This window comes from Streptomyces sp. NPDC040405 (assembly GCF_055595765.1).
The window spans coordinates 1-57047 of the sequence record NZ_JBVIVI010000022.1; the positions used below are offsets into that span (position 1 = coordinate 1).

The 57047-nt window shown below is 70.0% G+C and carries 56 protein-coding genes and 2 pseudogenes (1 of these 58 running past the window's edge); 12 read left to right on the forward strand and 46 right to left on the reverse strand.

Annotated features, from left to right (window positions below; all coding sequences use genetic code 11):
- Nucleotides 1-19 precede the first annotated feature (19 nt).
- Entirely contained in the window at nucleotides 20-724 is a 705-nt protein-coding gene (locus ACZ59A_RS42690) for a hypothetical protein (RefSeq protein ID WP_470970683.1), read from the reverse strand.
- A gap of 263 nt (nucleotides 725-987) precedes the next feature.
- Nucleotides 988-1185, reverse strand: coding sequence for a hypothetical protein (locus tag ACZ59A_RS42695; RefSeq protein ID WP_470970684.1), 198 nt, complete (start codon nucleotides 1183-1185; stop codon nucleotides 988-990).
- Nucleotides 1186-1254: 69 nt separating this feature from the next.
- On the opposite strand from ACZ59A_RS42695, the pseudogene ACZ59A_RS42700 reads away from it, so the two are divergent.
- Both ACZ59A_RS42700 and ACZ59A_RS42705 read left to right on the forward strand, forming a co-directional pair.
- Nucleotides 1255-1692 (forward strand): annotated as a pseudogene (locus tag ACZ59A_RS42700) (IS5 family transposase); the annotation flags it as partial.
- Nucleotides 1693-1714: 22 nt separating this feature from the next.
- A pseudogene (locus ACZ59A_RS42705) lies at nucleotides 1715-1997 on the forward strand (short-chain fatty acyl-CoA regulator family protein); the annotation flags it as partial.
- 151 nt (nucleotides 1998-2148) lie between these two features.
- Here the strand turns inward: ACZ59A_RS42705 and ACZ59A_RS42710 are convergent.
- The 4 genes from ACZ59A_RS42710 to ACZ59A_RS42725 all read right to left on the reverse strand — a co-directional run bounded on the left by ACZ59A_RS42710 (nucleotide 2149) and on the right by ACZ59A_RS42725 (nucleotide 5752).
- Nucleotides 2149-3033: a phosphotransferase family protein gene (locus ACZ59A_RS42710; RefSeq protein ID WP_470970686.1), complete on the reverse strand. Its 885-nt coding sequence runs from the start codon at nucleotides 3031-3033 to the stop codon at nucleotides 2149-2151.
- A complete protein-coding gene (locus ACZ59A_RS42715) occupies nucleotides 3030-4427 on the reverse strand; it encodes a helix-turn-helix domain-containing protein (protein WP_470970688.1) in 1398 nt (465 codons plus the stop codon). The genes ACZ59A_RS42710 and ACZ59A_RS42715 overlap by 4 nt, the downstream gene beginning before the upstream one ends.
- A 203-nt stretch (nucleotides 4428-4630) precedes the next feature.
- Nucleotides 4631-4834 (reverse strand): DUF397 domain-containing protein, encoded by a 204-nt coding sequence (locus ACZ59A_RS42720; RefSeq protein ID WP_470970691.1) that lies wholly within the window; start codon nucleotides 4832-4834, stop codon nucleotides 4631-4633.
- A gap of 9 nt (nucleotides 4835-4843) precedes the next feature.
- Nucleotides 4844-5752, reverse strand: a complete 909-nt coding sequence (locus ACZ59A_RS42725) for a helix-turn-helix domain-containing protein (protein WP_470970693.1) — start codon at nucleotides 5750-5752, stop codon at nucleotides 4844-4846.
- 541 nt (nucleotides 5753-6293) lie between these two features.
- Between ACZ59A_RS42725 and ACZ59A_RS42730 the strand changes: the two genes are divergently transcribed.
- The 7 genes from ACZ59A_RS42730 to ACZ59A_RS42760 all read left to right on the forward strand — a co-directional run bounded on the left by ACZ59A_RS42730 (nucleotide 6294) and on the right by ACZ59A_RS42760 (nucleotide 14380).
- Entirely contained in the window at nucleotides 6294-6713 is a 420-nt protein-coding gene (locus tag ACZ59A_RS42730; protein ID WP_470970695.1) for an ATP-binding protein, read from the forward strand.
- Nucleotides 6714-7183: 470 nt separating this feature from the next.
- Complete coding sequence (locus ACZ59A_RS42735) at nucleotides 7184-7435, forward strand: hypothetical protein (protein ID WP_470970698.1); 252 nt, start codon at nucleotides 7184-7186, stop codon at nucleotides 7433-7435.
- A gap of 444 nt (nucleotides 7436-7879) precedes the next feature.
- Complete coding sequence (locus ACZ59A_RS42740) at nucleotides 7880-8500, forward strand: hypothetical protein (protein ID WP_470970700.1); 621 nt, start codon at nucleotides 7880-7882, stop codon at nucleotides 8498-8500.
- Nucleotides 8497-9090, forward strand: coding sequence for a class I SAM-dependent methyltransferase (locus tag ACZ59A_RS42745; RefSeq protein WP_470970703.1), 594 nt, complete (start codon nucleotides 8497-8499; stop codon nucleotides 9088-9090). The genes ACZ59A_RS42740 and ACZ59A_RS42745 overlap by 4 nt, the downstream gene beginning before the upstream one ends.
- Before the next feature lie 261 nt (nucleotides 9091-9351).
- Complete coding sequence (locus ACZ59A_RS42750) at nucleotides 9352-11481, forward strand: tetratricopeptide repeat protein (RefSeq protein WP_470970705.1); 2130 nt, start codon at nucleotides 9352-9354, stop codon at nucleotides 11479-11481.
- Between the two features lie 260 nt (nucleotides 11482-11741).
- Nucleotides 11742-12158, forward strand: coding sequence for a helix-turn-helix domain-containing protein (locus tag ACZ59A_RS42755; protein WP_470970707.1), 417 nt, complete (start codon nucleotides 11742-11744; stop codon nucleotides 12156-12158).
- A 413-nt stretch (nucleotides 12159-12571) separates the two neighbouring features.
- Entirely contained in the window at nucleotides 12572-14380 is a 1809-nt protein-coding gene (locus ACZ59A_RS42760; RefSeq protein ID WP_470970710.1) for a DUF2637 domain-containing protein, read from the forward strand.
- 800 nt (nucleotides 14381-15180) lie between these two features.
- Here the strand turns inward: ACZ59A_RS42760 and ACZ59A_RS42765 are convergent.
- The 22 genes from ACZ59A_RS42765 to ACZ59A_RS42870 form a co-directional block, all read right to left on the reverse strand.
- Nucleotides 15181-18495, reverse strand: coding sequence for a BTAD domain-containing putative transcriptional regulator (locus ACZ59A_RS42765; RefSeq protein WP_470970712.1), 3315 nt, complete (start codon nucleotides 18493-18495; stop codon nucleotides 15181-15183).
- Nucleotides 18496-18978 (reverse strand): Tad domain-containing protein, encoded by a 483-nt coding sequence (locus ACZ59A_RS42770; protein WP_470970715.1) that lies wholly within the window; start codon nucleotides 18976-18978, stop codon nucleotides 18496-18498. It lies immediately after the preceding gene.
- A gap of 2 nt (nucleotides 18979-18980) precedes the next feature.
- Nucleotides 18981-19427, reverse strand: coding sequence for a TadE/TadG family type IV pilus assembly protein (locus ACZ59A_RS42775; protein WP_470970718.1), 447 nt, complete (start codon nucleotides 19425-19427; stop codon nucleotides 18981-18983).
- A gap of 1 nt (nucleotide 19428) precedes the next feature.
- Complete coding sequence (locus ACZ59A_RS42780) at nucleotides 19429-19845, reverse strand: TadE/TadG family type IV pilus assembly protein (RefSeq protein WP_470970720.1); 417 nt, start codon at nucleotides 19843-19845, stop codon at nucleotides 19429-19431.
- 11 nt (nucleotides 19846-19856) lie between these two features.
- The gene (locus tag ACZ59A_RS42785; RefSeq protein WP_470970723.1) at nucleotides 19857-20066 is read right to left on the reverse strand and encodes a hypothetical protein; all 210 of its coding nucleotides are present in this window, start codon (nucleotides 20064-20066) and stop codon (nucleotides 19857-19859) included.
- Between the two features lie 60 nt (nucleotides 20067-20126).
- Nucleotides 20127-21011, reverse strand: a complete 885-nt coding sequence (locus tag ACZ59A_RS42790; protein WP_470970726.1) for a type II secretion system F family protein — start codon at nucleotides 21009-21011, stop codon at nucleotides 20127-20129.
- Nucleotides 21008-21934, reverse strand: a complete 927-nt coding sequence (locus ACZ59A_RS42795; RefSeq protein ID WP_470970728.1) for a type II secretion system F family protein — start codon at nucleotides 21932-21934, stop codon at nucleotides 21008-21010. The genes ACZ59A_RS42790 and ACZ59A_RS42795 overlap by 4 nt, the downstream gene beginning before the upstream one ends.
- Nucleotides 21931-23325 (reverse strand): CpaF family protein, encoded by a 1395-nt coding sequence (locus ACZ59A_RS42800; RefSeq protein WP_470970731.1) that lies wholly within the window; start codon nucleotides 23323-23325, stop codon nucleotides 21931-21933. Before ACZ59A_RS42800 ends, ACZ59A_RS42795 begins: the two co-directional genes overlap by 4 nt.
- A 124-nt stretch (nucleotides 23326-23449) precedes the next feature.
- Nucleotides 23450-24289, reverse strand: a complete 840-nt coding sequence (locus ACZ59A_RS42805; RefSeq protein WP_470970733.1) for a hypothetical protein — start codon at nucleotides 24287-24289, stop codon at nucleotides 23450-23452.
- Nucleotides 24289-24909, reverse strand: coding sequence for a CpaB family protein (locus ACZ59A_RS42810; RefSeq protein ID WP_470970735.1), 621 nt, complete (start codon nucleotides 24907-24909; stop codon nucleotides 24289-24291). Before ACZ59A_RS42810 ends, ACZ59A_RS42805 begins: the two co-directional genes overlap by 1 nt.
- A gap of 88 nt (nucleotides 24910-24997) precedes the next feature.
- Nucleotides 24998-25903, reverse strand: coding sequence for an ATP/GTP-binding protein (locus tag ACZ59A_RS42815; RefSeq protein WP_470970738.1), 906 nt, complete (start codon nucleotides 25901-25903; stop codon nucleotides 24998-25000).
- Nucleotides 25861-26403, reverse strand: coding sequence for a hypothetical protein (locus ACZ59A_RS42820; RefSeq protein WP_470970740.1), 543 nt, complete (start codon nucleotides 26401-26403; stop codon nucleotides 25861-25863). Before ACZ59A_RS42820 ends, ACZ59A_RS42815 begins: the two co-directional genes overlap by 43 nt.
- A gap of 604 nt (nucleotides 26404-27007) precedes the next feature.
- On the reverse strand, nucleotides 27008-27877 hold the full coding sequence (locus tag ACZ59A_RS42825; RefSeq protein WP_470970742.1) for a replication-relaxation family protein: 870 nt from the start codon (nucleotides 27875-27877) through the stop codon (nucleotides 27008-27010).
- A 62-nt stretch (nucleotides 27878-27939) separates the two neighbouring features.
- Nucleotides 27940-30543: an ATP/GTP-binding protein gene (locus ACZ59A_RS42830; protein WP_470970744.1), complete on the reverse strand. Its 2604-nt coding sequence runs from the start codon at nucleotides 30541-30543 to the stop codon at nucleotides 27940-27942.
- Nucleotides 30525-31211, reverse strand: a complete 687-nt coding sequence (locus ACZ59A_RS42835) for a hypothetical protein (protein ID WP_470970747.1) — start codon at nucleotides 31209-31211, stop codon at nucleotides 30525-30527. Before ACZ59A_RS42835 ends, ACZ59A_RS42830 begins: the two co-directional genes overlap by 19 nt.
- Nucleotides 31205-32329: a C40 family peptidase gene (locus tag ACZ59A_RS42840; protein WP_470970749.1), complete on the reverse strand. Its 1125-nt coding sequence runs from the start codon at nucleotides 32327-32329 to the stop codon at nucleotides 31205-31207. The genes ACZ59A_RS42835 and ACZ59A_RS42840 overlap by 7 nt, the downstream gene beginning before the upstream one ends.
- Complete coding sequence (locus tag ACZ59A_RS42845; protein WP_470970751.1) at nucleotides 32326-34881, reverse strand: hypothetical protein; 2556 nt, start codon at nucleotides 34879-34881, stop codon at nucleotides 32326-32328. Before ACZ59A_RS42845 ends, ACZ59A_RS42840 begins: the two co-directional genes overlap by 4 nt.
- A gap of 7 nt (nucleotides 34882-34888) precedes the next feature.
- Nucleotides 34889-35287: a hypothetical protein gene (locus ACZ59A_RS42850; protein WP_470970753.1), complete on the reverse strand. Its 399-nt coding sequence runs from the start codon at nucleotides 35285-35287 to the stop codon at nucleotides 34889-34891.
- The gene (locus ACZ59A_RS42855) at nucleotides 35284-37956 is read right to left on the reverse strand and encodes an ATP-binding protein (RefSeq protein ID WP_470970756.1); all 2673 of its coding nucleotides are present in this window, start codon (nucleotides 37954-37956) and stop codon (nucleotides 35284-35286) included. The genes ACZ59A_RS42850 and ACZ59A_RS42855 overlap by 4 nt, the downstream gene beginning before the upstream one ends.
- A complete protein-coding gene (locus tag ACZ59A_RS42860) occupies nucleotides 37956-38555 on the reverse strand; it encodes a hypothetical protein (RefSeq protein WP_470970757.1) in 600 nt (199 codons plus the stop codon). Before ACZ59A_RS42860 ends, ACZ59A_RS42855 begins: the two co-directional genes overlap by 1 nt.
- The gene (locus tag ACZ59A_RS42865; protein WP_470970759.1) at nucleotides 38552-38854 is read right to left on the reverse strand and encodes a hypothetical protein; all 303 of its coding nucleotides are present in this window, start codon (nucleotides 38852-38854) and stop codon (nucleotides 38552-38554) included. The genes ACZ59A_RS42860 and ACZ59A_RS42865 overlap by 4 nt, the downstream gene beginning before the upstream one ends.
- Before the next feature lie 8 nt (nucleotides 38855-38862).
- Nucleotides 38863-39885: a conjugal transfer protein gene (locus ACZ59A_RS42870; protein WP_470970762.1), complete on the reverse strand. Its 1023-nt coding sequence runs from the start codon at nucleotides 39883-39885 to the stop codon at nucleotides 38863-38865.
- Nucleotides 39886-40478: 593 nt separating this feature from the next.
- Here ACZ59A_RS42870 and ACZ59A_RS42875 point away from each other — a divergent pair.
- From ACZ59A_RS42875 to ACZ59A_RS42885, 3 genes are all read left to right on the forward strand, one after another.
- On the forward strand, nucleotides 40479-40844 hold the full coding sequence (locus tag ACZ59A_RS42875; RefSeq protein WP_470970764.1) for a hypothetical protein: 366 nt from the start codon (nucleotides 40479-40481) through the stop codon (nucleotides 40842-40844).
- A gap of 91 nt (nucleotides 40845-40935) precedes the next feature.
- Entirely contained in the window at nucleotides 40936-42237 is a 1302-nt protein-coding gene (locus ACZ59A_RS42880) for a hypothetical protein (RefSeq protein WP_470970766.1), read from the forward strand.
- A gap of 202 nt (nucleotides 42238-42439) precedes the next feature.
- Nucleotides 42440-42922: a hypothetical protein gene (locus ACZ59A_RS42885; RefSeq protein ID WP_470970769.1), complete on the forward strand. Its 483-nt coding sequence runs from the start codon at nucleotides 42440-42442 to the stop codon at nucleotides 42920-42922.
- A gap of 267 nt (nucleotides 42923-43189) precedes the next feature.
- Here ACZ59A_RS42885 and ACZ59A_RS42890 read toward each other — a convergent pair whose 3' ends face one another.
- The 18 genes from ACZ59A_RS42890 to ACZ59A_RS42975 form a co-directional block, all read right to left on the reverse strand.
- Nucleotides 43190-43708: a hypothetical protein gene (locus tag ACZ59A_RS42890; protein WP_470970771.1), complete on the reverse strand. Its 519-nt coding sequence runs from the start codon at nucleotides 43706-43708 to the stop codon at nucleotides 43190-43192.
- A 256-nt stretch (nucleotides 43709-43964) separates the two neighbouring features.
- Nucleotides 43965-44309, reverse strand: coding sequence for a hypothetical protein (locus ACZ59A_RS42895; protein WP_470970773.1), 345 nt, complete (start codon nucleotides 44307-44309; stop codon nucleotides 43965-43967).
- A 30-nt stretch (nucleotides 44310-44339) separates the two neighbouring features.
- Nucleotides 44340-45338: an adenine nucleotide alpha hydrolase family protein gene (locus ACZ59A_RS42900; protein WP_470970776.1), complete on the reverse strand. Its 999-nt coding sequence runs from the start codon at nucleotides 45336-45338 to the stop codon at nucleotides 44340-44342.
- A 146-nt stretch (nucleotides 45339-45484) separates the two neighbouring features.
- Nucleotides 45485-46075: a hypothetical protein gene (locus tag ACZ59A_RS42905; RefSeq protein WP_470970778.1), complete on the reverse strand. Its 591-nt coding sequence runs from the start codon at nucleotides 46073-46075 to the stop codon at nucleotides 45485-45487.
- 63 nt (nucleotides 46076-46138) lie between these two features.
- Complete coding sequence (locus ACZ59A_RS42910; RefSeq protein WP_470970780.1) at nucleotides 46139-47371, reverse strand: hypothetical protein; 1233 nt, start codon at nucleotides 47369-47371, stop codon at nucleotides 46139-46141.
- Between the two features lie 424 nt (nucleotides 47372-47795).
- Nucleotides 47796-48161, reverse strand: a complete 366-nt coding sequence (locus ACZ59A_RS42915) for a hypothetical protein (protein ID WP_470970783.1) — start codon at nucleotides 48159-48161, stop codon at nucleotides 47796-47798.
- Between the two features lie 118 nt (nucleotides 48162-48279).
- Nucleotides 48280-48834: a single-stranded DNA-binding protein gene (locus tag ACZ59A_RS42920; protein ID WP_470970785.1), complete on the reverse strand. Its 555-nt coding sequence runs from the start codon at nucleotides 48832-48834 to the stop codon at nucleotides 48280-48282.
- Between the two features lie 67 nt (nucleotides 48835-48901).
- Nucleotides 48902-49600, reverse strand: a complete 699-nt coding sequence (locus tag ACZ59A_RS42925) for a DUF3263 domain-containing protein (RefSeq protein WP_470970787.1) — start codon at nucleotides 49598-49600, stop codon at nucleotides 48902-48904.
- Nucleotides 49601-49688: 88 nt separating this feature from the next.
- Nucleotides 49689-50171, reverse strand: coding sequence for a hypothetical protein (locus ACZ59A_RS42930; protein WP_470970790.1), 483 nt, complete (start codon nucleotides 50169-50171; stop codon nucleotides 49689-49691).
- Complete coding sequence (locus ACZ59A_RS42935; protein WP_470970792.1) at nucleotides 50168-51145, reverse strand: N-6 DNA methylase; 978 nt, start codon at nucleotides 51143-51145, stop codon at nucleotides 50168-50170. The genes ACZ59A_RS42930 and ACZ59A_RS42935 overlap by 4 nt, the downstream gene beginning before the upstream one ends.
- Nucleotides 51146-51241: 96 nt before the next feature.
- On the reverse strand, nucleotides 51242-51589 hold the full coding sequence (locus ACZ59A_RS42940) for a hypothetical protein (protein ID WP_470970794.1): 348 nt from the start codon (nucleotides 51587-51589) through the stop codon (nucleotides 51242-51244).
- A 396-nt stretch (nucleotides 51590-51985) separates the two neighbouring features.
- The gene (locus tag ACZ59A_RS42945; RefSeq protein WP_470970797.1) at nucleotides 51986-52588 is read right to left on the reverse strand and encodes a hypothetical protein; all 603 of its coding nucleotides are present in this window, start codon (nucleotides 52586-52588) and stop codon (nucleotides 51986-51988) included.
- Nucleotides 52585-52959: a hypothetical protein gene (locus tag ACZ59A_RS42950; protein WP_470970799.1), complete on the reverse strand. Its 375-nt coding sequence runs from the start codon at nucleotides 52957-52959 to the stop codon at nucleotides 52585-52587. Before ACZ59A_RS42950 ends, ACZ59A_RS42945 begins: the two co-directional genes overlap by 4 nt.
- 91 nt (nucleotides 52960-53050) lie before the next feature.
- Entirely contained in the window at nucleotides 53051-54694 is a 1644-nt protein-coding gene (locus ACZ59A_RS42955; RefSeq protein ID WP_470970801.1) for a ParB/RepB/Spo0J family partition protein, read from the reverse strand.
- Nucleotides 54695-54814: 120 nt separating this feature from the next.
- The gene (locus tag ACZ59A_RS42960) at nucleotides 54815-55477 is read right to left on the reverse strand and encodes a hypothetical protein (RefSeq protein WP_470970803.1); all 663 of its coding nucleotides are present in this window, start codon (nucleotides 55475-55477) and stop codon (nucleotides 54815-54817) included.
- A 158-nt stretch (nucleotides 55478-55635) separates the two neighbouring features.
- Nucleotides 55636-55968 (reverse strand): hypothetical protein, encoded by a 333-nt coding sequence (locus ACZ59A_RS42965; RefSeq protein ID WP_470970806.1) that lies wholly within the window; start codon nucleotides 55966-55968, stop codon nucleotides 55636-55638.
- A 63-nt stretch (nucleotides 55969-56031) separates the two neighbouring features.
- Nucleotides 56032-56427 (reverse strand): hypothetical protein, encoded by a 396-nt coding sequence (locus tag ACZ59A_RS42970; RefSeq protein WP_470970808.1) that lies wholly within the window; start codon nucleotides 56425-56427, stop codon nucleotides 56032-56034.
- A gap of 121 nt (nucleotides 56428-56548) precedes the next feature.
- Nucleotides 56549-57047: the 3' portion of a hypothetical protein gene (locus ACZ59A_RS42975; RefSeq protein ID WP_470970810.1), read on the reverse strand. The gene runs 134 nt beyond the window's last position; 499 of the gene's 633 nt are visible here — the last part of the coding sequence; its start codon lies beyond the right edge, outside the window — the gene reads right to left on this strand; it ends in the stop codon at nucleotides 56549-56551.

A 57047-nucleotide genomic window follows, 5' to 3' on the forward strand; every position in this document is an offset into this window, starting at 1 on the left:
GAGACAACACGACACGCCATCACTGCCGCACGAGAAACGAACTATGCCTGACCAGCAGAAACGCAGCAGTCACGCTCGGAAAGACAACGGCTTCTAAGCTGACCGCAGCAGCGTTCTTGTCTGGTTCCGGCAGCTTGATGTCCACCGCACGGTCGCGGATGCGGAACGTCGCCCACGGCGACCAGTCGGTCTCATACAGGCCGCCGTCGTAAGCGGAGGTGTGGAAGGCGTAGGTCTTGCCAGGCGCAAGCCACTTGGCATCCACGGTAACCTCGGCGGGCTTCCCGGAGGCGACCATGGGGGAGACCTTGACGCCGTACTCGTTGTCTTCGATCTTGACCTGCTTGTCCGGCTTGCCGTCGGCGCCGACTGAGTAGACCTCGAAGCTCAGGTTCGCCTTGTCGCCGTCCGGGTCGGTGACGGTGTTACGAAGCACGGCCATAGTCCGGTTGACCTGCCACACCTTCTTCGCGTCTTGCTTGAAGTCCGGGCCCGCAGACGGATTCTTGCCCGAGACCGGGCGGTTGCCTGCCTGGGTTAGCGACTCGGGCCCGGCGGCCGGCCTCGACGACGGAGGCGCGTTCGGGTTCGGGTTGGGGGTGAAATCGCTGTTGGCTGCGGTTGCAACCCCCGAGCCCAGCAGCAGAGCGGCTGTGGCGGTTCCTACGGCGATGCGACGTAAGACCGCGGAGGGTCTTCTTCCTCGGTAACGAGATACGCGCACGTGGTTCCTCTCATGCCGATGCCCCGATGCAGTTGTGGCCCCCGAGGCGCGGCTTCGTAGGTCTCTTTTGTCACGCTGCCGCCCTGTCTACGCGGGTTCGGGATCGACGAGCAAGAGAGTCAAATGGGACGAGCGTTTCTATTGGTGCGTACCAAATGTGAACATGAACACGGCTGCACAAGGTTAAGAAGCTTGTGAGAGGCCTCCTGGCGGACCGCCAACGACTGACCTCGACAGCTACAAGATCCCCGAGAGAGTCAAGCTCAGGCAGGCGCGGGCAGCGCGGCGGCGGGCATGTCGAGCTGGTACGGCCGCTGGGCGGGCATCAGCGGGCAGGCCAGTCCGGCGATCGCGACGAGGTCGTCGCGGTACTTCGGCATCGCGGTGTGCAGCCAGCGCTGGGCGGCCCACCATCCCGCGGCTTCTCCGGGCGCGTAGGGGCTGTAGTGCTCGGCGGTCACGGCGAGGTCGGCGGCTGGGCGCCGGGCCCAGCTTCCTTGGGCGGTCAGGTGGTTGCGGTAGAGGGGGCCGCGGGTGAAGGCGGATGCCGGCCGATGGCCTTTCTAGTCACGCCCGGTCAGTGGGGCGACGCACCGCAGATGATCGAGGTCCTCGAACGGATCGGCGTTCCCCGCCCGCAGGGCAGTCACCCTCGCACCCGACCGGACCATCTGGGCGGCGACAAGGCATACAGCTCGCGGCGCAACCGACGCTACCTGCGAAGACGCCAGATCAAGCACACGATTCCCGAGCCCAAAGACCAGCGGGCCAACCGCAAACGGCGGGGCAGCAAGGGCGGCCGACCCGCCGGTTTCGACAGCGAGACCTACAAACGCCGCAATGAGGTCGAGCGGACGATCAACCGGCTCAAGAACTCCCGAGCCGTCGCCACCCGCTACGACAAGAGGGCCTACGTCTTCCACGGCACAGTCACCGCCGCGGCAGTCCGCTTATGGCTCCGGACTTGATCCGCCGGACAGTCCCTAGTGCTACCTGTGGACCGCGCGCGCCCTCACCCGGCACCGGGGCGGCTGGGGTGAACCCGGCAAGACCTTCGCCATTGGCCTGGGCTGCGAGATCCGCCACGCCCACCGCCTCGTCTACTCCAGCGGCCTCGACCTCGACAACGCCTCCACCGCCACCCCCATCGGCATGGGCTGCCGGGCCTGCGAACGCCTCGACTGCCCTCAGCGCGCCGCCCCCCCTCGGCCACTCCCTCTGGATCGACCAGCACACCAGCACCTTCGTGCCCTACCCGGTGACGCGGCCCCCGCAGTCAGCAGGGTGTCATCACATGTTCGTCCACCGTCGGCCTGTGCCTTGCTGGTGGGGTCCGCTCTGTAGGCTGTACGCCACCACGGACGATGTCGCCAATGCGCTCGGATTCGTATCTGTGCGCCTTCTGAGCCGGTGATCCGGACGCGTCAGATGACAGCGGTCCAACCCCACGGCCGCGGGCCACGCTGGTCTCGTACGCACGCGAGGCGGTGCTGCGCCTGGTCGAGTGCCCTCGGGTTCTGTTCGGCGGCTTGCAAGGCAAAGGTGACGAGGCGGAGTTCGCGGATGCCGCGCAGGGCTGGGTAGCTATCCCAGGCCATCACGTCGTATCCGTACGCCTCGCAGAACCGGCGGTAGGTGTCTTCGGACAGTGAACCGAATGTGTCGTACTCGATCGCCGTGGAGGTCAGGTCCCACTCCGGCGGGCCTATCGAGGTTCGTTCGAAGTCCATGAGGACCGTCCTGGTGGGAGTCACGGCGCAGTTGCCGGTCCAGGCATCTCCATGGATCACGCATGCGGGGCGTCCGGTGGGAAGGCGGCTCCACTCCTGCTGGAGCGCTTCGCATCGCTCGTGCAGCCACCCTCGGTCGTCGTCGCCGACCCACCGGGCCCTCGACAGCCGGTCGGCGACTCGCACGAACGGGTCCAGCGTTCCGATGGGGAACGACGGCCTGGGCAGGTCGTGGAGCTGCCGCAGTAGGGGAGCGAGGTCGGCTTCGGTGCCGTGCCGATGTGGCGGGAGTTCTTCCCAGAACGTTGCGGCTCGTCCTGCGGCGTGCACGGGTTGCTCCATCGGCAGTGGGCGGACAGCTGCGACGTCGTGTTCGGCGAGCCACCGGGTCACGGCGACCTCGCGGGCCGCCGCGGCTTCCTGCCCGGCGCGGGCGATGCGTACGACGATCCTGCCGGGGAGCCGCCACAGATCGTTCTCGGCGAGTCTGATCGGTTCCGCTCCTGCTGCGGACATCCCCGCAGCAGCGGTGACGTCCTGCAGGAGGCTGAAGGACTGCTGGGTGCGTGCCGTCGTCATGCCAGGACGGTAGCCCTCATCCGCTCGCGCAGTGCCGCTACGTCCGGCCTCCGGGCATGTTTCGCGGATGCCTTCGCCAGGTCCCGCATGTCGGTCACAGCGCGCTTGGATCGCAGGCGGCCCGCCTCGTCCAGCGCCCGGTTGGCCACCCACACGCCCTCCTGCGGATCACCCATGGCCATGATCAGCGTCGCGAGCTTGGTACCGGACAGCGCCCGGGAACGCACGAACGCATCGGTGTGCATGTCGATCGCGGTTTGCAGCCGACTGACAGCGAGTTGTGGCGACTGGTCGGCTCCGAGCACGATGTCGAAGGCCGCATGGCCGGTATCCCCGTGGTGCTGGGCGGTGTCGTAGTACCCCATCCACGGTGCCTCCTCGCCGTCTCCGGCTAGGCTGAAGATCTCGTCCGACTGGCCGATGGCCATCAGGGTTTCCTGGCGGTCTCCCAGCTTCGCCCAGGCCCTGGCCCGGGCATTGTGCAGCACCGCCTGCTCCCGGGGCGTGAGGCGGTCGGCGCGCACCAGCCCGTTGTCGGCGTAGGTCAGACCTGCGTCCGGGGAACCACGCCAGACGGCCTGCCGGGAGCGCCAGCTGAGCGCCATCGCTCGCAAGTGCCAGTTGTCGGCGGTCTCGGCGCACCATGTGCCGAAGTCGAAGAGCTGGGCGGCATCGTCGTGCTCGTATGCGTCGAACGCGCTGGCGCCCATCACGATGGCCAGCTGGCCGACCGAGGTGAACAGGTCCGTCTGGAGACGAGAGGGGCATCTGACGTCGAGGAGGCGCCTGGCCCATACGAGTTGGCCGATCGACGATGCCCGCACGATCCCTCCGCCGCCGTACAGGTTGTCCCAGCCGGCGAGGGTGTTGGCAGCGACTTGGACCTCTTCGATGTCTTCGGCACGGACGGTTTTGGGGAGCTGCGTCTGGATGACATGAGGGATCAGGTCGGCGAATGCTGCTGGGTCGAGGGCGGCCATGCCGCTGGCGGCGAGGAAGGCTCGGCGTTCCACGGGAAGTGGGCTGCGGCCGCAGTGGACGGCAGGGCCTCCGGCCGCCGCGGCCATGGTGTGCATCTCCGGAACGTCCGCGGGCCTTGCGGACCCAGTGCTGTCCGCATCAGCACGGCGGTTGTCCGCTTCCTCCTCTACAAGGCGCCACAGCCTACGCAAGGCGCCGCCAGCCTCCAGGGCGTCATCGAGCTTGCTGGCCAGTGCTGCGTCACAGGGACGTTCGTTCTTCTCGATGCGCTCGATGGTCGTGCTGCTGAGGTGCACCTTCACTCCCAGAGCCACCGACGAGAGGCCGCGCACCTTGCGCCAGTTGCGTAGTTCTTTGCCCCACCAGTCGCGCATCGACTTCGTGTCGTCCAGGGGTTTTGGCTTCTGTGGCATCGGCATCTCCCTCGACGCCTTGATGCGGACGGGGCCCTCGACTTGGGTTGTCCGCATTGCTGGATAATTCGAAAGATGTTGCTCCGGGCTGAGCCAGTTTCCTCGGCGTTAGTGGCTCAGTCTTCAGATGGTCGGGGGTTGTTACGTCGACAGGCCCGGAACCTGCTGGAAGGATTCCGGGCCTGCTCGACATGGTCTGGCCTTTAGCGAGGGGAGAGGCGGTCGTCACGCAGCGCGCGAGTGAAGTCCGTCCACGTCATTGGAGTCACGCTGAGGGACGGGCCGCCGGGGTCCTTGGAATCGCGCACAAGCATGGTCTGCGGGGTGTATTTGCACTCCACGCAGTCGTCGTTGGGCGAGCCGCTGTAGGAGCTCTTGAACCACACGGACTGGAACTGGTCGGCCACTGGGCTTCCTCATTGGTTTCGCAGGTGCGTCTTACGGGCCTCGGCGATAAGTTTCGCCGAGAGGTCGGGGTCCAGCGCCTCCTGGCGCAGGAAGGCGAAGCCGCTCGTGTACGTCTCCCGGGCCCCGGGCTCCTCGAGGATCAGGGAGCCGGCCGGGTTCTCGATGTAGATGACGTCCAGCGAGGGGTCCGAGCCGCCAAGGAGGATGTGACTGTTGAGTCCTGCGCTGTAGGCGCCGGCCGCGAAAGGCAGCACCTGGACGCTGATGTGTGGTTCCTGGCCGTGCTCCAGCAGGTAGTCGAGCTGTGCCGCCATCACGTCCGGGCCACCGACCACACGCCGAATCACCGCTTCGTCGAGGATCACGTGGTAGGTGGGAGCGGGCTTCCTGTCGAGGATTTGCTGCCGCTTCATCCGGATGTCCAGGTAGTCGTCAACTTCCGGCGGAGGTGGAGCAACCCCGGGGGTGCCTTTGATGGCCTCGGCATACGAACGCGTCTGCAGAAGACCTGGTACCACGCCGATCGAGTAGTGACTGATGCGGGTTGCCTCGTCCTCCAGCGCGAACAACATCAGCACCGGGCTTGGGAGCCTGCCCATGAAAGGGACCCACCAGCCTTCGGTGACCTTGCTGTTCTTCGCGAGGTCGACCAGAACCTCCCGTTCCTCGTCCGAGGCGCCGTAAGCCCGGCACAGCTGATCAACCTGGTTCCACCGCACATTGCCCTTGGCGCGTTCGTAACGGCTGACGGTGGCCTTCGATACACCGGCTCGTTGCCCGGCTTCCTCGGCCGTCCAGCCGCGCGCCTCGCGCAGCGCCAGGAGCCGGAAGCCGAGCTGCCGTCGCCGTGCCGTGGGCCCTGCCCCCTCGTCGGCCCCTTCGGTCGACTCAGCCGATCTCGTCGACGTTCCTCTCATCGCGGTGCTCCCTTCGGCGAGTCCATCCAGTCTCTGCGGGTTGTGCGTAGCGGGCTACAAGAAAGTTACAGGGCGGAACAAGCCCTGCGTGACGACTTGGCATATGCACGCAACGCCCATGCGGACACTTACGCGATGAGCGTTACATAGAGGGAGTTCCCGGCGCCATACTCCAATCCAGTCGCTACGGAGCGCAGCGAGTGCACCGTTTCGAGTGGTCGAGCCGAGAGCAACGCCCAAGACAAGGACTTCTGCGATGGCCCAGAGCATGCGCAGCTTGCCGGCCCCACTGGTATCGGGGCCCCAGCACCTCGATGGCTTCCGGAACATGGTCGGGATACGCGCCATCGCCCATCGGATTGGCCACCGACTCGCTTCCGTTGCACGTCGTGGTCGCCGCAGCCCGGTTCGGGGAAACGCCGGTGGATCGACGGGGCAGTGGAGAGACGAGAAAGCGAGTACCCGCAGCACCTCCCCCTCAACATCTGCTAGCGCTCGCGCCTCTACCACGTCCCCTTGCACGTCCAGAGGGCCGGAGGAGATGTCCATGGCTGAAGCCCCTCGTGAATCGGTGCATGCGTTTGTCGCAGCCGATCCACGGAAGGTGGGAGAACTCCGCAGGCTGGCGGGGCTTGCCTTGGTCGATTGGGGCGTCCCCGAGGATGCCGTGTACGTGGTGCAGTTGCTGGTGAGCGAGGTTGCCACGAACGCGATCCAGCATGGCGGAGGGACGGGCGTCAGCTTCACGCTCTCGTACGTGAAGGGCGAGGTCATCGGCGAGGTCACCGACGGATCCGTCGAGCGGCCCGTGCTGAGGCCCGCGGATCCGGACGGACAGCGGGAAGGCGGCCGGGGCATGGCCATCGTCTCCGATCTCGCGACGTGGGGCAGTGATGACGACGGCCGTACGACCTGGTTCCGCGTCCCTGTGGCGGACGCGGCGGCGTGGGTATCGGCATGACGCGCTTTCGTTTCCGAGAGCGGCGGCCCTGGCTATCGAGCCGTAGGTGGTACCGACGAGCGGGCTTTGGGCCGGCGGCTCGCCTGCTTGCTTCGGGAGCTGAGCGTCGTGGCTCTCGGGGAACCCTGGCTCTCCGTCGCCGATCTGCTCCCCATCCGGGTGTGCGCGGCGACCACACCTACACCCGATTTCCTCGGCCGCAGTGCGGTCGCTCCTGCGGCCAAGCCGCAGGACGTGTGCTTCGAGATCAGCCTCAGAACGACTTCGGGGGAGCCCGCGGCATGAACGAGATGCACAGCTGGCACCGGCGCCCCCGGTGCCGTGCCGGGGGTCACTGGGTGGAGGTATCCGCCTTCCAGGCCGGGGTCGGGGAATCTCTGGAGGGGTTCCAGTTCGGTGGTGTGTCCGCTGATACGCCGGCGCGAGCTGTCGCACGGCTTCGCATTCGAGTGCGGCGGATGGCATGTGGCATGCATCAGATTGCCGCCCAGCGGGCCGCCTTCACGTGGCTGAAGGACCGGTGGGCGATGGACCAGGCCATCGCTTGCATCTCCGAGGGAGCGATGTACGTGCACCTCGTTGATGAGGGACGCACGATCTATGAGTTCTCCGCCAGGCCTGTCTACCTGCCCGCGAGCGCCCACCTGCACGCCGTTCCGTACGGGACGCGGGGCGGTACGTGCGGAGATGTGCCGTCGCTGTCGGGGAGGCGGTCGGCGTGACTCATTTGCCTCGCGTCTACTGGTGTCACGCCGACTACCTCGGTCCCACCGCCGGTCGTGTTGTGGCCGAGGACTGGATGACGCCGTTCCCCGGCCGCGCCATCACCTGGATGCGGGAGGCGGTCCGACGTGTTGCACCCCGCCTGGAGCCTGAGCCCTTCGCGGTCTCCTGGGCCTGGCTCGGTAACCACGAGGGCGCGGGTATCGCGGTTCAGGAACTGCGTAGCGGAAGGCCGTACGTGCTTGAGGTGCGCACCTCTGATGCCTGCTGGAGGTGGACCGTGCACCTGGTCTCCGTGCTCCCCATGGTCGAGACGACCACGACGACCCCTGAAGCGGACCGAAGAGGTTAGGCAGGGCTGATCCTCCCGGGAACGCGCCGCTGTGACGACCGGCTGGTCGCACCCAGCACGAACCAACGAACGCCTGCTTGGAGTAAACCGCATGCCCTTTCCGAACGATCAGACAACGCCGCCCGAGACGGACCCCGGCCCGGACCACGGCGAGAGGTACTGGAAGGAGGCTGTCGAGGCCAAGAGTCGACTGGATAAGGAGCTTCGGATCGCGGGTGTGAGCATGCTGACCGGGATGGTCGAGATCGTCGGGGGCACCGCGCAAGTCCAGATGGGTCTCGCCGACCACCTCAGCGTCCAGCACCTCGCTGATCTGATCCGTGAAGGCAACCGCCCCCTCTACGAGGTGGAGGCCAAGCTGCGAGCCGCCTTCACGAAGCACGCTTTGGAGGTGCCGGATCTCTCTATCTCGGGCGGTCAATTCCACCTCGGCACCCTCACGGTCGGGACAGCGGACCGTCTGGCTCACTTGCTGGGTGCCCCGGCGCAGACTTGCGAGGGCGACTTGGACGAATGGAGCGCGGGCGAGAGTACCGCCGAACGGACCGCTCAAGCCTTCGAGGAGATCACGGGCCAGTACGCTCACGTCGAGTACCACCCCGCCTGCACGCGGCAGGGCGGCTGCAACGGAGACGCCATTGTGGAGGTCGCCAGCGTCACCCCACGCGCCGCCCGTCGCCTTGCGAGGGCCCTGCGGAGGGCGAAGGCATGACCGACGCTTCCCAGCACCCGGCCCACACCGTCCCTTCGGTGCGCACGTGGAACAGGTGGGCAGAGGACGGTCATGCTTTCCGGCTCATCACGGACACCGAGCTGGTGCGCTTTCGCACCCACTGCCTCGTCCCGGACAGGCGAGTGGCCGTGGATGCCGGTTGCGGCAGCGGTGTGTTCGCCCGCCAGGTCCATCGCTTCGGGTACGACGTCACGGGCCTCGATTTCGCCCACACGGTGCTGACAGCCGCTCGGCGCACCACTGTGCCCGGCCTCCGCTACCTTCACCACGACCTCGACCGCGGTGACCCACCCGGGCTGCCGCACCACGGCATCGACCTCGTGGTGTGCCGCCTGGTCCTGGCCTTCCTCTCCCACCCGAGCACTTGGCTCCACCGAGTCCGTGACTGCTGGCTTCGCCCCGGGGGCCGTGTGTACGCCGTCATCCCGCTGGTGGAGGAGAACGTGTCCCAGTCCGGCAGCATGACCGACCAGGAGATATCGACCCTCGGTCACGGGTGGGCGAGCGTCGTCCGCTATGACCTGCGGGGCCCACTGGCCTGCCTCGTTCTACGGGCCTCAGCCACCTAGACGACTGCCCGGTGCACCGGAGGAACTGTCCCGACGCACCGAGCGGGCACAACCGGTCGTCCTCAGCGTGCCGCGCCACGCGCCAAGGACGACCTCCGCCGGGTCTCCTTCCGCAAGAGGGAGGAGAGCGCGACTGCCGTCCCCCGCGGCGCGCGCCCCGGCCACCGTCGCCGTTGGTCACGCACGCGACGGCGGCCGGGCCCGGCACCCCGAGACCTCCACCCACGCCCCGGGGTCACTCACCCCGTTGCCACCCAGGAGATGCACTTCGTGCTTCACGCCACCCCGCCCAGACGAGAGGACCACGCGTCGACGGCAAACACGGTCAGCGGCCCCGCCACCGTCGGCACCAGTATCCAGGCTCGCGATATCCAGAGCGTCACCGTCCACACCAGCCCTCCGCCGCGTCTGCCGGTACCGCGCCAGCTTCAACCGGTGCTCGCCACCTTCACCGACCGGGAGAGTGAACTGCGCGATCTGGCAGCATCGCTGGCCGACGGGCCCCGTACCGGTGCGCGCATCCTCTCGATCTGCGGCATCGCGGGGGTGGGGAAGACCGCCTTCGCTACGCGTCTGCTGCACGAGCTGATTGCCGAGTTCCCCGGTGGACAGCTCGAGGTCAATCTGCGTGGCTTCGCACCCGGCGGTCCGGCCACCGTGGCGGAGACGCTGGGGCGCCTGCTGCGCGCCCTGTGGCCGGGGGAGCTGAGCGGCGACGCCGAGGAGCTGGCCGCGTGGTGGAGATCCATCACCGCCCAGCAACCGCCGCTCGCCGTCCTCCTGGACGACGCCACCACCGCCAGCCAGGTTCGGGCGCTCCTCCCGGGAGGCGACGGACACGTTGTGGTCGTCACCAGCCGGGACCAGCTGCCCCAGCTCTTCCAGGACGGCGCGGTCCCCTGCCACTTGCCCCCGCTGGACCCGGACGCCACCGAACACCTGCTGACCCGCTTCCCAGGCACCGAACGACTGCCCCGCGGGCACGTGCGGCGGCTGGCGACCCGGACCGGTGGCATTCCCCTGGCCATCACCGTCACCGCCACCCACCTGGCCACCCTCCACACCACCCGAAGGAACGAGTACATGAACTCTGGGTCAGGCGAACCGGCCACCCCCGGACACGCCCACCAGCGTTTGAAGACTGTGTTGGACACGGCCTACGAGGCACTGCCGCTCTCTGCCGCCCGCGTGTATCGGCTGTCCGCCTGGCTGCCTGCTCTCGACGTCGACTCCGACATGATCGCGGTGGCCTGCGTGCTCCCGTGCGAGCAGGCCGCGACGCTGCTGGACAGGCTGGCAGCGGGCCAGCTGCTGGAAGACCTCGGCCAGCTCCCGGGGCGGAGCGGCCCTGTGTACCGGTTCCACGACGCCGTACGCGACCACGCCCGCGCCCACGAAGACGAAGGCCGACAAGAAGCCGTGCGGCGCCTACTGGACTGGTACCTCGTCTGCGCCACTGACACCGAGAGGCGGCTGACCTCCAGCCACTGCCGCTTCGACCGCGATTACGTCTACCTCACCCCTACCGAGCTGATCCCGTTCACCGACGACTCCGGGGCCAGAGCCTGGCTGGAGGCCCAGCACGAAAACCTCATGCAGGGCGTGCGTCATGCCGAAGAAGTCGGGATCGATGCGATGGCCTGTCAGCTCGTGCTCGCCATGTGGCCCTGGTGGCGCAGCCACCACAACTACACACTATGGGATGAGGCGCACACGATCGCCGTCCGGGCCGCGAGCCGATGCGGTGCTCAGGAGGCCGAGCGGGTCCTGCTCAACACCCGGGGCGTAGGCCTGCGCTCCAGCGGCCGATACCGGGATGCCGCCGACTGCTTCAGTCAGGTCCTGGCCCTGGCCGACGCCGCCGACGACCACCGGATGCAAGCCCAAGCCTTCTACGAGCTGGGCGTCACCAGCTACGCGACGGGCCAGAGCAGCGACGCCGAACCGCTGCTGCTCCGGGCCCGGGAGATGCGGCTGGGTCAGCGGGACCGGCGGGGCGCGGCACTCGCCGACATCATCCTCGGCTGCATCCGCTTGGAGGCGACGAAGATCCCCCAAGCCATGGACCACTTCATCACCGCACGCACCGTCCTGACCGACTGCGACTTCTTCGACGCCGCCCGCGCCCTGGCGTGGCTGGGCCGAGCACACGCCCTCGCCGGCGACTATCCCGGAGCGGTGCACCTGCTGACCCAGGCCAGGACGGAGTTCGAGGAGACCGACTCGCCACGCTGGATCGCCCGGACATGGGAAATGCTCGGACACACCGCCCAGGAACAAGGAGATTCCGCCCATGCGAGCCAGTACTACACGGCCTCCCTGGAACGGTACGACCAGATCAACCCACACGACGCCGAGCGAGTGCGTCAGTGCCTTGGCCAACTGGCGTAGTAGACCCGGGGGACGGATGGCCGAGCCGGGTCTCGCCACCACCCGCGGGAGGGCACATCTCGCAGATCAACATCCTGCTGATCGCCGCGAATCCCGCGCGGTATCCACAATGGCCGACCTCATGAGAGGAATCTGTTGATCAATCTCAAAAATATTATCCGTGGTGTTCTGTCAATTTGGGGACGCAAGAACACCACGTGCGCTGGGGGCACGCAGTGGTGTTGTGCGACGAACACTGCGCTTGCCACAAGGCGGTGACCGTGCGGCGACTAGTTGGCGCGGAGCGGGCAAGGTGGGCCGCGCACTTCAAGGTGGCGTACGAGGCTGGGGCTTCGATACGTGACCTGGCCAAGGAGGCCGGACGGTCCTACGGGTTCATGAACAGGCTCCTGGTGGAAAGCGGGGCCGTGATGCGCGGTCGCGGGGGTGACCAGCGGAGTGTCGGAATTCGGGCACAGTCCGCAGATCGCAGGGCACAGATCGAGGCGTGTGGAGCAAGGCTCAAGAACCGGTACGAGGATGGGGCCTCGATCAGTGAGCTGGCTGAGGAGGCTGGTTTCTCCGAAGTGCACACCTACCGTCTGCTTGTCGAGGCGGGGACCAAGATTCGTCGTCCGGGTCCAGCGCCTCGGAGTACCAAGCGCAGCAGGATCGTGAACGGTTCTGACGGGAGCTGAGCTTCCGCCCTCCGGGCAGGGGTCGAATCGCCTATCGGGCACTTCCAGCTGTCCCTGGCCCGTGTTCTTGCGGACCAGGGACAGCTGTGCGTTGCGTCGACCACCTCGTCCCAGTCGATTGGATAGATGCGGCCGCCACGCCAGCTGCAGGCGCCGGAGCCGCGCAGTTGTGCTGCCTTCTGTGTGTCATGAGCAGAGCGGATGCTCCAGGTGTGCCCTACCGGCGCGAATGGGGGGAGTGCGCAACCCCGTGTGCCACCACACGCCATTTCACCCTCCAAGAATCGCGTGACGCGTCGTGAGAATGTGAATTCCAGTCAGGGGGTTTATGCAAGAAAGAGGTGACAGTAGTGACTGCAAGTGCAGGGAGGGTGACCGTAGCGCTTAGCCGAACGCATCGAATACTGATCGGCGTGGTCGTCGCCGGGGCGGTGGTGATCGCCGCGATCGGCTTCGCGGGGTCCTACACCGCGGTCCGCGACCTCGCCGAGAAGAAGGGCTTCGGCGCCTTCTCCAACGTCTTCCCCATCGGGATCGACGCCGGGATCTGCGTCCTGCTGGCCCTGGATCTGCTGCTGACCTGGATCCGCATCCCCTTCCCCCTGCTGCGCCAGACCGCGTGGATGCTGACCGCGGCCACCATCGCCTTCAACGGCGCCGCCGCCTGGCCGGACCCGATCGGCGTCGGCATGCACGGCGTCATCCCGGTGCTCTTCGTGGTCTCCGTGGAGGCCGCCCGGCACGCGATCGGCCGGATCGCCGACATCACCGCCGACCGGCACATGGAGTCGGTCCGCATCGTCCGCTGGCTGCTGGCGCCCATCCCGACCTTCCGGCTGTGGCGCCGGATGAAGCTGTGGGAGCTGCGCAGCTACGACGAGGTCATCCGGCTGGAACAGGACCGGCTGGTCTACCAGACCCGGCTGCAGGCCCGCTACGGGCGGCAGTGGCGCCGCAAGGCCCCGGTGGAAGCGCTGATGCCGCTGCGGCTGGCGCGCTACGGGGTGCCGCTGTCCGACACCGCCCCGGCGGGCCTCGAGGCGGCCGGGCTGGAAGCGAGCACCTTCTCCCCCGCCGCCGCGTTGCGAGGAGAGACAACTACGGCTCGGGAGACTGCGCCGAAGACGAATGAGGAAGCGGCCCACCAGCCGGGCCATGAGACGGCGGACGGGGCGGTCGAGGCCCGGGGGCACCCGCACCACGCCCCGTCGCTCACGCTGCTCCAGCGGGGCACGGGAAGCCCCCAGCGCAGGTATGCCGCGGAGCAGCACGAGCAGCTTTATGTCGAGGATGAGCTACTGCGGCCACGCGCCGCGGCGGTGATGCCGCACGACGTCGCGCGCGATGAGGTGTTCTACGCTACGTACCGCGAGTACCTCGCCGACAACGGACGCTTCCCCTCGGCGTACCAGTTCGGGCAGCGGCTGCGGGAGACCTACGGCGTCGCCGACCTCAGCAACGAGGAGCTGACCGGCTACGTCAACGGCTACGAGGACCGGTACCGCGAAACCGCCGATGAAGGCTCCCCTGCCCCAGGCTCGGCAGAGGGGAAGCAGGAGCGCCTACCCATGGGTGTCGGCGCTGACCGGCCCTGGGAGGTTCCCCGGACCATGTACGGGCATGATCGTGGCCATGCTGTGCCGGGGCAGCGTGACCGGATGCCAGAACCGGGCCGCCAGAGCCAGCCGGGCTCTGAGGATCCGCCGCCTGCTCCCCGGAGAGACCACCCGATCAATGATCCATCAAGCCCGCACCACATCAGCACCACGCCGCCAGCCGAATCCCAGTCACCAGAAGCAGCCCCATCTGACGAGCACGGCCCGGCCCCCGAGCAGCTTGCGCACAAGCGTCTCTCTGTCAGCGAGACCGTCGCGGACCGCTACTTCACCGCCTGGCGCGAATACCGCGACAAGCATGGTGAACCTCCCAACGGGGAGCAGCTCTCCTTGTGGCTCCACGCCCGTGGCGTCACTGGCAGGAACGGCAGGGCGGTCAGCGCCAGCACCCTGCGCCGGTACATCTCCTCGTACCTCTGCTACGAGGTCTGGGCCGAACACGCCAAGTCCCATGGCCAGGAGCCGACCGCAGAAGGGCTGGAGAAACTGCTGGCTGATCGCAGGCTGATGCGAAACAACGGCGGCACACCGTGGACCGTGGCAGACCTGGAGCGCCTCCTGCCCGAGTTCAAGCGGCGGCGCCAACTGCGGTCGTCCACGCACTGATCGATGCGCTGGCTGTACCGCGGACGTTTCCCCTGCGGGACGCACCAGCACTACACGAGAGCCCCTTCGACTCCCTTCACCTGGAGGTGATGTGACCGACCAAACGGGACGAGCTCTCGCCCGGCAAGACCGGACCCCGGCCGTCCCTGCCCCTGCTGGGCAGCCCGATGGATATCCGAGGCGGGTCCGTGCACTGTGCATCGGCCCCGATGCCAGCTCGCGGCGTGTCGACCTCCCCGGGGAGGCCACTGCGCAGCGAGCCGCCCTAGAGGAGCTGATCGAGGGCCCTGTCGACCGGGGCGTCTACCACCGGCAAGCACTGGTGCTTGTGCACGGTGCTGGGAGACAGATGCATCTCCCGGTGAACGTGGCTGCTTGGGCGTTGGCCTGTGCCTGGCGGGGACTGGACCTGCCGTACCTCTTGTATGGCCCGGCTGTCGTCACCGGGCAAGGCGCTGGCGGGGCCGTCCGGGAACTGGGCGAAGGACTGACCGACGAAGCCGAGGATGTGGTCCGCAGGGTGGGGGAGCTGCGCAATGAGTGGGCTACCCGGTTCCCGGTGGACGAGTCCGCTGCCCGGCGTGAACTGCTCGCGTACGCGCGGCGAGCGGTAACTGGCTCGCGGGGGCCAGCCTGATCGGTTGTCGGGGATGCGGAGCGCGAAGAGTGCGCAATTGATCTTGCGGGAACGCTCGCACGAGCGCGGAGGAGCTGTGCAAGCAGCTCAGCGCACTGCGCAGCTCGGTCTGGCCGGATCGGCGGGCGCGACACCCGGGGTGTTTGCGCAGCTCCCTTGCGCTCTACACCACGTCCTTGGAGGGAGTGTCGGTGAGGAGGGTTTTGATCAGTTCCTCGGTCTCTGGCTCGAAGTCGAGGTCGAGGGCGCGGTTGGCCTGCTGGAGGGTGGTGATGGCGGAGTGGAGCCCGGCTCTGTTGCCTGCTCGGTGTTCGATGCGCATCCAGTCGCGGTAGAGGATTTCCGCGTACGGCTCGGCGTCGATGCCGACGGCGACGGCGCGGCGGGCGGCATCAAGGTGGTGCTGTGAACCGTAGGCGAAGCGGTAGGTGGCCAGCGTGTGAGCGATGTCCACGATGCGGCTGATCATCTCCTGCTGCAGGGGCGCGGCCCAGGGGAGATCGCGGCCGCCGAGGGGCCTACCGCGGACCAGGCCGAGGGCCTGTTCCAGGTCGCTGACAGCGGAGCCTGTGGGGCCGGAGGCCAGCCCGCGTTCGGCGAGCTGCTGGAAGCGGGTCCAGTCGCAGCGCACAGCGGGGGAGAGGCGGTAGGGGTCGGATCCACGCGTCCGGCGCGGCACGTACGGATTGCCCTCGGTATCGGTGCCGAGCCGGTTGCGTAGCCCGTATATGCGGGAATTGAGGGTGGCGGTGGACCATGGCGTCACAGGGTCCATGGCCTCGCAGATGCCGACGGCGTCGCGGTGCGGCCGGAAGTACAGCAGGAGAGCGAGTTCGGACAGCTTGGGTCCGTGGCCGGAGGCGCCGATGCCGGTGACTTCGAGGGGGCCGAGCACCCGGATCTCCGGTTCGTGCAGATCGCGTGCCGCAGGAGCTTCCGTTCCGGGATCGGTACCGTCGTTCCCGCTTGGGACCGCGGCCTCGCCGTCCGGGCGTGCTTCGTCGGGGTCCTCAGTGTCCTGGGGCTGTTCGCCCGCAGGGTCCGCGGCCGCGGGATCCGGGGCGGGCCGGGCGTCGGGGGAGTCGGCATCGGAATCGGCGTCTTGAGGTTCTGCGGCGGGGGAGAGGAGCCGGAGCCCAGCCGGGTCGCCGACGGCTCCGAGCAGGGCGGGGAAGGCAACCTCCTGGGGCGGCTGGTCCTCGGCGGCTGCAGCCTCTTGGGGCGCCTGCACGCCGTCCGGGAGGGAGGGCGCGGTGGGGTCGTCGGGCTCGGACGGCACGTTCTCCCACACACCGGCAGCCGGGCGGGAGGGTTCGTCGGCGACGGCGAGTGTCTCCACGAGCTGCTGATAGTCGTCGGCGGAGATGGACTGCAAGCGCAGCCGCACGCCGAGGGCCTCCAGCTCCTGCGGGGCGCCGGGGTAGCGTGCGTCCACGCGGACTGCATCGGGGAAGAGCTGGCTGATGCCGTCGGCGGGAAGCACCGCGGCGACCCGCAGGCCCCGGGCCTTGTCGAGCGCGTCGGCCAGCTGCCACGCCTCGTTCTCCCTGATGTGGGTGGCGCAGATCAGCATCCACGGCAGCTGGGCGCCGAGTTCGGGTTCCTGGTGGGCTTCGAGGAGCCGCTCGCCCAGGTCCCGGACGGCGGCCGCGGCGTGGGGGAGATGCCGGACCCGGCTGGTGGGCAGCAAGCGGGGTAGCTCGCGGCCGAGCCCGACGAGGAGGATGTCGGCCTGGTCCGCCCATGGGCTCATCCCCGTCTCCAGCGCGATCGCCGTGCACACAGCGGCGACCTGCTCGGGGTCTCCGTCGATGAGCAGGGTACGCAGCTGGGGGAGGTTGACCAGGTGCAGATTGCCGTCGTTGTCGGCGCCGAGCGTCGCCAGGCCCGGGTAGGGGGCCGGGGCCTGGCGCGCCTGGTCCGGCTCCAGGAGGTTGGCTTGCTCGTCGAGGGTCCACCAGCCCGCCTCGGCGGCGGTGAACGGTGGCAGGGGGGCGAGGGGTTCGTCGGGAAGCAGGCCGACGGTCCGCGGGGTGACCCGTGCGCCCCGTACCGGAGGCAGGCTCGTGCCGGTCTGGTCGGCGTGGTGGGCGAGGGTGCGCAGCGCGGTGTCGAGGAGTTCGGCGCTGGCGGGGGTGGCGCTGGCGGTCAGGGCCTGTTCCAGGCGGCTGGTGTCCTTGGGCATGGCGATGGTCTCGCCGGGCTTGCGGCGGCGCTGCTGGAGCAGGCGCCGGATGCCGAGGCCGCCGATGACGATGGCGGCTAGCAGGGCACCGATACCGGCGATGGTGCGCATCTGGATGCCGTCCGCGTGCGCGGCGGGTTCGGCGGCGGGCTGGTGTGGCTGCCGTTCCGGGGCGGTCGGTTTCGCCGTGGCCGGTGGGTGTGCCGATTCTGTGCTGCCCTCACCGCGTTGGTGGTGTGAGGGGTTGTCCGAGCGGTTGCTGGCGCCCGGGCTGGGTGTCTGCTGGCCGGGGTGGGAGGGGGCCGTGGAGTTGCCCGGGACGGGGGAGGAGTCGCGGTTTCCGTGGTCTTGTGAGGGAGCCCGTTCGCTGTCGCGTTGCGCGGGGCGGTCTCCGGCGGACGGGTCGGAGGTGGGGAGGGCGAGTCGCTGGCCGGGGTAGATCTGGTCCGGGTCGGTGAGGGGGCGGGCGCTGGGGGTGTTGGGGTTGTGGTTCAGGTCGAAGATTTCGCCGTAGCGGCCCGGGTCTCCCAGCTGGGTCTCGGCGATCGCGGAGAGGGTGTCGCCGGGTGCGACGGTGACGGTGCGGGTCGGGGTGTGCGGCTGCGGGGGAGAGCCGTCGGAGTGGTCGGCGGGGGGCAGCAGCAGTGTCCAGCCGGGCTGGAGGAAGACATCCGGGTCGAAGCGGCCGCCGTCGGTCATGGTGCGGCCGGTGTTCAGCTCGGCGATCGTCGTCCAGAGCTCGCCGCGGCCTAGTTCCTTCTCCGCGATGCTCCACAGGCTCTCGGCCGGGCGGGCGTCGCGCACGGTGTAGGTGCGCTGCCCGCTGGTGCGCTCGGCCGTCCGGTGTGGGGCCTGGTGGTGGTTGGCCGCTTGCGCACCGGGTGTGGACTCGGCGGTCGGGGCAGCGGTAGCCGATGCCGGAGTGGCCAGCGCGGTGCCGGTGGGCAGCAGAACGAGGATGCTGCTGACGAGGGTGGCGGCGGCGCGGCGGCTGACGGTGAGACGGGGGCGCAGTGCGCGGCCGCGGAGCTGGGCGGGGATCTCGAGCAGGACGCACAGCGTGAAGTGGCCCCAGGCGATCCAGGCAATCACGATCAGCGCCAGGAGGAAGGCGCTTCCGGTGTCCTGACGGTCGAGGAGGTGTGGGAGGTCGTCGCGGGCGATGTCCCACACGGGCCCGGTGACCATGGCCAGCAAGACAGGAAGCCCGATGACGGCCGCGGCCAGGACCAGGAGGCTGGCCAGGCTACGCAGGACCGCGCGGCGGGGCGCCGGGGGCGGGGGAGTGGGCATTTACGGGCCTTCCTCGGGAGCGTCGACACCGTGGAGGAGGGTGGCCTGACCGTGTCCGCTGACATCCAGCGAGGTGACTCCGACGACGGCCAGGAACTTGGTGTCGTAGGTGGTGCGGGTGGTCACCGTCAGGGTCTGGCCGTCGGGCGAGACGCGGACGCTGCCGGTCACGCCGGTGGCCCGCAGATAAGAACGGGCCGCAGCTTGGGCGGCCTGCGGGTCAGCGACGAGCGCATGGCCGGGGATGGCCTGGCCGGGGTCGATGGCCTGGCCGCCGGCCCGGGCCGCTTCGGTGGCCAGAGCATCTGCGCGTTCCACGGCCCGGGCTTTGCCGCCGCCGTCGACGGCGATGCCGATGATGGCCAGCAGCGGCAGGACGCAGATGGCCAGGAAGGCTGAGACGCCGCCCCGGTCTCCCCTGGGGCGGCGGGCGCGGCAGAACGCGACGAGGGCCGGGGCCGGGTTCCAGCGGATCTTTCGCATCCTCAGGCTCCTTCGCGTTGCCGGTACTGGTCGACGACGGACGTGAAGGACGACTCCAGCGTGCGGGACCCGGGAACGGGCAGCAGCAGATCGGCGAGGTCGACCGTGCACCGTACGGTCACGGTCACCGAGCCCGCTTGTCCCAGCGCGGCGCTGAGGCCACTGGTATCCACCGCCACGCTGGTACTCGCGCAGCTGACGCCCTGGTCGGACAAGGACTCCTCGGCGGCGGCCTGCGCCGCCTGCTGGGCGGTGGCTGCCGAGCGCGCGAGCGAGGCCTCGCGCGCGGCATCCTCGGCCGCCGCGTCGATTTTCGAGCCCGAGACCACCAGGCGGCCTCCGGCCAGCGCCAGACACAGAAACCCGATCAGCAACGGGGTGATGATGGCGGCCTGGACCGCCTCACTGCCCCGGTCCTCGGCGAGACGATCACGAAGCGTGCGCGACACGTCAGCCTCCCGGCGTGGTGAAGCGTTCCACCGGCCCGGACGCGGACTGGGTGACCGCCAGGTCCGGCATGAACGGCAACATCGACGGAGCCGTCCCGTGGACCTGGACGCGGACCCGCTCCTGCGTACTCCCGCCCGTCGAGACCGAAGCACCCCGCAGACTGTCCCCCGCGGTGCGCTCCAGCACCTGGCGGGCGCGTGCCGCTCCTTCGCCGGGCCCGGCCTGGTAAGTGCGGCCCGCGGCGACGCCTTCGCGCGCGGCGGTCAGGGCGATCTCCCGGGCGTAGTACCACATGCTGGCCTGCACGACCGCGACCGTGAGCAGGATGACGACCGGGAAGACGATGGCCATCTGGACGGAGGCGTCACCGCGGTCGTCGGCCAGCCGGGGTTTCCACCGGCCCCAGACGCGTCGCAAGGCCGCGCCCATCAGATGCCTGACAGCTTGCCGTTGTACTTCGCGATCACCGCAGCGATCGTCCCGGCGATCAGGATGGCGCCGGTGATGCTGGCCACCCAGATGATGACGGTGGTGATGCTGATGTCGCCCCGGTCGGGACGGCTCCTGGCCTCCTCCAGCCGCTCGTCCAAAGCGGCAAGGAACACGGCCGACTTCGCGGTGAGGTAACGCGTAATCATGATTCCACTTCCCCTTTTTTGTCCTTTTGTCCTTGGTGAGCGCGCGGGTGGGCGCGGTGGTCAGGCGGTGAGGATGCGCAGGACGGCCGGGAACGCGATCAGCAGCATGACCAGTACCGCCAGCAGGGCGCCGGGGGCGGTCATCTTCTCGCTGTCCGCGTTCGCCTCGGCGGCCTGCGCCTCCAGCAGCTCGGTCCGCAGACTCAGCGCGCGGGCCCGCAAGCTCGTGTAGACCGCGGCACCGTCATGCGCCGACCGGCGCATGATCTCGGCGATGTCCTCCAGGACCGGAAGCTCCAGGTCACGGTGGAGGTCCTCCAGCGCTTCCCACGGTGCGATCCGGTCGACCCGCGCCCGCAGTAGCGCCTGCTGGAGCAACTGGAACGGCCACCCCTGCCCCACGCCCGCCGCCCGCTCCATGGCCTCGGTCGGCCCGGCGCCGCCAGCCCGCTTGAGCGCGACCAGGTCCAGGTAGGCCGTGATGCTGTGGGCGAACTCCTCCCGGGCGCGCTTGGCCTGGTCCCGCACTTGCAGATCCGGCACGACCCACAGCAGGGCGGCGACCGCCAGACCAGCCACGCCCGGCACATACAGGGGCACCCCCGCCCCGAGCAGCAGCCACGGTGCCGCGGCCACCACCGGCGCCAGCAGCCCCAACACGGCCAAGGCGACCTTGGTCAGCAAGAACCGCTCCGGGGTCTGCCGCAGCAGCGCGAGATTCGTGGTCGGCATCCGTACACCGGGCAGACCACCGAGCCGGTCGACCAGCCACCGCCCCCACACCGCGTCCCGGGCCCGGGGCTCCTCGCCCAAGTCGGCGGCCTCCGGCGGTGAACGCCGCAGGGCCGCCGCCAACGACGGCTGCGGACGCAGCAACTCGTGGACCAGCAGGGCAACGCCTGCCCCCGCAGCGCATCCGGCCACCACAGCAGCGCTATTGATCATGACGCCTCCAACGGTTCGGCCGCAACCGGCTCGGCGGCGACGCGGACCCGGCTGCGCGGGTCAGCGACCAGGAACCGGGGCACCGGCCGGTGATCGGCCAGCGACCGCATCCACGTCAGCACGGCGATGAACCCCGCGGACACCGCGGCCAAGACCAGCTCGCCCAGCAGACTCCCGTACGGTGCGGTGTAACCGGGCACCAGGAAACCGAGCCCGACCACTCCGACGGTGATGATCGTCATCCAGCGCACGGTCTGCCGCGGCTTGGCCCGGTCAGCTTCGATCTGGCGCCGCTTGCCGACCTCCTCACGTACTGTCTCGGCCAGGTCCTCCAGCGACTGCGCCAGCCCCGGGCCGCGGTCGGCGATCGACAGAAGTAGCGCGGCCACCACCTTGTCCGCGGTGATGTCGCCCAGCTCGTCGGCGAACTCCCGCAGCGCGTCCTCCGGCGTCCAGCCGAGCTGGAGCCGGTCCGCCAGGGCCGCGACCGGCTCTTCCAGCACGGCCGGAGCACCCTTCCGGCTGGCGATGAGCGCCTGCTGCAAGCCCCGGCCCACTCGCAGACCATCAGCCAACTGGCGCGCCCAGTGACTCAGCGCCTCCAGCTGCACGATGCGGACCTGCGAGGAGTGGGTGGGCGACAGCAGCCAGGGCACTCCCACCACCACGAGCCCCACGAGAGCACCGGCCACGAACACGCCGGTCACCAGCCAGACCGCCAGCCCGAGTACGCCACCGGCCGCCCAGCGGGCCCGCCGCCGCATCCGTTGCTCCACCGGATCCGGCCGACCGGCGCTCCGGGCATGCCACCGGGCCAGCAGGCCCGGCCGCGGGGGAGCGGTCGTACCGGCCAGGCCAACGGCCAGCGCCACCAGACCGCCGATATCGGCCATGCCGCACGCCACCATCACCAGCGCCGTCACGCCGCCCCCACCTTCAGCGACAGCGGCTGCCCGGCCCAGCTGTCGTACGACGGGCTGAGCAGATGGTCGCCGAACCCCACCCGCCGCAGGTCTGCGATGCACGCCGGATACATCCGTGGCACCGCCCGCACTTCGCCGAACTCCTCACCCGGCGTGAAGATCGCGTTGGTTGCGGGACGCCCGTACTCCCCGGTCCCGGTCACCTCCAGCACATGGGACACGTACCGGTGACGGGACCCGCCGATCTTCGTCTCGTCCAGCATCCGCACGTAAACGATGAAGTCGAGCCCGTTGGCGGCCTGCCGGTACGCCAGATGTTCGCTCATGTTGCCCTGGGCCAGCAGATACAGCTCGGCGATCCGGTCGAAGACCACCGACGGGTCCGAGGCATGCAGCGTGCACAGATTGCCACCCTGCCCGTTGGTCATCGCCTGCAACATGGCCACGATCTCCGGGCCGCGCACCTCTCCCACCACGATCCGCGACAGCGACATCCGCAGCGCCCGGTACATCAGGTCCATCAGTGTGATCTCGCCGGTCGCCCGCCCGTCCGGACCACGCTCCCCGTTGGACTCGCGCGCCTCCATCGCCACCACCTGCTGGTGGAAGCCGTCGGTGTGCGCGAACAGCTCGAACTCGGTCTCGATGGTTGCGAACCGCTCGTCAGGGTCGATCTCCTTGAGCAAGGCGCGCATCAACGAAGTCTTCCCGGCCGCTTGCGGACCGGCGATCAGTACGTTCTTCTCCGCCTTCACACAAGCCGACAAGAATGCCGCCAGCGTGGGGTTGATCGCGCCCAGCCGCACCATGTCGCCCAGATCCGCATCCTGCACCCGGTGCCTGCGGATCGTCACATACGTCTGCGGGCTCACCGCCGTGACCGCCTGCAGCCGCGACCCGTCCTTCAGCCTCAGCGCGAGCATCGGGCTGGCGGTGGTCAAGGTGCGCTCGCTCTGCCCGTCGTCCGCACTGGCCAGACGCCGCAGCAGCTCCAGCAGCTCCTCCTCCGAGTCCGCCACCGGCGCCACCCGCTCCCGCCGCCCCCCGGCCAGGTCCAGCCACACCTCGCCAGGGCCGTTGATGAAGATGTTCTCCACCAACTCGTTGTCCAGATGCGGCTGAAGACGCCCCGCCCGGAACAGCTCGTCGAACACCGCACGGGCCAGCGCCGCGTCCTCCGCCGGAGCCGGGCTGACCCCGCGCTCGGCTGCCGCCGCGTCCGACCACTCCGCCACCGCCGCGTTGATCCAGTCCCGGGCCCGCTGCTCCACGCTCGCCGCCGCCACATACGGCTGACCTTTGCGGTACTCCGTGACCTGCCGGGCCACCCGGTCCTTGACCAACGCGACGGCCTGACGATCGACCACCAGCTGCGGCACCGGACCGCCCATCACGGGAGACTGCGCCGCGCCCACCGGCGCACCGGCACCCCGCTCCACGCGCTCCGATCCAGTCGCCGCGGCCGGACCACTCCACGGCCGCGGCACACGCACGCTCGGATCCGGATGCAAAGGCTTACCACGCACCAGCAATCACCTCCCCGCCACCGGTCGACGGACCGCCGCGCGGCGCCAGACGCGCTCGCCGCAGCGCAACCCGCTGCCGCAGCGGCGTCGTTGCCCCCGCGGCGGCACGCATCAGCTCGCTGCGCTCGAAGTGCCGCGGCTGCTCCACCCCGTCCGACAGCACCCGGGCCAGCCCCGGCGAGTAGGGGAGCGTGGCCATGACCGGCACCCTCAGCAGCTTCTGTACCTCACGGGTCGAATACGGCCCCTCCTCCACCAGCAGCAGCCCGACCTCACCGACCCGCTCCTGCAACGCCTCGATCCGCATCTGCACCGACTGAATCCCGCGCATCGTGGACCGCGCCACCATCACCAGCAGATCCGCCCGTTGCGCCAACACCGCCGACGAGCCGAACGCTCCGCCACGGCCGAGGTCGATGAGTACGTCATGCGGATACTCCGGGTGCTGCTCGATTCCCGCGAACAGCGCAGCCAGTTGCTCCCAGGCCGGCGCCAGGGCGGCCGCCTGCGCAGGATGGGTGATGCCGGGCAGCACGAGACGGTCATTCGTCGGCTGAGCAGTCCGGCCGTCGTCGGTGACGCCGACGAGCTGCCGCCAGAACGCCTCGGGCAGCTCACCCTTGCGGGCCGCGACCGAGAGATTCCGCAGCCCGTACCGGTCGCCCAGCGAACCCTGCAAGATCCCGTACAGCACTGCTCCGCCGTCGGGATCGCACTCCGCCAGCACCACCCGCCGCCCCGGATCCAGCGGCCAGGACAGCAGCAGCGCCAGCGCGGTCGTCGTCACCCCGGGAGCACCACTGCTGCCCGCCAGCGCGATCACGGCCATCACGAACCGCCCTGCGCGTCGATCAGCAGCCGGACATCGCCGGTGGACACCCACGAGGCCAGCGCCGGAGCCTGGGACCGCGCCGCGGCGACGTCGACAACCACCGACCCGGTACCTGGCGAGGGGGCACCGACCTTCACCACGTGCGCCGGGATCGGCTGCCGCTGGGTCTCGCCCGTATCCTGGTCCTCACCCGGCACTTGCACGATGTGCACCCGCTGGCCCGGCGCCAGATGGCTGGCCGGTACCTGCTCAGGCTTCAGCCCCATCGGCACCACCTGCTCACCGGACTTGACCAGCGAACTCCCAGTCACCTGCCCGCTGAACAGCAGCGACCCCGGCGTCAGCTCCACCGCTGCCCGCTTGCCCACCACACCGGCCCGGTCCGCGGACTTCACCGCCTTGACCGCCGGATCCAGCGCAACCGACGCCTTGCCCAGGTCTCGGTCGGTGACCACCTGCCCGACCGGCACATGCCGGATCACGGTCACCACCTCGGTGCGCTGCCCGCTCTCCATCAGTAACACCGCACCGCCCGCTCCGCCACCGGTGATCAGCACCACCGCCAGGGCGATCAGACCTGGTCGTCTGCGCCGAGCCGACACTCGCGGGGGAGGCACCGGTCCTGTCGGCCGCGCGGGCACCCCGGGCGCCTGGGCACTACGGTCTTTCGACTTGTTCAACTCTCGATCCTTCCCGGTACCGGCCTCAGCCGAGTGCCTGCAACTCGCCGACCGACACCTCGACCTGCGAGCCCCGGACTTCGGTGAGTACTCCTGACTGCCCGCCGCCGTTCCACGCCACCGACCAGGTGGCGGTCGCGGTCACCGTGAACTTCTTCTCGGGCTTCGCCGCCGAGGTCCGCGCATAGGTATGTCCGCAGTCCGGCGACGTCCTGTTGCCGAACGCCTTGCGGTATGCCGTCCCGGCCCCCGCGCAGGTGACGGTCTTCCCGTCACCCATGGCCCACTTGATGCGCTTGACCTTGGCGGTTGCCGTCACGGTCACCGTCCCGGCCGAGGCCGACGCCGAGGTCGGCCCGTATGTCGAGGGCGACTTTCCGACGTGCATCCACACCGGTACACCCACCGTCCACCGCCCCGCCGTGTCCGGGCTGATGATGTCCGGCCCGGCCAGTTTCATCTTGTCGACGGCCTGCTGTGCCAGGACGGCCGGGTTGACGGCTGAGGGCTCGTCGGCGGCCCAGAACGCCTGGCCGACGATGTCCTCGGTGGCTATGCTGCCGTCGCCGGGCATCGCGCACGGGCGGATGTAGATCGCGCCGCTGTCCGGGGAGTGTCCCTGCCACAGCTCGCTGCCTGCGGGCGGCTGCGGAACGAGCTTCGATACGACGCACTCCGGCCTGACCGGGGGTTTGTCGACGTCGCGGTGCGACGGTTTCGGGCGGTGCGCGGGCTGGTCCGGTGCGGTGCTGCCGGGATCGGCGGCGCCGACGCACACGTAGGAGACCTGGCCCGTGCAGTCGCCGACTTCGGCGCGGCCCCCGCTGGGATCGTCTGCGCGGGCGGTGGCGGACGCGGACAGCACAAGGGCGGCGGCTGCGCCGAGGATCAGCAGGTGGTGTTTTGTGGCTTCACGTCCAAGATTTTCCATTCCTTCCCCCACTTCTCCGCTTTGACCGTTGCTGCGTACTTCTTGAGCTGGCCCTTGGGGGCGGGCAGCGTTTCCCCCGTTTTGCGGTTCTTCGTCTTCCAGCCGGAGACGTCCAGGCAGTCGTTCAGCGTGGCTGCGGGGACCCTCCGCCCCAGGTCAAGGTCGGTGACTTGGGCGTCGTGGCGGGGTTTGCCGGTGAGCACGTTGCCCGCCTTCTTCAGGGTCATCAGGTCGCTCTCGGCCCGGCTGAGGGCGTTTCCGGTGGCGTAGCGGGTCAGGTCGGTGCCTTCGGAGGAGGCATTGGCGTAGGCCTCGACCTGCTCCCTCCAGAAGTGGCCATAGGCGGTGAGGATGTTCTTCTTCACCGCCTGCTGCGGATCGACTGCCCGGGTGGAATCTGGCGCCGGAGATGGGGACGCGGAGGTCGACGGTTCTTTCGTGTCGTCCTTCGTCTCGGTGTCGCCGCCACAACCGGAGACGGCCACGGCGACTGCTGCCACGGCTGCGAGTAGTGAGCAGCGGTGAGCAGCGGGGTGGACTGATGCGAGGGGTGCTGTCACAGGGCCTGCCTTAAACGCGGTGTTGGGCCGCCAGTGGTAGCGGCTCGGGGGGAGCGGCCATGGCTTGTACATGAGTGGGGCGTGAACGCGGGATCGGCCGCCGTGCCCGGACGGCTGTCGGGGTCGGGTTTCCAGGAGTTGGTGGCGCAGATGCCCGGCATGAGGATGGCGAGGCCCGCCTGGCGCCGAGCCATCGCTCTGGCACAGTCCGCTCCGCCAGATCCACCAGCCCGCGGGTCCCCGCCTCGCCCGCGCCGAAGTAGGACAGCAGCGTGCGTAGATCCGGCGACCGCGTCTTGTGGAGCCCCGGTCCATGCCCCGGCCGGACTGTCCACGGGCACGTCACCCCTGCCTTTGTCTATCGGTCGCACGCGTGCCCACGCGTATCGAGAATTGCGAATCGCACTTGCGGCTGGACGCTCGCGATTTTAGTAGTCACTCTGCTACATAGAGTAAAAGACGTGCCGGGATTGTCAGCTGCGAGCCGTCGCAACAGGCATAATTATTGGGGCATTTGAGGCAGAATCGAGCACGACTTGAGCGGCTACAGATCAGTCCACGCACAGCGCTCCGCGGGGTACTTCAGCCGCCAGGCCTCCGCAGGTTGCGCCACCCGGGTCCAGATCGGCGCCCGCGGACCGTGCTCCTCCAACTCGGACAGCACCGCCGCGCCGATCGGCACCCGCAACGCCATCTGCGCGACCAGCGGATGCTCTGCGGCCATGGCCTGAAGATCCTCAATACGGCTCTGGTACGTCACCGCGCTGGCGTTGGTGAGCACGAACAGCAGCCGCGGGAAGACCGGGTACCAGCGCTGCCACCCGGGCAGGCCCGTTTGCTGGGCGGCAGCGGACCGGCGCCCGGCAACCGGAGTCGGCGTATGCGTGTAGAAGCGGGCGTACCGGATGAGCTTGCTGGCGAGCTTGCCGCTGGTCGACGTCGCCCGGTCAACTTCCACAAAGGCCCGGAGCTGAGCCCGCGAGCCGCGGAGGTCAGCGGCTCCGTAGTGCAGCAGCGCATCGGCCTGGAGCAGTTCGCCGTCGGCCAGCTGGTGAACGGTCTCCGGGACCCAGTCCCAGGGACCGTGCTCATCACCGCGATCGCGGGCGTCCCGGACGAAGCACACGTGGGTGTCGACCACCGCGCAGGTGTGCGCCGCGACCAGCGAGGCGACGGTCTTCCCCGTGTCCGGGTACTTCGACCGCCCGCGCACTTCCGGCCAGTTCTCCGTGGCGCGGACTCCCTCGCGGGTGAGGAACCATGCCCGCATCCGATTGGCCGAGGGCAGGGTGATGTGGTCGACCAGGCGCTCCTTGTGCAGGGTGTTGAGGATGTTGGCCAGCCGCGCCCGGGAGCTTGGCTGGAGCAGGGTCTGCATCTGCTGGGTGTTGACCACGCGGTGCTGAGCGAGCACGGCCAGAGAACGATGGGCCAGCGTCTCTGTGAACTTCGCTGGAGCGGCTGGGCGGGAGATGGTCACTGGTACCTCCGGGAAGGGGAAGCGGCCTCGGACGGGCCGGATGAATCGGCGGCAGGAGCACGCCCGGTGCTGGTGAGGAACCCGACGACGCGTTGCTGCTGTTGCCTGGCGATGGCGATCAGCTCGCCCACGGGCCGTGCGGCCGCCATGTCATCGGCTGCCCGGTTGAGAGCCCCGACCGCCCCGGTCCGGGCGAGCCGGGGGAAGACCTCGGACAGCTCAGGGCCCCGCATCTGCAACGGCCCGATTCGACGGCCGTCGACGGTCAGGCTCATGTAGTGGTGGTAGCGCTCAAGCTCGGTGACCTCGACGGGGTCGACCTGGTCTCCCCACTCGTTGGTGATGTGCCGGATCGATTCCAGCGACCCGGCGGTGGTGGACAAGGTCGCCGAGTTCTGCATCAGGGAGGCGCGCACCTCGGGGGACAGCCGTTGGAGCAGCTGGGTCATGCCGTGCACCCGCACCTTGAACTTCCGCAGCTGTTCGAGGATGTCCGCGATGCTGGTCCCGGCGGCCCCGTCCAGCGAGATCAGCTCATCGAGGTAGGCCCGGAACGGCACCCGCACGCGCTCGTCTACCTCGCGCCGCGACAAGCCCGCGCGCAGCAGATCGCGTACGAGCAGGGCCACCAGGAGCCGGTCCGTCGGCCCGTTGCCGGCCGGGCAGATCCACACGACCATCCGGCTGTCCATGGCGGTCCGGATGTCGTAGGCCCCTACCGGGCTGCCGAGCATCGCGTAGGTGGCCGGATTGGCGGCCAGCCGGTCCAGCGGGTTGAGGACGGTGGGCAGCGCGTCCGGCGGGATCGCGGCGAACGACGTGCGCCACCAGGCGAGCTGCTCCCCATCGAGAACCCCCAGGACCGCCTCGCGGAAGCCGGGGTCCACCAGCAGCGGCCGGACCTGAAAGAGCGTGGCCTGACACTCTGGCTTCCCCTCCCGGCAGGCCGCGGCGTTCACCGCGACCAGGGCCTCGACCGCCTTGGTCGCGATCGTGACGGCCCGGGGAGCGGTCACATCACTCCACCCCAGCGCGGAGGCCAGAGCATCCACCGCCGCGCCCACGACCTCATGGGCCCGCTGCCCGCGGTCCATCCCCAGCGGATTCCAGCAGCCCACCCGCGACCGAGGGCCGGTGACGGCCAGATCGATCCGCCCGATCCGCTCCATGATCGCGTCGTGAGCCAGATAGGGAGCCGCCCGCTTCCACGAATCGCCGTGCGGATCCACATACACCAGCCCGTGGCCGGCGTGCGCGGCACCTACTGCCTGGCACAGAGCCCGTTCGGTCTTGCCACCGCCGGTCTTGCCGACAGCCACCTCGTTCAAGGTCTCCTCCTCGCGGGTCGCCAGCAGCCTCCACCGGCCGTCCGCGCTGCGATGCCAGCCCTGAAGCAGCAGTCCCGGATTCCCGACCTCGAAGGTGGGGACGTCGCCCGACAGCAAGGGCAGACGGCAGTGCGCGGTCGGGGGCTTGAGCAGCCCGGCGAGCTCCTCGAGGTGCACCCAGTTCGTGCGGGGCGGCTGCATCTGCCCTGTACGCCAGCGGTGATCGAACACCCCGCGCCAGGGCCGCCGGTCGGGACCGAACCTGATGGGCCCCCACAGCTTGCCCACCCACGCGAACCGGGTCCGCGCAGCGAACACATCAAGCGCGGCCTGGACCTGCTGCATCCGCCGCTCGGCCCGCGCCACCGTGTTCGATGAGCAGCGCACCATCAGCTGCACGCGCACCAGGTGCGCTTCCTCGGACAGCTTCCCCAGCACCTTCTCCCGCTCCACCCGCCGAGGCGTCGGCGGCATCATCACGCGCCGCTGCGGGTAGTCGCCCCGGCCGGAGCTGCCCGGCGTCAGCAGACGCGAGAGGTGGTGCGCGATCGAGTCCTCCACCTCGCGGAAGTCCTGCCGCATCCACCGTGACGCGCGGTTCGCTTCGCGCCGTTCACGCTGGCGCGCGGCTTCAATCACCTGCCACCGGCGGGCCTTGAGCCGCCAGCGCGGTGCTGGCTGCAAGTCCACGCACACTTCCGCCAGATCACCCAGCTCGGCGCGCAGATCGGCGACCGCGTCCACCAGCGGCTGCAACGGATCGGGCTCCAGTGGGACTTCCCTCAGCCGCGCGCCCGCCCCGCCATGCATGGCGAACTGGGCCCGGACCACGTACTTCCGCTGCTTGTCCCGCACGATGGGAGCGGTCTTGTCGCAGCGCACCTGCGCATACGGCGTGGTCCGCAACAGGTGCGCCGCCGCAGCCGGCGCTTCCACGCGGTACGACAGCGGCCGGGTACCGTCCGCGCGCAACCGGATCCGCACGGCTTTGGCCCGCCGCGGAGCCCACCACGGGCTGGCCACCGCAGAGCGGGCCAGCAGTGTCCCGTAGCGGAAGATCTCCTCGGCGGAGGGGTCGAAGCGCCGGGACGGTACGAGCTCGACCGCCGTACGCTTCCCGGTCGCCCGGTCCGCAAGACGCGTTCGGACCCACCGGCTCGCGCCGTAGATCAGCACCCCGGCCAGCAGCAGCCACGGCCAGTGCCCCGACAGCCAGCGCCACAGGGCGAACGGAGCGCCCAGCATGCTCGCCTTCAGCGTGATGGTGTCCACGTGCGGCCTCCCTTCGCCGGGGTGAGAACCACCCGGGCTGTGCGGTTGTCGAGGAACCCGGATCCCGAGGACCCGGCCCACACCAGGTGCACCACCACCCGGCGGTCATCTGTGCGGCGGGCGACGGCGGCCTGGATACGGAAGTGGCGGTAGGGCCGCACCTGCTGGTCGTCGGGGAAGTAGCCGGGCCAGCGTTCCCGGCCGCGGCCGGTGACCTCGGCCGTCCACACGGCGCGGCCGAGCCGGGCCAGCCGCTGCTCGGTGTCGGCAGGCAGACCGGTCGCAACCGAGCGCTCCAGCGCGCGCTGGATGGCGGCGTCAGCGGCGGCCCCTTCGCCGGGCGGCGGCAGGACCTCGTGCCCCGTCGGCGCGCGGGACCCCTGCGGGCCGGGTTCATAAGGTGAGGGGCTGGCCGACCGCGCGGGTGCTGCTGGCGCACTGGCCGCTGGTGAGGCAGGAGCCGGCACCGAGGGGGCGTGCGGAGGAGCGGCCGGTGCGCTGCCGCTGCCGGTGTTCCGCGCGAGGAGTACCGCCCCGGCCAGCGCCAGTGCAGCAGCGGCTGCCACCAGCACCCAGCCCGAACGCGATGAGGAGCGCGACGCCTCCGCACGTCCTGAACCGATGGCGAGGCGCTGCTGCTGGGGGCCCTTCCTCCCGGGGGTCACCATGGCCGGGCTCCGCCCGCATAGTCGTCCATGACGCTCACCGGGTCGATCCGGACCTTCGTCCCCGGCCGGAGCGCGTTGACCATCTGGCCCTTGCCGAGATAGATGCCGACATGGTGGATCGTCCCGTCCGCCGTCGGCACGTAGCCGAAGAACACCAGGTCGCCCGGCCGGAGCGCGTGCACTCCGGCGGATGCGGGGATCCGGCGCCCCACCCCGGCCTGCTCGGCAGCGGTCCGCGGCAGGGCGATCCCGGCCTTCGCGAAGGCGTAGGTAGTCAGGCCCGAGCAGTCGAACCCCCGGATCTGCTCCCCCGAGGACCCGCCCGGGCTGCGGCCGTGCCCGTACGACGGGCCCTTGGCGGTTCCGCCGCCCCACGAATACGGCACCCCGCGCTGACTGAGCGCCGCGCTCACCACCGTCCGCGCCGCCCCCTTGACCTGCTTGACCGAGGGGGTGTCGCCTGCGGACCTATAGCGGCTGATCCAGCCGATCACATCTGCGACGTAGGCATCGGAGTGGTTGTACGAACCGACGGCCGCCTCCAGGTCCTGCCGCTGTGTCAGGTCGCGGCCCTTCCCGCTCCCGCACAGGTAGACCGCCGCGCTCAGCGCCGCGTCGTCCACGTTGTGCGGGTCCCTGCGGCCGTCGTCGTTCCCGTCCTTGCCCACGGTGCGGAAGGTGGAGGGCAGGAACTGGAAGGGGCCGACCGCACGCTCGCCCTCGGGGTCACCGTCCCACCGGCCGTGATCGCTGTCCGCAATGGCCGTGGTGTTGCCGCCCGCCCCGGACCCGTCCAGCCTCGGGCCCAGGATGCGCGGGCGGACATCGCCTCGGGCACTGACGCGGTGTCCGGCGGCGTGCCCGGACTCGATCTTGGCGATTCCGGCCAGGACCGACCACTGCATCCCCTTACACCGGGGCCGGTAGGAGCGCACATGCTCCGCTGCCGCGAGGTAGGCGCTGAGCATGCGGGCCGGAATCCCGACGGCCGCCACATCCACGCTGGAGGAAGCGCCGCCGGATCCCGACGACGCCGACATCGACATCGCCATCGGCCCCGCACAGCACACCAGCGCGAAGAACAGCACCACCCCGAGGCACCCCAGCTTCCGCTTCACGAATCCTCACCGTCCCCGGCGCCCCGGCCCCAGCGCGGCGACCGCTCCCAGGTGGAGCGCTGAGCCTGCATCAGGGAATCGAGGACCCGCCGCCGCGCCTCGCGACGCGGGTCGACACCGGCGCTGGAGGAGGCAGCAGGCCGCGAGCGGCCGATGTGCGAATGCGGACGGTTCGGCGAGGCCGCGATCACAGCGGCCGTAGCGGTGTTCCGCACCCCGCGGCGCACAGCAGCCGAAGCAGCCGGGCCGTACACCTGCGCGGCCGTAGCCGTACGCTGGCCTGCTTGGTCCACCGCCCGTCCGGCCCGGACCGCCGCCCGCCCGACCGGCGCCCACGCCTGGGCATCGGTCCGTGCCTGGCTGGCGTAGACGCGCAGCTGGGTGCGAGCGTCCTGCGTCGCCCGGCTGACGCGGCCGCGGCCGCGGGAAGCGGCGGCGGGCAGCCCGTAGGTGGAGTAGTAGCCCAGGCGTCCAGCGCCACGGGCGATGCGGTATCCGCGGAAGCGCACCAGCCGGTTGTGGACCCGCGTTCCCAGCAGCGTACGGCCGTCGTTGGGGTCGTACAGCACCTCCCCGGTGCGCGGGTTGGCGACCATCCGCGCACCGCCGCCCCCGCCCGAGCCGGACCCATCCCCGCTCCCGTCATCGCCGCCATCACCGTTCGAAGCGGCGGCGGTGGGTTTGCGGAGCCGGGCGAGCCGGTCGTCGTCCGGGCGGCGGCCGATGAGCAGGCCGTAGGCCGCGCGGGCGCCGAGGAGGCCCGGGACGAGCGCGGGGGCCAGACCGCGCCGTGCTTCAGCGGCGGCATCGCCCAGCAGCTGCCCGGAGTCGACGGGCATACCGGTCCCGTCAGTCAGCGCGGACAACTGATTGAGGAGCCTGTGGCGGGTGCTCAATGCGGCATGCGCCTGGGATCCGCCGCCGAGGGCCAAAAGCCCCGGGGCCCGCCCGATCCCGCCTGCGCCGTGCATGGCCAGGGCCGCTCCGATCTCGGAGGTGTCTCCGGGCAGATGCGTGCCGCCGACCTTGGCGTAGCGCATGCGCATCGCCATCCGGGACCCGAAGTCGCTGGCGCCGCGCAGGAGCCGACGGTGGAAAGCGAGGGCGGCCAGCGCCAGCGCGTCGACCAGGAGCAGCCGCTCGACCAACAGGTCCGGGCCGTCCATCAGCACCGCGTCCACGCCGATCCCGAAGGCAGGCAGGAAGAGCGCCGTGACGAACATCAACAGGACCGACACGAAGTAGATCGACGCCCACCGCCAGACCACCATGCGGTTGGGGCCGGGCAGCATGCCCCACACCAAAGTGACGCCGCCGATCGCGGCCGCCCCGACATCGGCGCCCTGAGTGCCCAGCAGCACCAGCGCCATGGTGCTGGCCAGCGCGGTGATCAACAGGACGGCGACCAGCAACAGCAGTACAGCGCCAACCCGGTCCCAGGTCGGGTCCTTCGCGTACGCGGCGGCGGCCTCGCCGGTCTTCCCCGAGTCCTCCATGTCCTCCATGAAGTCGTCGAAGTCGGCCTCGGAGGGGTCCAGCGCGCTCAGCGGATCGGTCCTGAGTTTGATGAGGTCCCCGGCCGCGTGAAGGATCGCGTCGTCAGGGTCTTCACCACGCAGGCAGTACTCCAGCGCTCGGCCGCTCAGCGACGGGTGCGCTTTACAGGTGTCCTCGCGCTCTGCCCGTTTCGCCGCCGAGTCGTATTCCTTGCCGCGTACCCACTTCAGGTGTGCGGCGTATGCCTTCTTGTCGTCCGGGTCCTTCGGGTCGAGGATGCGGCCGTACTGAAGGAGCTCGTACGGCTTGACGACCAGGACGTCGGTGAGCACGTCCTGGATGGGCTGGGACACCGCGTCGGCGCGGAGGTCGCTCTTGTTGCACGCGTCCTGGGCGGGGCCGACGACCAGTTCGCACGGGTCGTCCGCGGTCCCGGGGCCCCAGTGGCTGTTGACCGTGATCTGGCTGACTTCCATGGCGGCCTGATGGGACTGCTCCAAGGGCCCGGTGCGGCCGAGCAGATAGTCGGGGCGGATCAGGCTGCTGGCGGCGATCGCCGCGATCAGCAGGGTGAGTACGATCTCGCCGATCCCGCGGCCGACCTTGCCGCGCTGGAAGAGGATCAACCCGAAGACGAACGCCCAGGACAGCAGCAGGCCCTTGAGCCCGAGGGTGTCCACGACGATCTTGTTGTACTCGTCGGACGCCTGCTGCGCGGGCCGGATCAGCACCTTCAGCAGCGGGAAGCCGAAAGCGGTCTTGATCAGCCAGCAGGACAGGCCCACCATCAGCCGCACCAGCGTGAACAGTCCGCCGAGCAACAAGGTACGGATCTGCCCGCCGACGTTGGTCACCTTTCCGCCGTCGGCGTTGAGTTCGTACCGGTTCAGCGGGGCGCCCTCGGACGAGGTGATGTTCAGCGGCCCCAGCAGACCGCCGCCGCCCCCTGTGCCGTCCGCCGCCGCGGCCACTGTCGTGTTCACCGTGCAGAACACGACGGTGAGCAGCACGACGAACCCGGCCGCGCGCAGCGTGCCCCGGTCGAATCGCCTCACGAGGCCATCACCGCCGCCGCCCGGAGACCGCGTACACCACCAGCGCCAGGCCGGTGGGCACCAGCAGCATCACCCACCACGAGCCCGCGGGGTCGGCGCCCCTCGCCTCGCCGGGCAGATGCTCATGGCAGCCGCCGCCCACCGGTTCGGCCGGGGGCGGGCAGTCGGGCGTCGCCGATGCCCCCTCCACTCCGCTGGCCGTCGACGAGGATGGAGCGGGGGTGGGGGTGAACGCCTTACCGGTCCGGGGGAGCGCACCGTCGAGCAGCGCCTCGCCTCCGGTCAGCAGACCCCAGGCGAGGACGGCACCGGCCACGGTCAGCAGCACGAAGACGGCAACGGACCCCGCCCTGCTGTAGCGCCGCGGGCCCGCCGATGTCGGCCGCGCGAACTTGACCGGCTTCATGACTGCCCCCCGCGGGCCGGAACAGCGGCCGGTCCGGGCTTGCGCAGATCGACGCGGCTGCCGGGCAGATCACCGGGCGTGGTGAAGATCTGGTCCACAATCCGGCCCACCGGCGGCACGATGACCTTGACGCGGCCCACCTGCATCGACGGAAAACGCATCAGCATCTCGCCCTCGCGGCCCGCCTTCCCCACCGGCGACAGCCCGCTGGTCACCATCCGCAGCAGGCTCTCGTCCTCCCCGTCCAGACCGAGGAACTCCAGCGCCCGCCGCGCCCGCGTATGGTCGGCGGTGCGCCCCACCGCCTTGTACGCCAGCAGCCCGCTGAGGTCGTGGAGGTGTGATTCGTCGGGTGCGCCGAAGATCGCGGCGGCGTTGTGCTTGCGCCCGTCGTAGGTGATCTCATGTGCCAGGGCCCGGCCTTCCGCGCTGCTGGTGAGCCAGTAGCACTCGTCCATGACGATCTGGCAGAACCGCGAGGGATCACTGAACGCGGCCCGCCGGGCGATCGCGGCGATGAGATACATCACGGCCCGGCCGATCAGCGCTTCCAGCGGCTGCTGCCGCAGCATCTCGGGCTGGGCGAAGGCCTCCATCGGCGGCAGGGTGAGCCCGGCCGTGGTGATGACCACCAGGTCCTGGCCGAGATGGTCCAGGCGCAGCGGCGGCAGTTCGGGGTCGAAGACCATGGCCGCCAGCGGGTTGGACACCACGATCTGCAACAGGTCGGTCATCGTCTGCGCCGCCTCCTGCCGCGCCGGGCCGCCCGCGGTATCGGAGTCCGTCATCTCTTCCAGCGCGCTCAAGACCGCGGCCATAGACGGGGCCGGGGAAGCGGCCGCCACTTCGACGGCCCGGTGCAGCACCGCGCCGGAGGTGGTCATCGGCCCGATCCCCAACTGGAGGGTCAGGTAGCTCATCGCGTAGTGGGCTCCGGCCGGACCGTCGAAGATCCGCAGCGGGTCGATCGACATCCGGGCCGCGGCCGCGTCGATCACCTGGCAGGCTCCCGGCGCGGCGGTCTCGCCGAACGCGACCCACTCGCGCACCGGGGTGCGGTCGATGACGATCGCCTGCCCCCCGCGGTCGACCACCGAGATGGACAGCAGCTTCTCCAGGACCGATTTGCCGCTGCCCAGATCACCGATCACCCCCACTGATGCGGAGGCCTGCTGCTGCGGCGCGTTGGCGACGTCGACCAGGACCGGCCGCACGGTGCCGCAGTCCAGATCGATCCCGATCAGCGCGCCGCGCCCGTCGCCCACGGCCGTCTCCGCGAACGCCCCGGTCATCGCCCAGTCCTCGGACAGCTGGACCTGCCGGAACTCCCGCCGGATGTTCGGCGGCCACACCGCGCCGGGCAGGCCGACGGCGAGCAGCTGCTCCTGCAACCCCACCGGCCGCACCGCCCGGTAGTCCGCGCCCCGCAACAGCCCCGTCAGCGTCCGGGCCCGCGCGTCGCAGGTCTTGGTGTCCCGGCCCCAGACCGTCAGCACGGTCACCGGCTGCACCTCGACCTCCGCGCTGGTCCGCGACAGCCGCGCATCCTCCTCGCCCAGATCCTGAGCCGCGCCCGGCAGCGAGCTGGGCATCCCGCTGGGCTTGGCGTCCCACTGATCGGCTTGGTCGACGAGCTCGTTCTTCTTCTTCCGCAGCTGTTCCTTGGCGCGGTCCGCGCTCCAGATCTCCAGCTCCACCAGGAAGTCGACCGGGAAGGACAGGCTCTCCAGCTGCGCGAACAGATCCGCGACGTCCTCACCCACGGCGGGCGGCACCTCCGCCAGCACCAGGTGCGCCTGATACCCGGTGCCTGCCTCGGCTTCCACCTGGAGCCAGTTGCGCCGCAGGGGCGAGGGGACTGCGGCACGCCACCACGGCTTGCGGCCCATCCCGGCCCGAGCCCCCCGGCCCGGGCCGTCGCGGTCCCCTTCCGTCTCGTCCCCGGACTCAGCGCCGGGACGGGGCACTCCGGTGTGGCCGCCTTCGGCCAGCCGGACCTGTCCCAGGTCCGCGTATGAGGGGCAGCGCAGCACTCCGTCGCGCACCCGGCCGCCGTACTGGCCATCCAGCTCGGCCTCGGACAGCAGTGGCTCATCCATACCGCGGTGCACGGCGTGCTGCACCATCCACACGATCTCCGCCGGGCTGGCCGGACGCAGCGGCAGCCCGCCGCCCAGCGCGGCCGCCACCCGCTCGGCCTGCTCCTGGTAGGCCACGACCTCTTCCCGGCGCACCGGCGTCGGCGGCAGCCCGAGCGCGGCCTGCACATCCGCCTGGATGGAGCCGACCACCGCCGACACCGCATTCCGGCCGCGGCCAGGCGCCGACAGCGGAACCGCCAGCCACAGGGTCCGGGTGTGCATCTCCTGCTCCTCCAGCAGATCCAGACCCGCCTCCACCGTCTGCGCCCAGGCCGGACACCGCTCGAGATCCACCCCGGTGACCATTTGCTCGGCCACCTCGGCGGGATCCACCTGCGCGCACAGCCCGAACAGCCGCGGGGAGCCCTCCAAGGACCGGACCAAGGACGTCACCTGGCCCAGCACCTCCTCCCGGACCTGCTCCGGGACGTACCGGCCACCGACCGCGGTGACGCGCCAGATCCCCCACACCCCTCCGTGCGCGGACCACAGGATGTGCCCGGCCAGATGCCGGATGGGCACACGCATCACTGACCCCTCCCATTCGTCTGCTCATCGGATGCACTGGCGCCCAGCAGCTGCTGAAGGGCGGTCTGCGGCACGGGCACCGCCTGCTCGCGGCCGCGCCGGGAACGCTGCGGGCGCCGGGCCCGGCGCTCATGGGCCGCTCGCTCCGGCGGTGCCGAAGCGGGGTCCGAACGCGGCTTCAACACGGGTGCGCGCGGCGGGAGTACCCCGGCCGCGGCGGCGGGCGGTTCGATGGTGAACGCCCCCAGCAGGAGCTTGGGCTGGCGATCCCGCGCCGGGCGGCCGCCGATCCGTCCGGGGGGCGGCTGCAACAGCACGCTGACCCAGCCACCGAGCGCCGCCCACGGGGACCGGCCCCCGATCCGCGTCCGCCGCGCCATCCACACCGCCACCGCCCACGCCGCCACCGGCACCGGCCCCAGCCACGACCACCAGCTGAACGTCTTGATCAGCAGCACCGCCCCGGCGAACGCGACCGCCAGCTGCGGCGGCGTGTACGGGCCGAGCGGGATCTTCCAGTCACCGACCCGCCCCAGCACCCATGGATGCCGACGCGCCGAGGTGTACGTCCGGCTGACCCGCCGCTCCTGGCCGTTCACCGCGGCCCCTGAGTCGGCGGGCCGATCCGGTCCACGACTCGAGTCACCGCGGGAGAGGACTTTGCGGGGTTGTTGACCTCGTCCTCGAAGATCGCCGCCAGGCTGAACTTTGAGGCGTAGATGCCCAGCGCGACGGCCATCGCCAGCAGGGCCCCGATCCCGGCCTTCAAGCTTCCGCGGCGCACCAGCTCAAGGATCACGATCCACGACAGCGCCACCGGCAGACCCTTGTCGGCCCAGTCGCCGAGCATGCCCAACCAGCTGTTCCCCAGGTCATCGAGCTTGCCCGCCAGCACCATGCCGCGGCTCATCGCACACCGCCAGCAGCCCGCACCGACCGGTCCCCGCCTGGCGACGCCTCCGACCGGCCGACGTCGACCCCATGGGCGCGCCCGGCACTCTCCGGGCCGGTGTTCAGCGCCGCGATCTCCCAGCGACCGGCCCGCGCCGACATCCGCAGGCTGTAGACCAGCGGCCAGGCGGCCGTCTCATCAACCGCCCGCACTCGCACCTGAACCCGCACCGCCGTACCGTCCTGCTGCACCTTTCCCTTGGCCACCGCATCATCGGCCGACACTTGCTCGACCTCCACCCGCTCGTACACTGCCCCGCCCACCGGCGCCAACCGCGCCCCCGGAGCCAAGTACCGCTCCACCTCACCCGTCCCGCCGCCGGTCAGGTAGGCCGACAAGAACTCGCCCGCCGTCGACGCCAGCTCGCTGCCCTCCGGCACCGAGACGCCGTACGCCGACTCCGGCACCCGCGCCGCCGACGGCCCGGCCACCCGAGCCGGACCCGCCGTCACCACGAACGCCCCGCCGCCGCCCGACATCACCAGCGGCACCGCGAAGTAGCGGACCTGGCCGCCAGAGAACTGCGCAGCCACGGTCACCGACCACGCGCCGCCCGCCAGCCGGGCACTGCGCACCGCCATCACCCGCTCCAGCCCCGCATCCGGCTGCGCACTCTCGCGCGGCTCCGGCAGATCAACCTCCGGAGCCATCGCACGGACCCTGCGCACCGCCGCGTTCTCCTCGCCCCGGCCATCACTGCGCAGCCACAGCGTCACGAACAGCTCGGCGTACCCCGAAGGGTCGGCGGCGCCCCGCACCTGCCGCGGCGCCGCGGTCTCCTTCTGCACCGGGGCCGCGTCCGGCGAGCTGCCAACCATCAGCAGCAGCGCGGCCGGGCCGGCGGCCAGCGCGGCCCACATCCCCACCCGGCCCAGCCGGACCCAGCGACGGGCACGCAGCAGCCGCACCGGGACCGCCGTCCCTGACGGCGGCTGCCCGGCCTCCAGCGACACCTCGCGGCGTCGGAACACAGACATACGACCTCCAGGTCAGAAGCGATCAGCCGAATACCTGGAGACAACCCGCCGCGCGTGACCGGTCCGCTGGCCAGCCGACGTTGACCACAGTCACGACCGGGTCACATCCGGCTGGCCATGCCGTGGTCAACCAACCGGTCAACCCCCACCACAGGCCCGGTCCGGCCCCTCCACCCACCGTCACCGGACAGCCCACCGGCCGCGAGCCGCACCGGAGGGCCGCATCACCGCCAGCCCAGCCGCTCGCCGTCCTCGCCGGACGCCGTATCCGGCAGCACGACCGAAGCGACGCGGGAGACGCCGCCGCTCTGCGCAGCCACCACCGTCTGGCGCTCAGTTCCCCGGGCCGCGCAATCCGGGCTGCGCACCCTCTCGCCGAGCGCATTGCACAGCCGGTCCTCGCCCTCCACTGCGCACCCGGGTGCGCGACGCCGGCCCGCGTGCCCCGTCCGTGACCAGACCGATGGCCACGCGTTCACCACGGCAAGCGAGACGTGAACGTGACTCGCGGTCACCGGATTTGGTGAGCGTTCCGGTCACAGCGCCCGGGTCTGCTGATCACCAAGCAGAACCCGCCCCCCGAGGAGGAGCCGATGCTCTGGCGCCGTCACCGACGTGGCAGCCGCTCCAGCGCGCCCGCAGCGCCCGCGGTCGACTGCACCGCGCGCAACGCACCACCGGCGCCGTCCGTGCTGATCAACGAACTGCTGGCCGTCAGCTCGCACACCCGCAACATCGGAACCTGGCTCGCGGCGCGCGAGACCCGCCCGGAGGAGTACCTGCGACTCGCGCGCAGCGTGGTCGCGGACCTGGCCTGCGGCTGGGAACTCCAAAGCGGCGGCGGACGGCCCGAAGACCTGCTGACCGAAGCGCTCACCCGCGCTCAGCCGGCCAGCTTCGGCACGCCCGCACCCCACGAGCCCGTCAAGACCGCCCGTGCCCACGGGAGTGACGCATGACCCGCTGGGCCAGCGTCGCGTCGGCACAGCACCCTGCCGGGACCCGGGCCTGCCCGACCCCGGCGCTCCGTACGGACCTTGGCGGCCGGACGTGAGCGGAGTCGACGCCGCCGCCTACGTCATGCGGCTGCGACTGCCCACACCGGCCCACAAGCTGGTCCTTCTCGCGGTCGCCACCAGGTGCGACCAGCACTACTCCGCGTTCCCCAGCCGCGCGCTGATCGCGGGCGAAGCGCTGGTGAGCGAGGAACGCGCCAAGACCCTGCTCCGTGATCTACGACGCGAGGGCTACCTGTCCGCCCGGCAGCGCTACCGCGGCAACGGCTCGAAGACCAGCAACCGGTTCTTCGTCCACGGGCCCTGGGACCAGTGGGGCGGCACCAGCACCCCCTTTGGCGAGATCGCCCACTACCGCGACCGCGACGACCGGTACGCCGCCATCCGCGACGGCGACTTCATCCCGCGCCCCGCTGCGAGGCCGGACCACCGCGCAGGGGTCGCCGACAACCCCTGCCCCGAGCAGGACAAACCCGCCGACGGGGGAGGGGGCGCTGACAACCCCTCCCAGGGGTTGCCGCCAACACCCTCCCTGGGTGTCACCGGCGAACCCTCCATAACCGGACACAAAGAACCCACCGAGCTGAACCGCCTCCCGGACGTCCGAAGGACCAGTGCGGGTGGTAAAGGCTCGGCGGCCACCGGACAGCCGGTCGGCCAGACGACGTCCGGCATCCGCCGGAAGCAGCACAAGACCATCACGGCCCGGCCGCGCCGACGGCCCGTGGGCTGGGACCAGGTCGCCGCCGCTCTGCCCCGCGAGGTCCAGCCCGCACACCCCACCGGACGCCTCGCACCCACGCTCGTCCGCGCCATCTGCACCGCCCTCACCGGAACTCCCGGCCCTGAACCCGGCACCTACCAGATACCGCCCCGCACCCCCGAGCAGCTCATCGCCCGCATCAACCGCCGCTGGCACCACGCCCGCGGCACCGAGCGAGCGGCCGCCGACTACACCGGACCGGACCCCATCCGGCGCCCCGTCGGCTACGTCGCCGACCTCCTCACCGCCCATGAATGCCCTGACCCCTCCTGCGAGGACGGGCTGATCATCGGCACCGACCAGCCATGCGCCGCCTGCCGGGCCCGCCGCGCCGAACAGCAGCAGGCCGAGCGTGCACGCCACGCCGCCGAAGAACGCCTCGGCCGCGACGCCGAACAGCACGCCGCCGAAGAACAGCACGTAGCCGCAGCCACCCGCGAGGAGCTCCGGGTCCGCCAGTACCTGACCGCCGCCGGCCGCTGGGGCGACCTCCTGGATCACGAGGTCGACACCCACATGCGCCGCTGGCACCTCCAGCACCCCGCCCCCAAGGACACCCCCGATGCGCCCTGACCTCCCCCGCACAGCCCGGCACACCGCTTCCGTCAGCCGGATCGCTCACCAGAGCGGCCGCGAGAGCCAGGGCCACAGCACCTGGCAGACCCGCCGCCAGCGGTGCCCAGCACCGATATGACCGCGCGGCCGCAGGCCGCCGACCAGCAGACCGACCGCACCTCAACCTCAACCAATGAACCCCTGAAAGGGAATGACCATCATGAACCTGATCCGCAAGGCCGTCGTCGCGGCCTCGGCCGCAGCCCTGATCGGCGGCACCGTCACCATCGCCACCGCCCCCAGCGCCAGTGCCACCGGAAAGGCCAACCGTTGCGGTTCCAGCTACCACTTCAAGAAGTCGTGGCTGATCGAGAACGTCTGGGGCAGCGACACCCAAGGCCGCAACGTCGGCTACATCGACGTCTACTGGTCCAACGCCACCGGCAAGAACTGCGCGATCGCGCGGCCGAAGAACGGCATTCACAACCCGAACCACATCAGTGTGCGGATCGTCAGGAGCGGCTCGGGCAACTGGGACCAGGACGGATACCGCAGCGGGCAGAACCACAAAAAGTTCGCCGGACCGGTCTACGCGAAGGCCCCGCGCGGCAAGTGTGTCAACATCGAAGGCGGGTTCGACTACAACGCCAGCTGGGACCGTGCTGAAGCCCATGGCTCCTACGAGAAGAAGCACTGCTCGTAGCCGACAGATGATCTGAGAGCACGATGAGGGCTGCCGCCTCCTGGCGGCAGCCCTCATGCCTGCTTGCGCAGGTATCGCGCGGTGGCCTGCGTCGGCCGTTCATACGCGATGGCCGGTCCGCGGTGGCGGGCGCCACCGCGGGGAGGGATTGGTGGTCCCTCCATGCCGGCCATCGGGCGGTCACCCGGCCCGCCTGGGCATCAACAACCTCGACCGAGTGCCGCAGTTCACGGTAGCCGAAACCGCTCACGGATCCGGCTTCGCTGTTCACCTCGAGCTGCGTGCTGCCTTCTGCTCCAGGACACGGCGTCGTTTCCACGCGCGCGTTTTCCGGCCGCGGCCGCCGGTCACCAGGCCATCGTGCTCCTTCAGCAGGGGGAGGTTCCCCTGGGAGAGCGAGCTGGAGAAGGTATTAACGCTCTTGTATCCGAGGAGCGCTGCGGCCTGGGGCGCCACCAGCAACTCGTCGGGGTCGCCCTCGGGGGAGACTTCAGGCAAGGGGGATACCGTGCGGGTGTTTCCGCCGCGACGCCCCCTCCCCGGGCGCTCCGCCTTCCAGGCGTGGAGGGTGCGCCGGTACCACAGCATCCGGGTCCACGGATTCTCCGCCGAGCCGAGATGCTCCACCACGTCGGGCTCAGCGAAGTAGCCGGGATGGTCCCGCAGGTAGGTGGTGATCTGGTTCGGGTTCTTGTAGCCGAGCTCCTTGGCGGACTGGGAGGCGTTGAGGAGTTCGTTGGGGTCGCCCTTCGCCCCCCTGGACTTCCCGGGTCCGCGGTTGGCCACCTCGGCGCCGTCCCGACTGGCCTGCGCGGCATCGTTCGGCCGGCGTCCTTCGGCGCTCGACGACATGGCAGCCCAATCGGTAGCAGACGGTGAGCGCTGTTGCGCTCCGTTACTACTCATAATGGCAGAAGTTCCGGGGTGGGATCCAGCCCGCCGCCGAAGGTTTTCCACCCGCGAGCGACCTGTCCGGCCGCGACCGCGCTGTCACAAGGGCTCGGGGCGGGCCGACGCAGCAGCGTCAGCCCGCCCCGAGCGGTCACTCCTCCGGGATCGCGCTGACCCCGTGGCGCGCCGCGTGCTCGGCGATGAAGCCGAAGGCGATGGCGGCGGGGGTGGACTCCCACCGGTGGAAGGCCAGCATGGAGACGACTACATCCCGCGTCCTGTCTGCGGGCCAAGAAGCACCCAGGCGCTGGTACTTCTCTGCGATCTCCCGGTCGGCCAGCCCCGAGCACTCGTGGACGGCCTCGGCGTGCGTCTCCGCCAGTCCCTGGTGGTAGAGCTCGCGTCCCTCATGCAGGATCCTCTTCAGCTCCTGTCTCTCGGTGGTGGCGCCCGCCAGGGCCGCCAGGTCCATCAAGTGCTCGGTCGGATAGGTCATCGTTCTCGCCCTCCTCTCGATTGTGGGTGGTCACGGGTGGGCGGTGCAGCTGGTGCACGGCAGAGCATCGTCTCGCCGGGCGAGCTTGACGGCCTTACGGGGCGGTCGGCCAAGCGCGTCCCGAACTTGATGCTCGAGCATGGCGAAGGCGGGGGTGTCGTCGGCGCAGACCACGCCCGGCTCGGGAGCATCAGGGGCCTGCGCGAGGTGGATCAGGTCATGGATTCGCCAGCCGCTGGTGAGGCTGTCGCCGCGGACGCTCTCCACCAGCTCGTAGAGCGCGGCCAGGCGCGGCCGCCGGCCGATTGAGAGCAGCAGATCCCGCTTGGAGGCGAAGCTGCACAGCGAGCAGGAGCAGCGGGAGGTCCCCAGCCAGTCAGCGGCACCCGGGGCCGAGTCGTACGTCCAGTGCCGTGCGACGGGCACGGAGCCGCACCACTCCTTGACCGCGTCCGTCGTCCATTCCAGCGCTGGAAGCCATTCGTCGACGACCCTGGCACCGTTGGACAGCACGTTCCGGTACGGCACCAGCGCGCTGCGGCTGCGGCTCTCGTCCCACCGCATGCCCTGGACCTTCAAGATCCGTACAGGGCGGCCCAGCTCCTTCTTCCGCCGGGTGATGAACGGCGTCCAGGAGGCGGAGACCACTGTCTCCTTGGCGCTCTTGGTGCAGTACCGGCTGCCGAGCCGCGGGAACCGTCCGTAGGCGGCGATTTCGGTTAGCAGCGAGTGCGGCATCCGGCTGCCGTCCGGTCCGGTCATGGTGCGGGTGACCTCGACGTGCTGCTCGGGACGAAGACCGAAGGCCGCGCTTTGTTGGGCGGCGAGCTCCGACACTCCCGGCCAGCGGACGCCGTGGTAGGTGACGGCGGGCCAGTCGAGGACGCCCAGCGAGGCGTGGTAGCTGCGGACCCGGTCGACCACGCCAGCGGCCCGGGCTGCCTCCATGAACAGCCACGTCGTCAGCGCGCTGTCCTTCCCGCCGGAGAGCTGGGGAGCTAGCAGGTCGTAGTCGGCCAGGTCCGGCACCGGGGCCGGAGTGACGGTTTCAGGTGGGGAAGGGCGAGCAGTAGGCATGATCTTTCCAGCGGTGAGGATGGGGGCGTGACCGGGTTCGGGGCGGGCCAGAACACGTCGAGAACCCGGCGCTGCCGGGTGCAAGAGGCGTCGGTGCGTCACGGGGCTTTCTGAGAAAACGGCGGTTGCTGACGAAGGTCGGCCAGCCAGCCCTGCAAGCGGCCCAGGTTCTTGGCCGGGCCGTAGGTCAGGTACGTCCCGTCGACGGAGCTGCACCCGTACCACGGGGCGATGGCGAGCCGCTTGCGGGAATTGACCCGGCCCATGTGGACGTCCTTGCCGCGAGCCGTGGCTTCGCGGGCGATGTGTTCGGCGGCTGGACCGACCTTCCATGCGGTGCTGCCTGCCAGGAAGAGCACATCGAAGTCGTCCCAGGGGACCAGATCGTGCTCGCAGCCGTCCTGAGCCGCGAATGCCACCGGGAGACCCAGGTCGCGGATCCAGGAGAGCCAGGGTCGGGATTCGACCAGGGTTTCCGCGGCGTCGCACGGCACATCCGGAGCGACCGCCCACAGGCATCGCTCGGGCCCGTCGTAGCGGTCCTTCTGCCGGATGAGCCACTGGGCCCAGGCGTCGGGGCCGGGCCAGCCATTGCCGAACTTGCCGTTGTCAGCAGCCCACAGGCATCCGTCGGGGATGACGTTGCCCTGTGCGGGAGTGGTGATGCATCCCAGAAGGCCAGCGCTCATCGCGTTCCGCACGTCTGGCCCGGAGGGAGTCGCCAGGTACAGCACCAGACACCCGATCTCCACTCACGATCGGCTGGCGAAGGCCGGATGGCCAAGCCCGCTGTGGGCGGCCCATTCGCGCTCGAACCGGTCCACCTGCTTGTCCTTGACGAAGTACGGAGCCGTCACCAGGAAGTGCTCCACGGTGGGGAGGCCCTGGCCGCGCCTTCGGAGCCAGGCCCGCACCGAGCCGTACAACGGGTCGATCTCCAGCGGTACGTCGTTCTCGTCCGAGACCTGGACCAGATCCCGTCCGGTCCCCGTGCGGGTCCCGAACGTCAGGCGTTTGACGGACCGCAATGCGGGAGCCCGCACGGCAGGGTTCTCCCTGGAGACGGGCAGGATCCGCCGGATCTCGTAGGTGGCCCAGGGGCAGTCCAGCTCGCGCTGGAAGGCCTCCAGGACCTCGTGGGCGGCCGGGTCTGCGGGGGAGAAGTGCTCCAGCATGCTGCGCTTGCCGAACAGACGGGCGTTGGGATTGAGCGCCATGGAGGTGTACTCCAGCCGCAACACGCGCCCGGCGATCGCGGGATGGGCCCGCATCCGCTCCAGATGCGCGGGGAGCGATCCCATGGACACGGGAAAGCAGCAGAAGGTGCAGTAGCTCTTCTTCCACCAGATCCCGAACCGGTCGAAGAGATAGTTCTCGCAGTCCTTGAGCCCCCAGCCCCACTCGATGAGCGGGAAGACGGCCGTGCGCAGCGGGTTCTTGCTCATGACGGCGTCAGCCCTGGCCCGGCCGGGCTCGTCGGCATTGAAGCCGATGATCTGACGGAAGGGACCACCGCCGGTCGCTGCCGGAATCCACCGGTCACCGACCTCCGCCTTGGCGTGGAGACTGCACAGCCGGATGCCGCCCTGCTGCGGCACGGTGCCGTTGGACTCCATCTCCTCCCACAGCGTCCACCTGCCGCGGGTGACCAGTCCGGCCGGGCACCGGGAATCATCGAGTACCTCGATGCCCGCGGCCTTGGCCTGGCCCGCTCGGGCGAGCTGGACCAAGCGGAGCCGGTGTTGGCGGAAGAGCGGCAGCATGAACCGCTCCGCGTCTGCGATGGTGTCCGGCCACTCGTCGCCGGTCGCCATATGGATGACCGCGGTGCGCTCCAGGTCGATGCCGTGCGCGTCGGGGTTGTCCAGGACCCGGGCGATGATGCTGCTGGAGTCGCGCCCAAGACCCCAGTTGATCACGACGTCGACGTCGCCTCGGCCGAAGCCCGGCAGGGGCTCGGGAACCTGGATGGGCGTACTGGGCACGACAAACCTCCTTAAAGAGGGGCGAGGTGTACAGAGGGGGCGATGGCGCGTTCGGCGGCGCGTAAGGCTGCTGAGGGGGACCGCCGGGGCATTCGTCCGACGGGAATGTGGGACCACGAGGTCCTCGACGTGCCGCATAGCGGCACGGGACGCTCGTCACCTCACAGCCGGTGTGCGGCGTCGGCGAGAGCGCCGAGCTTGGACGCACCGGCGCTCGGCGGCGTCGATGTAGGAGAAGCAGGCGGTGCTGGCTTGCTCAGCTGATCTGGAAGGCGCCGGGGCCGCAGATGGCGCGGGGACGGCCTGAGGGAATCACTGCCGTCCCCCGCGCTCGCTGCGCGCACCATCATTCCGGCGCGGCACTCCAGCAGTTGGAGCAGAAGGTCGGTCCAGTAGATGACGCTGGTTGCGGCGGCGTGGGCGATCAGTGGCTCTTGATCTTGGCGGCGGCTTGGCGGGCGAGGTCCAGTTTCTCGATGGCGAAGTTGTAGCCCTGGGCGGCGTCGCCGTAGGTGGCGTAGTTCAGCTTGATGCGGGCGGTTTCGCGCTCCTTGTCGGGGAGGTTGGGGTCGGTGGCCTGGCTGGCCAGATGGAAGAGCCAGACGGCCTGGCGGGCGATGTCCCGGGCCCTGCGGGTGCCGCTGGTGCGGTCGCGGTGGCCGCCCTCGCGGTCGGCCGGGTGGCAGCCGAGCTGAGGGGTGAGCCGCTGGACGAGTTCGCGGGCCTCGGCAGCGAGAGCGGCGTAGTCGGGTGTTTCCACGGCAGTCTCCTTCTCTTCGTTGCGGGTCACGGGACTCCTTCCATGGATGTCTGAAGCTGGGGGTCTGCGACGGGTCCGATGCGGACGGTGGCGATGCCGCTGGGGCGGGCGGCCGGGCGTTGGGCTCGCGCGCCGGACGGGAGCGGGGTCAGGTGATGTGGAAGGCGCCGGGGTCTGAGGTGGCGTGGGCGGCCGTCTGAGCGAAGCCTCGCCAGCCCTGCGCTCGCTGCTGGTGCCACCAGCCGGGTGCTGACCCGGGTGCGGCGGCGGCCTCGGCGGTTGCCGGTTCGCCGGTTCCCGAATCGTGGTGTGCAGGTGTTGGTGCGTCACCGATGCTCTGGGGGCGGGCGGCGAGCGGGCTGGGAAGGCTCACTTCGGTGTAGGCGATGCGGTCACGGAGGCTGACGCCGATGTCGTCGATGCTGATGTGAAGCACGCCGCCCTCAGCGTCGGTGATCCGTCCGAAGACCACGATGGCCATCCCGTTCACCAGGGATTCGGCGACGTGCTCGGCGACCTTGCGCCATACCGTGCACACGTAGCGCAGCGGTTTCCCGTCCATCCAGGTCTGGCCTCGGGAGTCCCACACGCGGGGGACGGACTTCATGCGGAACCGGGCAACGGCGACGCCGCTGTCCGTGAACCGGATTTCAGGGTTTCCGATCACGGTGCCGGAGACCGGCATGAGGGGTTCGCCAGGCATGGCCATCTCCTTTCCATTTCCATAATAGTGGAAGATTGAATTTCGGGAACCCCCCTCTGACCAGGCATTACGACCCTTCCGGGTGCTCCCGTTTGACCCGGTTCTCCTCCCTGACGCGCCGCAGCCGGTTGATGGTGACCGGATCGTGGGCCAACGCGCGGACATCGTTGAGCAGACCGTTGAGTAGCTGGAAATACCGAGTGGGAGTCAAGCCCAGCTGTTCACGGATGGCCCGGTCCCGTTCCCCCGCCGAACGGAAGCCCCGAGCGGCCAGATCGATGATCGCCCGGTCCTGTTCGCTGAGATCACCCGCCCCGCCCCGCACCACACCCAGACGGGCACCCGGATCCGGCGCCACGAGCCCCGACGCACAGCAGATGACACCCCCCGGCGGCGGAGGAACCGCGGCGCCGTGCCACGCCGCGGCCGGAGCGATGAGGAGCGGCGCGGCGGCAGGGTGAGGATCGCAAACCCCCCAGGGGACCACCGACACGACGACGACCGGCCCGGGCTCGCAGGCCAGCAGCTCGCACACGCCGCACAAGCAGCCGCGGTTGTACGGCATCGGGTCCGCCTCGTAGGGCACATTGAAATAGCTGGTCTCCAACCCCATGACGAAGGAGGCCAGAACCAGGTCACCGGACCGGACCTGGTCAGCCCGCACGATGCACACCCGCTGGCCGTCGACGTCGACCGGCACGCGGTCCTCGGTCTCTGTCCGGCAGGTGACGATCAGCGGCGGATACAGGACGTGCTGGGAAGCCATGACGAACCGTTCGTGTGTTCTGGCGGTGGGCAGGTGAAGCGAGCGGAGGCCACGGTGATGGTGGCGTCCGGGCGGTGGGTAGGCCGCTTCAGGAGCGTGCCGACGATGACCGCACGGCGAACGCGACGGCGTCGAACTCGCTGTGCCGCCAGACGACATCGTGCGGCTCGTCGGCCCGGAGGATGTGGCGATCTCCGAGCCGGAAGACGCCGCGCAGCATGCGGGCTGCCTCGGCACGGGCGACAGTCCGCCAGCCGAAGTCGGCCAGGACCGCGTCCACCTGAGCGGTGGTGCGCGCAGACCACGGCTCACCGGCATGGAAGGGAACGGGATTGGTCGACTCAAGGAACCGGATGCCGTGCCCTGCGGTCGGTGCCCCTCCGGGGAGCCGCCAGATCTCGGACGCTCCAGCAGCGCCTGAAGGGTGGTGCAGCCAGACGTAGAGCACGGGCGGGGACGGCAGCGCGTTCTCCCAGGGGAAGGGGCTGCAATCGCCCTCGTGGCCGTGAGGACGTCGGCACTCGACCGGGGCATACATGCCTGTGTCGTTACGGCAGGTGCGGGATTTCATGAACTCCTCCTGCGCTGAGGTTCTGGGGTCGGAGTGGCCGCCAAGCTGGTGGTGGGCAGGTTCAGTAACGAGGCGGCGGAGCGCGTGGCGGCCACGAGCTCGGCCTGGCCGAGGACGCGGTCGCGATGGGCCCGGATCTCGGACCGCTGCGCCAGGGCGTGTTCGTGGGCCGCTGGGTCGACCAGGACATCGGTGCACGCGATCACCACGTTCGGGCCCAGGTCCCAGACCAGGGCGTTGACCGCGCAGCAGGCAGCGGCGAGAGGATCGACTTCGACCATTGACCAGCGGTAGTCGTGCGGGTTGCGGCCGGACTCGCGAAGGAGCTGGGCGGTGGCGCGGAAGATCCCGCCGGTCCCGGCGGCCACTTCGTAGAACCCTGGCCCGGGAGCGTCCTCCTTCCTCACCGTCAGCTGGGTGAGCAGCGCGGTCACGTCGGGCGGTGTGTGGTGTTCGCCCATGGCCTCGCGCGCGCCGTGGGAGCGGAGTTCCCCCAGCATGCGGCCGAGCAGGTCCGCCTGTGCGCGGTGACCGGGGTCCGGGGAGCCGGTCAGGCTGAGCTGCCCGGCTCGGACCGCGGCCTGAGCGGTGGCGTGGACGGCCGCAGCGGTCTCCGCCGGTGGCTCGCCGTTCATGAGCCAGGCGTGGAGCGGCTTCGCCCACACCACGAGTTCGGGACGCAGGATCCATTGGAGGGACCACACACGCTCCAGCCGGAGCAGAAGTTCCTGAGGTGAAAGCGCCAGCAGACGCGCGCTGACGTCCGGGCCGTCGGAGGGCTGGGTCGTCTGGGCGAGGGCAGCAACGACCCCGAGCGGGATCTCGACGGCGGTTCCACCGCAGTGCCGGTGCCAGGCGCGGGAGGCATCTATGGCGACGCGGGCGACGAGCTGTTCTGGCGCGCTGCCAGGAGCGTGGCGGGCGGAATCGGCTGCGGCGTCGGCGGCCGCAGGGGAGCGATCGGGCTGATCCATCGGGGAGTCTCCGGATCGGTCGCATGTTGGCTGGTGAGAACGGAGGAGGGGGCCGTCCGCGCGGGCAGGGCCCGCGTGGACGGCCGAACCGGGGGGCTACAGGACCTTGCAGACGAAGGCGTCCACGAGCAGCTGGTGCCTTGCCGTGTCCTCGGGGATCTCCCTGTGGAGCCGGAGCTGGTCAGTGGACTTCTCGTCCAGCAGGACCCCGGCGAGGAGCCGCGTTCGCCTGCGCTCCAGCCCTGTCACCTCACCCTGAAGCCCGTTGAGATACCTCGGCTTCATCTCCATCAGGCGCACGGTCGCGCCCTCGGCGACCTGGGTAGCTCGGGCAGAGCGCAGGGAATCCATACGCTGGTTGGCCGCATCGACGACCTTCAGGACGTCGTCTTCGTCGGCGTGGTCGAGGATGAAGCCGATGGCCGATTCGAGCGTGGTGCTCATGGTGATCTCTTCCTTCCTTGGTGGTGATGCGGGTCCGGTGGATCGCCGGGACGGCTGAACCTCCGGGCGCCGGGGGCCGCGCGGTTCAGCTGGGGCGGCGGGGGGCTGGGAGGACGCTGAGAGCGGTGGAGGTGCAGCGTTCACAGACGGGACGGTTGTCGACGGTCGTGATGGCGTTCGCCCAGCAGTCCCCCCAGTCGCACTCCCATTCCTCCCGGGGGCGGCAGATCGCACATCGGGCCGTGGCGATGCCGTGCAGCTCGCACGGCTGGTACCGGTCAGGCGCGGCGGTTAGCCGGGCGCGGACCCTGTCCAACTGCGCGAACTCGGCGGTGGGGAAGCGCTGTCCCTCCCACTCCCGCCAGGAGACCGCAAGCTCTTTGAAGCGCTCCGGCACTACGAAGTACGGCGCTCCGGCCTGGGTCCAGACCCTGACGAGATAGCCCTCGTCGGCCCACCCACCCAGACGGTCCTGGGGTTGCAGGGCGAACGCGTGGCTCTGGTGCAGCGCTCCGCGGTAGCCGTACCGCCGGATATCGCGGAGGGCGGGGCGGCAGGTGTCGGGTGGGAGTGGTCGTGCAGGATGACGGCCTCGGCGGCGCTGAGGGGATTCCGGTTGAGCTGCTGGGCGGCCGTCCATACGGCTTCGCGGTCTCGGTAGGGCGGGTGCAGCAGGTAGCCGTGGATCCGGTCGTAGATGCCGTGGCCGCTGCCGAGATACCGGGTGACGTAGCGCGGTGCCACAGTGGCCGCGACGGTGGTGATCGACATGTCGTCGCCGTGCAGGACTTCGTAGCCGTGGCCGAGTAGCCATTCCCTGATCTGGGGGAGTTGGTCGAGCGAGTCGGTCACCTCCATCTCGTAGTGCTGGCCGAGGGCGTCGGTCGTCTCCAGCTCGTCGCGCGTGCTGGGCCAGACGGTGAATCCGGGACGGGAGTGGCGGCGGGCGGGGGTGAAGTGGGCGGTGAGCTGGCGCGACAGATGGTCTGCACCGGTCATGACGGGCCTGCCTCGTGGTGTCGGTTCTGGTGCTGGGGAGCGTGGCCCTCGGTCGGCCCGGGGCGGAGCCAGTCCTCGGCGAGCTGGGCGGTCGCGGCGTCCCGCTCTTCGCGCGTCGGGAAGGCGCGCACCGTGACGTCGCCGTGGACGTTCGTGGCGAGTCCGAATGCGCCGTCTGCCTCGCAGTGGGCGGCGGCTTGGTGCGGCCACTGCCCCAGAGGGCGAAGCGCCCAGTAGGCGACGGCAATCCATCCTGTCTCCGGCAGGCGCTCGATCCAGGGGAAGCCGGACAGGGGGCCCCACCGATCAGCGGGAAGGGCCGGAAGCAGTGCCGTGAGCGAGGGGTAGCCGCAGGGGTCGGGGCTGGGCATGGCGAGTTCTCCAGAGGAGGAAGAAGGGGGCGGCCCCCGGCCGTGCAGGTATCGGTGGGCCGGGGGCCGCAGTGTGCGAGGAAGGGGCTGCTCAGGGGGCCTCGGACGAGCCCGGACCGGCGTCGGGCGCCGAGCCATTGCCCTCCGGCTTCTCGGCGTCGGGCGCCGAATCGTGGCCGTCCGTCACCTCAGACTCGGCCGCCGCTTCCCCATCCGCGCGCCGCTGGGCGTGCTTCGACCGGTGCGGGGCCAGAGCCTCCTGCTCGACCTCGGACAGCGTGTAGCCCAGCGCTTCGAGGAACGCCAGCCACTTGGCCTGATATCCGAAGAGGGTGCGCCACGCACCCTTCTCCCGCAGGTCGTACTCGAACGCAGCGGCGACGCTGGCGAACACGACGTGCATCTCCCGGGCCTTACCGGTCCGCTCCACCAGCGCCTCGAACGGATCGGAGCTGGAGGCTGCCTTGCCGGTCTCCGTACCGGGGTCCTTGAGGCCCAGGAACCGGGTGAGATCTTCGGTCGGCTTCTTCTCCACCCACTTCTCGTAGTGGTGCGGGAGGCCGACGACGGTCCGCAGCGCGAGCCTGCGGGCCTCGTCGGGCAGCGCCCGCCCCGCGCACAGCTTGGCGATGAAGTCCTTGCGCGGTCCCTGAGCGGCGACCCACGCCTTGTTGCCCTCGATCACCTTCCGCCGCTCGGCGGCACGGGCCTCATCCTCCGCCGTCCGGGGCTTCTTCGGCACCGGACGTACCTTGTGCCCGTACTTGCCGGGATCGGAGCAGTGCCAGACGGGCTGGTGCTCCTCGTCCAGACGGGCACTGTGCCCCGGGCACCCGGCGTGGTTCTCGCCGGTCAGGGGATTGCCCAGCGGCGTCGTCAGGTCGGTCAGGGGCTTGGAGGTGTCCTTCTCACCCCACGAGGAGAGGGCCTTGAGCAGGGGGATCCCGGCGTCGGCGAGATCCTGCACCGTCTTGTCCCGGGCGTCGTTCTCGGCCTTGTGCTGGCGCAGCTGGGCCATGGCGTGGTCCCAGTGCCCTCGGCCGCCGTTGCCCTCGGCCTCGTCCTTGGCCTTGGCCGACTCCAGCTTCTGCTGTGCGAAGGGTACGGACTCAACCTCGTACAGGTCGGCCATCTGCTCCAGGTCCATGCCCTCGGCGGAGGCACTGCGCAGCGCGGCGTCGCTGAGCTGCGCAGCCTGGCGCGCTGCCTTGGCCGCACCGCGCTTGAGCCCGAGCGCCCGGCAGGCGTCCTTCTGCTCCACCTCGCTCATGTCGAGAAGGCACAGTTCGACGGCCTGCACGGTGTCCCGCTCGTTCATCTGCTCGCGGTTCTTGTTCTCCGTCAGGGACAGGAAGCGGGTCCACCCGGGCCGGTCTACCAAGTCCGTACGGACGAACGCGGCGATCGTGCGCTCCGGCCGCCCGTCCTCCTTGGCGGCGGCGTTGGCGATCTGCTGCGCCTGGGCGCGGCGCCATCCCTTGAAGGCTCCGTAGGTGCCGTCGGGGCGCGGGCGGACGCTGATCGGCTCCTCGACGCCGAGTGCCTTGACGGAGGCGATCAGGTCGGGGTCCGCCTCGGTGTCGGTCGTGCGGGCGTTGTACTCGTCCCGGACGATGGCGGCGGGGTCGAGCTGGACGATCCGGCGCTCCTGTTCCTGCTCGTGTGCGGGAGGCGTGGTCGGCGCGGACGGAGTGGCCTTGGTGGAAGGCGGGCGGGGCGGAGTCTTGGTGGACACGGGTGCCTCCTGTTGATGGTTGGCGGTGTCGGCTCCGACCGACAACATTCATAATAGTGGAAGATGTGGGAGGGGGAACCCCCACCTGACCTGTGGAAATACCCCCTCCCGCAAGGCATGTCAGGCCGCGCTCAGTTCCTGAAGGAACGAACGGAACGCCGCTTCGCTCACGTGTCCCTCATACAGAAACACCAGCTGCGCGGCCATCCCCATATCGTTGACGGACTTCGCCTTCTGCTCGGCCTGGCCGCGCGGCAGCTTGGCGGCGTCACCGTCCGGCGCGTCGGACATGCCCGCTCGGGCGGCCTTCAGCACCGCCTTGCTCAGCATCTCGCCGGTGACACCGATGTCCTGAGCGATGGCCAGCAACCGGGCCGACGCCCCGGGCGGCGCGGAGGACAGGGCGGCGCCGTCCGAAGTGAGCTGCTGCACCGCCGCAGGTGCCGGGCGTTTGAAGTACGTGCCGTGCGGAGTGTCGCCGTGGCTTGTCCATCCGGCGTCGAGCATGTCGCGCTTCAGCCGGTCGGCGGCGAGCCACCAGGCGCGCTTGTCGTGCGGCCCGTCCCACACGCCGCAGCCGGAGCCGGGCATCATGTCGTCCTCGCCGATGACGGGTGCGATCAGGATTTCGTCCGGCGACACGTCGGTCGGCCTCAGGCACAGTCCGCGCCCGGCTTCCCAGCCTCGGGCGGTGAGCGCTTCGATGGCTGCTGCCTTGGTTGCGGTACTCGTGGTGCCTCGGCCGACGTAGAGGCCGGACCGGGGGACATCGCGTTGGGGCATGGCGGTTCTCCTTGAATCGGGGTTGAGTCTGATTCCGGCTGGTCGTGGTGTGGTCCTGGGTGCCTGAGCGGAGCGGGGCGAGCTGGGCTCGGTGGACTGGGACATGCGGCACAGGGGGGGGGCGCAGGGTGCCGTGGCGGCGGGCCGCTCGAAGCCGATCAGCGACCGCGCGTAATGCGGCGGTCGGCGGTGAGCACGCCCAGCGCGGCCCGGACGGCGGCCCGGGTCTTGCCCGACGCCTTCACCCACCCCAGTGCCTGCACCGCGACGGTGATCGCCTCTTCGGAGACGTCTTCGCGGTACCCGATGCGGTACAGGTGCAGGGCCACGGGGGTTGCCACGCGCGTGCGGTTGTAGGTCTCTGCCTCCTCGCCGGTCGCGTCCGGGAGCTGGATCCGGGCGGTCGGCGGAAGGGCCGGGCGGTCCGGGATCGCGCCGTGGACACGAATCCGGATGCGGCGCGCCAGGGCGCCGAGGATGCGGAGCATCACGGGTCCCTCCAGAGGGGGATGGTCGGGCGCCGTTCCCGTGTTGGCGACGGGTCCGGCAGCAGGTCAGCAGCCGGTTCCGGTCTCCTCGGCGTGGCACGAGCGGGCCCAGTCGGTCACGGTCGCCCAGTCGTTTGTCGTGTCCCGCAGTCCTTGGACCAGGCGCACGATGTCGCTCGCGGTCCCCGCGACTTCCGGGGTGTCGGTCTCAGCGGCCCTCAGGAGTTCGTCCGGCGGGACCGACCGTTCGTCGGCCAGATGGAAGAGATCGGTGAGCAGGTCCCGAGTGATCTCTCCGGCGGCAGCATCCTTCCGGCCTATGGCCTCGGCGTAGGAGCTTTGCGCCTCCACCGCGCGGAGAGAGCGGTGGTCGACGCTGCACGCGGTGTCGCATCCACCGTTCTTCTGGAAGTGATCGAGAGCGTCCTGTGCGTGCCGGGCGCATTCTGCTGGCGATGGCATCGGAGTCCTCCGCATCCGGTCGGGATGCCGGGAGAGCGGGCAGGCAGCGGTCCCGCTCTCCCGACAATATTCATAATAGTGGAAGATGTCGCTTGGGTAACCCTCCCTCTGACCAGGGCATTTACCCCGCCGCGACGCCTTCCCGCGTGCACCAGCCACCCAGGGACGCCAACCCGCGCAACGCGTGCTCGGTCTCCTCCGGCAAGGCATGGATCTCCAGCTCGACCGAGTCACCCCGTGGTCCGATCGTGACCCAGATGCTGCCCGTGAACGCCAAGCCTCCAGGACCCGCCCGCCGATGGAAACTCACCGTCGTATCCCGGGGCCCCGGATAGCCTGCGGTGATGTAGGCCCCCGGAATCAGACTCGCCAGCCGCTCGGCCACCGCGCCCCGGGCCCGCTGCTCCGACTCCCGCGCAGCCTTCTCGGCCGCGTCCTTCTCCAGAGCTTCGGCATGCTGGGGCAGCAGCCTGCGCCGGATGTGATCTGCGACGTGCTTCGGCGTCAGCGCGCTCACCCGGATACTCGGAGACGTCATCGAAGTGTCCTCCGGCAGCTGCGCCCAGACGCACACACGACGGTCATCACACATCACCAGGTCCAGCGCGCGGCCGTCACTG

Coding starts and splice junctions, on each gene's coding strand:
- ACZ59A_RS42835 (WP_470970747.1), bottom strand. CDS start 31,211: ATGGTGACCCCCGGGAGGAAGGGCCCCCAGCAGCAGCGCCTCGCCATC.
- ACZ59A_RS42865 (WP_470970759.1), bottom strand. CDS start 38,854: ATGGTGCTGGCGGGCAAGCTCGATGACCTGGGGAACAGCTGGTTGGGC.
- ACZ59A_RS42930 (WP_470970790.1), bottom strand. CDS start 50,171: ATGAAATCCCGCACCTGCCGTAACGACACAGGCATGTATGCCCCGGTC.
- ACZ59A_RS42815 (WP_470970738.1), bottom strand. CDS start 25,903: ATGGAAAATCTTGGACGTGAAGCCACAAAACACCACCTGCTGATCCTC.
- ACZ59A_RS42885 (WP_470970769.1), top strand. CDS start 42,440: ATGAACCTGATCCGCAAGGCCGTCGTCGCGGCCTCGGCCGCAGCCCTG.
- ACZ59A_RS42765 (WP_470970712.1), bottom strand. CDS start 18,495: ATGCCCACTCCCCCGCCCCCGGCGCCCCGCCGCGCGGTCCTGCGTAGC.
- ACZ59A_RS42875 (WP_470970764.1), top strand. CDS start 40,479: ATGCTCTGGCGCCGTCACCGACGTGGCAGCCGCTCCAGCGCGCCCGCA.
- ACZ59A_RS42730 (WP_470970695.1), top strand. CDS start 6,294: ATGTCCATGGCTGAAGCCCCTCGTGAATCGGTGCATGCGTTTGTCGCA.
- ACZ59A_RS42855 (WP_470970756.1), bottom strand. CDS start 37,956: ATGCGTGTGCCCATCCGGCATCTGGCCGGGCACATCCTGTGGTCCGCG.
- ACZ59A_RS42740 (WP_470970700.1), top strand. CDS start 7,880: ATGCCCTTTCCGAACGATCAGACAACGCCGCCCGAGACGGACCCCGGC.
- ACZ59A_RS42710 (WP_470970686.1), bottom strand. CDS start 3,033: ATGACGACGGCACGCACCCAGCAGTCCTTCAGCCTCCTGCAGGACGTC.
- ACZ59A_RS42735 (WP_470970698.1), top strand. CDS start 7,184: ATGCATCAGATTGCCGCCCAGCGGGCCGCCTTCACGTGGCTGAAGGAC.
- ACZ59A_RS42940 (WP_470970794.1), bottom strand. CDS start 51,589: ATGAGCACCACGCTCGAATCGGCCATCGGCTTCATCCTCGACCACGCC.
- ACZ59A_RS42745 (WP_470970703.1), top strand. CDS start 8,497: ATGACCGACGCTTCCCAGCACCCGGCCCACACCGTCCCTTCGGTGCGC.
- ACZ59A_RS42920 (WP_470970785.1), bottom strand. CDS start 48,834: ATGCCTGGCGAACCCCTCATGCCGGTCTCCGGCACCGTGATCGGAAAC.
- ACZ59A_RS42895 (WP_470970773.1), bottom strand. CDS start 44,309: ATGACCTATCCGACCGAGCACTTGATGGACCTGGCGGCCCTGGCGGGC.
- ACZ59A_RS42850 (WP_470970753.1), bottom strand. CDS start 35,287: ATGAAGCCGGTCAAGTTCGCGCGGCCGACATCGGCGGGCCCGCGGCGC.
- ACZ59A_RS42970 (WP_470970808.1), bottom strand. CDS start 56,427: ATGCCATCGCCAGCAGAATGCGCCCGGCACGCACAGGACGCTCTCGAT.
- ACZ59A_RS42805 (WP_470970733.1), bottom strand. CDS start 24,289: ATGGCCGTGATCGCGCTGGCGGGCAGCAGTGGTGCTCCCGGGGTGACG.
- ACZ59A_RS42800 (WP_470970731.1), bottom strand. CDS start 23,325: ATGGGCGGTCCGGTGCCGCAGCTGGTGGTCGATCGTCAGGCCGTCGCG.
- ACZ59A_RS42950 (WP_470970799.1), bottom strand. CDS start 52,959: ATGCCCAGCCCCGACCCCTGCGGCTACCCCTCGCTCACGGCACTGCTT.
- ACZ59A_RS42725 (WP_470970693.1), bottom strand. CDS start 5,752: ATGAGAGGAACGTCGACGAGATCGGCTGAGTCGACCGAAGGGGCCGAC.
- ACZ59A_RS42870 (WP_470970762.1), bottom strand. CDS start 39,885: ATGTCTGTGTTCCGACGCCGCGAGGTGTCGCTGGAGGCCGGGCAGCCG.
- ACZ59A_RS42785 (WP_470970723.1), bottom strand. CDS start 20,066: ATGATTACGCGTTACCTCACCGCGAAGTCGGCCGTGTTCCTTGCCGCT.
- ACZ59A_RS42925 (WP_470970787.1), bottom strand. CDS start 49,600: ATGGCTTCCCAGCACGTCCTGTATCCGCCGCTGATCGTCACCTGCCGG.
- ACZ59A_RS42750 (WP_470970705.1), top strand. CDS start 9,352: ATGCACTTCGTGCTTCACGCCACCCCGCCCAGACGAGAGGACCACGCG.
- ACZ59A_RS42905 (WP_470970778.1), bottom strand. CDS start 46,075: ATGAGCGCTGGCCTTCTGGGATGCATCACCACTCCCGCACAGGGCAAC.
- ACZ59A_RS42960 (WP_470970803.1), bottom strand. CDS start 55,477: ATGCCCCAACGCGATGTCCCCCGGTCCGGCCTCTACGTCGGCCGAGGC.
- ACZ59A_RS42770 (WP_470970715.1), bottom strand. CDS start 18,978: ATGCGAAAGATCCGCTGGAACCCGGCCCCGGCCCTCGTCGCGTTCTGC.
- ACZ59A_RS42945 (WP_470970797.1), bottom strand. CDS start 52,588: ATGACCGGTGCAGACCATCTGTCGCGCCAGCTCACCGCCCACTTCACC.
- ACZ59A_RS42715 (WP_470970688.1), bottom strand. CDS start 4,427: ATGCCACAGAAGCCAAAACCCCTGGACGACACGAAGTCGATGCGCGAC.
- ACZ59A_RS42790 (WP_470970726.1), bottom strand. CDS start 21,011: ATGATCAATAGCGCTGCTGTGGTGGCCGGATGCGCTGCGGGGGCAGGC.
- ACZ59A_RS42935 (WP_470970792.1), bottom strand. CDS start 51,145: ATGGATCAGCCCGATCGCTCCCCTGCGGCCGCCGACGCCGCAGCCGAT.